This window comes from Hymenobacter glaciei, from assembly GCF_039539585.1.
Taxonomy (GTDB): domain Bacteria; phylum Bacteroidota; class Bacteroidia; order Cytophagales; family Hymenobacteraceae; genus Hymenobacter; species Hymenobacter glaciei.
Genome location: NZ_BAABDK010000021.1, coordinates 114,843 through 172,332, shown reverse-complemented (window position 1 = coordinate 172,332; position 57,490 = coordinate 114,843). Strand labels below are relative to the sequence as shown.

The 57,490-nt window shown below is 60.3% G+C and carries 48 protein-coding genes and 2 tRNA genes (2 of these 50 only partly in view); 20 read left to right on the top strand and 30 right to left on the bottom strand.

All coding sequences use genetic code 11. The features are described from left to right. The 8 genes from ABD837_RS13755 to ABD837_RS13720 form a co-directional block, all read right to left on the bottom strand. On the bottom strand, positions 1-686 hold the 5' portion of the coding sequence (locus ABD837_RS13755; protein WP_345055494.1) for an NAD kinase. 208 nt of this gene lie to the left of the window's left edge; only the first 686 of its 894 coding nucleotides appear in the window; the start codon lies at positions 684-686; its stop codon lies beyond the left edge, outside the window. Positions 687-767: 81 nt separating this feature from the next. Beyond that, positions 768-2,201, bottom strand: a complete 1,434-nt coding sequence (locus ABD837_RS13750) for a POTRA domain-containing protein (RefSeq protein WP_345055490.1) — start codon at positions 2,199-2,201, stop codon at positions 768-770. A gap of 21 nt (positions 2,202-2,222) precedes the next feature. Next, complete coding sequence (locus ABD837_RS13745; protein WP_345055488.1) at positions 2,223-2,897, bottom strand: CBS domain-containing protein; 675 nt, start codon at positions 2,895-2,897, stop codon at positions 2,223-2,225. A gap of 153 nt (positions 2,898-3,050) precedes the next feature. Continuing rightward, positions 3,051-3,833, bottom strand: coding sequence for an alpha/beta fold hydrolase (locus ABD837_RS13740; protein WP_345055486.1), 783 nt, complete (start codon positions 3,831-3,833; stop codon positions 3,051-3,053). 83 nt (positions 3,834-3,916) lie between these two features. Next, on the bottom strand, positions 3,917-4,498 hold the full coding sequence (locus tag ABD837_RS13735; protein WP_345055484.1) for an anthranilate synthase component II: 582 nt from the start codon (positions 4,496-4,498) through the stop codon (positions 3,917-3,919). 76 nt (positions 4,499-4,574) lie between these two features. Next, positions 4,575-5,105, bottom strand: coding sequence for a CvpA family protein (locus tag ABD837_RS13730; protein WP_345055482.1), 531 nt, complete (start codon positions 5,103-5,105; stop codon positions 4,575-4,577). A gap of 148 nt (positions 5,106-5,253) precedes the next feature. Beyond that, complete coding sequence (locus ABD837_RS13725; RefSeq protein WP_345055480.1) at positions 5,254-5,715, bottom strand: GatB/YqeY domain-containing protein; 462 nt, start codon at positions 5,713-5,715, stop codon at positions 5,254-5,256. 18 nt (positions 5,716-5,733) lie between these two features. Continuing rightward, positions 5,734-6,771: a hypothetical protein gene (locus tag ABD837_RS13720; RefSeq protein ID WP_345055478.1), complete on the bottom strand. Its 1,038-nt coding sequence runs from the start codon at positions 6,769-6,771 to the stop codon at positions 5,734-5,736. Positions 6,772-6,891: 120 nt separating this feature from the next. On the opposite strand from ABD837_RS13720, the gene ABD837_RS13715 reads away from it, so the two are divergent. The 3 genes from ABD837_RS13715 (at position 6,892) to ABD837_RS13705 (ending at position 11,139) form a co-directional block, all read left to right on the top strand. Further along, positions 6,892-7,605 (top strand): pyridoxine 5'-phosphate synthase, encoded by a 714-nt coding sequence (locus ABD837_RS13715; RefSeq protein WP_345055476.1) that lies wholly within the window; start codon positions 6,892-6,894, stop codon positions 7,603-7,605. Between the two features lie 240 nt (positions 7,606-7,845). Continuing rightward, on the top strand, positions 7,846-8,871 hold the full coding sequence (gene mnmH / locus ABD837_RS13710) for a tRNA 2-selenouridine(34) synthase MnmH (protein ID WP_345055474.1): 1,026 nt from the start codon (positions 7,846-7,848) through the stop codon (positions 8,869-8,871). Between the two features lie 171 nt (positions 8,872-9,042). Continuing rightward, positions 9,043-11,139 carry a T9SS type A sorting domain-containing protein gene (locus tag ABD837_RS13705; protein WP_345055472.1) on the top strand — a complete coding sequence of 699 codons (2,097 nt, stop codon included), beginning with the start codon at positions 9,043-9,045 and terminating at the stop codon, positions 11,137-11,139. A gap of 109 nt (positions 11,140-11,248) precedes the next feature. Here the strand turns inward: ABD837_RS13705 and ABD837_RS13700 are convergent, their stop codons facing one another. Beyond that, positions 11,249-12,247, bottom strand: coding sequence for an AAA family ATPase (locus tag ABD837_RS13700; RefSeq protein ID WP_345055470.1), 999 nt, complete (start codon positions 12,245-12,247; stop codon positions 11,249-11,251). A gap of 392 nt (positions 12,248-12,639) precedes the next feature. Between ABD837_RS13700 and ABD837_RS13695 the strand changes: the two genes are divergently transcribed. From ABD837_RS13695 to ABD837_RS13675, 5 genes are all read left to right on the top strand, one after another. Continuing rightward, a complete protein-coding gene (locus ABD837_RS13695; RefSeq protein WP_345055468.1) occupies positions 12,640-12,849 on the top strand; it encodes a PID-CTERM protein-sorting domain-containing protein in 210 nt (69 codons plus the stop codon). A 101-nt stretch (positions 12,850-12,950) separates the two neighbouring features. Continuing rightward, positions 12,951-13,490, top strand: coding sequence for an exosortase X (gene xrtX / locus ABD837_RS13690; protein WP_345055466.1), 540 nt, complete (start codon positions 12,951-12,953; stop codon positions 13,488-13,490). Between the two features lie 35 nt (positions 13,491-13,525). Continuing rightward, complete coding sequence (locus tag ABD837_RS13685; protein ID WP_345055464.1) at positions 13,526-14,023, top strand: XrtX-associated membrane protein; 498 nt, start codon at positions 13,526-13,528, stop codon at positions 14,021-14,023. Positions 14,024-14,153: 130 nt separating this feature from the next. Further along, positions 14,154-14,279 carry a hypothetical protein gene (locus tag ABD837_RS13680; RefSeq protein ID WP_345055462.1) on the top strand — a complete coding sequence of 42 codons (126 nt, stop codon included), beginning with the start codon at positions 14,154-14,156 and terminating at the stop codon, positions 14,277-14,279. 135 nt (positions 14,280-14,414) lie between these two features. Continuing rightward, positions 14,415-16,391, top strand: coding sequence for a T9SS type A sorting domain-containing protein (locus ABD837_RS13675; protein ID WP_345055460.1), 1,977 nt, complete (start codon positions 14,415-14,417; stop codon positions 16,389-16,391). 76 nt (positions 16,392-16,467) lie between these two features. On the opposite strand, the gene ABD837_RS13670 is transcribed toward ABD837_RS13675, so the two are convergent. The 10 genes from ABD837_RS13670 to mutS all read right to left on the bottom strand — a co-directional run bounded on the left by ABD837_RS13670 (position 16,468) and on the right by mutS (position 33,631). Continuing rightward, complete coding sequence (locus tag ABD837_RS13670) at positions 16,468-18,582, bottom strand: glycoside hydrolase family 97 protein (protein WP_345055458.1); 2,115 nt, start codon at positions 18,580-18,582, stop codon at positions 16,468-16,470. 74 nt (positions 18,583-18,656) lie between these two features. Further along, positions 18,657-20,066 carry an alpha-amylase family glycosyl hydrolase gene (locus ABD837_RS13665; protein ID WP_345055456.1) on the bottom strand — a complete coding sequence of 470 codons (1,410 nt, stop codon included), beginning with the start codon at positions 20,064-20,066 and terminating at the stop codon, positions 18,657-18,659. A gap of 117 nt (positions 20,067-20,183) precedes the next feature. Then, positions 20,184-21,557, bottom strand: coding sequence for an alpha-amylase family glycosyl hydrolase (locus tag ABD837_RS13660; RefSeq protein WP_345055454.1), 1,374 nt, complete (start codon positions 21,555-21,557; stop codon positions 20,184-20,186). Positions 21,558-21,616: 59 nt separating this feature from the next. After that, positions 21,617-22,810 (bottom strand): T9SS type A sorting domain-containing protein, encoded by a 1,194-nt coding sequence (locus ABD837_RS13655; RefSeq protein ID WP_345055452.1) that lies wholly within the window; start codon positions 22,808-22,810, stop codon positions 21,617-21,619. A gap of 262 nt (positions 22,811-23,072) precedes the next feature. Beyond that, positions 23,073-24,701: a RagB/SusD family nutrient uptake outer membrane protein gene (locus ABD837_RS13650; protein WP_345055450.1), complete on the bottom strand. Its 1,629-nt coding sequence runs from the start codon at positions 24,699-24,701 to the stop codon at positions 23,073-23,075. A 112-nt stretch (positions 24,702-24,813) separates the two neighbouring features. After that, on the bottom strand, positions 24,814-27,825 hold the full coding sequence (locus ABD837_RS13645) for a SusC/RagA family TonB-linked outer membrane protein (RefSeq protein WP_345055448.1): 3,012 nt from the start codon (positions 27,823-27,825) through the stop codon (positions 24,814-24,816). 518 nt (positions 27,826-28,343) lie between these two features. Continuing rightward, positions 28,344-29,975, bottom strand: coding sequence for a DUF6377 domain-containing protein (locus tag ABD837_RS13640; protein WP_345055446.1), 1,632 nt, complete (start codon positions 29,973-29,975; stop codon positions 28,344-28,346). Positions 29,976-30,096: 121 nt separating this feature from the next. Beyond that, positions 30,097-30,180 (bottom strand) — tRNA-Leu (locus ABD837_RS13635). Positions 30,181-30,736: 556 nt separating this feature from the next. After that, positions 30,737-30,812 (bottom strand) — tRNA-Gly (locus ABD837_RS13630). Between the two features lie 131 nt (positions 30,813-30,943). Continuing rightward, the gene (mutS, locus tag ABD837_RS13625) at positions 30,944-33,631 is read right to left on the bottom strand and encodes a DNA mismatch repair protein MutS (protein WP_345055665.1); all 2,688 of its coding nucleotides are present in this window, start codon (positions 33,629-33,631) and stop codon (positions 30,944-30,946) included. A 248-nt stretch (positions 33,632-33,879) separates the two neighbouring features. On the opposite strand from mutS, the gene ABD837_RS13620 reads away from it, so the two are divergent. Both ABD837_RS13620 and ABD837_RS13615 read left to right on the top strand, forming a co-directional pair. Continuing rightward, the gene (locus ABD837_RS13620) at positions 33,880-34,413 is read left to right on the top strand and encodes an RNA methyltransferase (protein ID WP_345055444.1); all 534 of its coding nucleotides are present in this window, start codon (positions 33,880-33,882) and stop codon (positions 34,411-34,413) included. Between the two features lie 48 nt (positions 34,414-34,461). Next, a complete protein-coding gene (locus ABD837_RS13615) occupies positions 34,462-34,860 on the top strand; it encodes a hypothetical protein (RefSeq protein ID WP_345055442.1) in 399 nt (132 codons plus the stop codon). A gap of 184 nt (positions 34,861-35,044) precedes the next feature. Here the strand turns inward: ABD837_RS13615 and ABD837_RS13610 are convergent, their stop codons facing one another. Further along, positions 35,045-35,818, bottom strand: coding sequence for a TerC family protein (locus tag ABD837_RS13610; RefSeq protein WP_345055439.1), 774 nt, complete (start codon positions 35,816-35,818; stop codon positions 35,045-35,047). A 139-nt stretch (positions 35,819-35,957) separates the two neighbouring features. Next, positions 35,958-36,449 carry a YajQ family cyclic di-GMP-binding protein gene (locus tag ABD837_RS13605; RefSeq protein WP_345055437.1) on the bottom strand — a complete coding sequence of 164 codons (492 nt, stop codon included), beginning with the start codon at positions 36,447-36,449 and terminating at the stop codon, positions 35,958-35,960. Between the two features lie 104 nt (positions 36,450-36,553). Here ABD837_RS13605 and ABD837_RS13600 point away from each other — a divergent pair, with 104 nt between their 5' ends. Continuing rightward, entirely contained in the window at positions 36,554-37,009 is a 456-nt protein-coding gene (locus ABD837_RS13600; RefSeq protein ID WP_345055435.1) for a GNAT family N-acetyltransferase, read from the top strand. Between the two features lie 105 nt (positions 37,010-37,114). On the opposite strand, the gene ABD837_RS13595 is transcribed toward ABD837_RS13600, so the two are convergent. After that, the gene (locus ABD837_RS13595; RefSeq protein ID WP_345055433.1) at positions 37,115-37,429 is read right to left on the bottom strand and encodes an Mpo1-like protein; all 315 of its coding nucleotides are present in this window, start codon (positions 37,427-37,429) and stop codon (positions 37,115-37,117) included. 111 nt (positions 37,430-37,540) lie between these two features. Between ABD837_RS13595 and ABD837_RS13590 the strand changes: the two genes are divergently transcribed. After that, complete coding sequence (locus tag ABD837_RS13590) at positions 37,541-38,032, top strand: PaaI family thioesterase (RefSeq protein ID WP_345055431.1); 492 nt, start codon at positions 37,541-37,543, stop codon at positions 38,030-38,032. A 63-nt stretch (positions 38,033-38,095) separates the two neighbouring features. Here ABD837_RS13590 and ABD837_RS13585 read toward each other — a convergent pair whose 3' ends face one another. The 3 genes from ABD837_RS13585 to ABD837_RS13575 all read right to left on the bottom strand — a co-directional run bounded on the left by ABD837_RS13585 (position 38,096) and on the right by ABD837_RS13575 (position 42,003). Next, positions 38,096-39,094 (bottom strand): NYN domain-containing protein, encoded by a 999-nt coding sequence (locus ABD837_RS13585; RefSeq protein WP_345055428.1) that lies wholly within the window; start codon positions 39,092-39,094, stop codon positions 38,096-38,098. A gap of 382 nt (positions 39,095-39,476) precedes the next feature. Further along, positions 39,477-40,220: a metal-dependent hydrolase gene (locus ABD837_RS13580; RefSeq protein WP_345055426.1), complete on the bottom strand. Its 744-nt coding sequence runs from the start codon at positions 40,218-40,220 to the stop codon at positions 39,477-39,479. A 145-nt stretch (positions 40,221-40,365) separates the two neighbouring features. Then, on the bottom strand, positions 40,366-42,003 hold the full coding sequence (locus ABD837_RS13575; protein WP_345055424.1) for a toxin-antitoxin system YwqK family antitoxin: 1,638 nt from the start codon (positions 42,001-42,003) through the stop codon (positions 40,366-40,368). Positions 42,004-42,173: 170 nt separating this feature from the next. Here ABD837_RS13575 and mfd point away from each other — a divergent pair, with 170 nt between their 5' ends. The 3 genes from mfd (at position 42,174) to ABD837_RS13560 (ending at position 46,897) form a co-directional block, all read left to right on the top strand. After that, a complete protein-coding gene (gene mfd, locus ABD837_RS13570; protein ID WP_345055423.1) occupies positions 42,174-45,593 on the top strand; it encodes a transcription-repair coupling factor in 3,420 nt (1,139 codons plus the stop codon). Positions 45,594-45,751: 158 nt separating this feature from the next. After that, positions 45,752-46,438 (top strand): DUF6624 domain-containing protein, encoded by a 687-nt coding sequence (locus ABD837_RS13565; RefSeq protein WP_345055420.1) that lies wholly within the window; start codon positions 45,752-45,754, stop codon positions 46,436-46,438. A gap of 9 nt (positions 46,439-46,447) precedes the next feature. After that, positions 46,448-46,897, top strand: coding sequence for a GNAT family N-acetyltransferase (locus tag ABD837_RS13560; protein WP_345055418.1), 450 nt, complete (start codon positions 46,448-46,450; stop codon positions 46,895-46,897). Positions 46,898-47,145: 248 nt separating this feature from the next. Here the strand turns inward: ABD837_RS13560 and ABD837_RS13555 are convergent, their stop codons facing one another. Further along, the gene (locus tag ABD837_RS13555) at positions 47,146-47,850 is read right to left on the bottom strand and encodes a DsbA family oxidoreductase (RefSeq protein ID WP_345055416.1); all 705 of its coding nucleotides are present in this window, start codon (positions 47,848-47,850) and stop codon (positions 47,146-47,148) included. Between the two features lie 296 nt (positions 47,851-48,146). Here ABD837_RS13555 and ABD837_RS13550 point away from each other — a divergent pair, with 296 nt between their 5' ends. From ABD837_RS13550 to ABD837_RS13535, 4 genes are all read left to right on the top strand, one after another. After that, positions 48,147-49,142, top strand: coding sequence for an aldo/keto reductase (locus tag ABD837_RS13550; RefSeq protein WP_345055413.1), 996 nt, complete (start codon positions 48,147-48,149; stop codon positions 49,140-49,142). 92 nt (positions 49,143-49,234) lie between these two features. Further along, positions 49,235-50,326: a glutamate 5-kinase gene (gene proB / locus ABD837_RS13545; RefSeq protein ID WP_345055411.1), complete on the top strand. Its 1,092-nt coding sequence runs from the start codon at positions 49,235-49,237 to the stop codon at positions 50,324-50,326. Positions 50,327-50,329: 3 nt separating this feature from the next. After that, positions 50,330-51,580: a glutamate-5-semialdehyde dehydrogenase gene (locus ABD837_RS13540; protein ID WP_425554344.1), complete on the top strand. Its 1,251-nt coding sequence runs from the start codon at positions 50,330-50,332 to the stop codon at positions 51,578-51,580. Positions 51,581-51,732: 152 nt separating this feature from the next. After that, positions 51,733-52,218, top strand: coding sequence for a YdeI/OmpD-associated family protein (locus ABD837_RS13535; RefSeq protein ID WP_345055409.1), 486 nt, complete (start codon positions 51,733-51,735; stop codon positions 52,216-52,218). 8 nt (positions 52,219-52,226) lie between these two features. Here ABD837_RS13535 and ABD837_RS13530 read toward each other — a convergent pair whose 3' ends face one another. Both ABD837_RS13530 and ABD837_RS13525 read right to left on the bottom strand, forming a co-directional pair. After that, positions 52,227-53,990, bottom strand: coding sequence for a T9SS type A sorting domain-containing protein (locus ABD837_RS13530; RefSeq protein ID WP_345055407.1), 1,764 nt, complete (start codon positions 53,988-53,990; stop codon positions 52,227-52,229). Between the two features lie 218 nt (positions 53,991-54,208). Further along, positions 54,209-54,646 carry a DUF2141 domain-containing protein gene (locus tag ABD837_RS13525; RefSeq protein ID WP_345055404.1) on the bottom strand — a complete coding sequence of 146 codons (438 nt, stop codon included), beginning with the start codon at positions 54,644-54,646 and terminating at the stop codon, positions 54,209-54,211. Positions 54,647-54,805: 159 nt separating this feature from the next. On the opposite strand from ABD837_RS13525, the gene ABD837_RS13520 reads away from it, so the two are divergent. Further along, positions 54,806-56,140 (top strand): NAD(P)/FAD-dependent oxidoreductase, encoded by a 1,335-nt coding sequence (locus ABD837_RS13520; RefSeq protein WP_345055402.1) that lies wholly within the window; start codon positions 54,806-54,808, stop codon positions 56,138-56,140. Between the two features lie 79 nt (positions 56,141-56,219). Here ABD837_RS13520 and ABD837_RS13515 read toward each other — a convergent pair whose 3' ends face one another. Continuing rightward, the gene (locus tag ABD837_RS13515; protein ID WP_345055400.1) at positions 56,220-56,825 is read right to left on the bottom strand and encodes a DUF4276 family protein; all 606 of its coding nucleotides are present in this window, start codon (positions 56,823-56,825) and stop codon (positions 56,220-56,222) included. Beyond that, on the bottom strand, positions 56,815-57,490 hold the 3' portion of the coding sequence (locus tag ABD837_RS13510) for an AAA family ATPase (RefSeq protein WP_345055398.1). The gene runs 587 nt beyond the window's last position; 676 of the gene's 1,263 nt are visible here — the last part of the coding sequence; the start codon falls outside the window, past its right edge — the gene reads right to left on this strand; it ends in the stop codon at positions 56,815-56,817. Before ABD837_RS13510 ends, ABD837_RS13515 begins: the two co-directional genes overlap by 11 nt.

Sequence of the window (57,490 nt, the reverse complement as noted above, 5' to 3'; positions counted from 1 at the left end):
GAAATCACGCTCTGGTCGGACACGACGAGGGGCCGCACATTCAGATTGTGGGGGCATACGGGAGCGATGATAAAATTGTTTGTCTGCGGGAGCATAACCGGGCCGCCACAGCTGAGTGAATAGCCGGTGGAGCCAGTAGGCGTGGCCACCACGAGGCCATCCGCCCAGTAGGAATTGAGGTACTCACCGTCGATGTAGGTGTGGACCACAATCATGGAAGAAGTGTCGCGCTTGAGCACGCTGAACTCGTTGAGGCCAAAATTCAGGCTACCAAATACGTCGGGGTCGGTATCGACGCGGATAAGGCTGCGCTCTTCGATGTTGAAGTGGCCTTTGTAGAGCGCATCAATGGCTTGAGTGATGCGGTCGGGCGTGATGGTGGCCAGGAAACCGAGCCGACCCGTGTGGATGCCGAGAATGGGGATTTGCAGGCTGCCGACGTAGGTAACGGTATCGAGCAGAGTGCCGTCGCCGCCGATGCTGAGCACGTACTGCACGCCGCGCAGCGAATCGCCGCGGCGGAAGCTGGTAGTACCTTCGGGCAGGCGCAGGCGGTTGTCGAGGAAGGTGCGAAAGGACTCGCCGATGCGCACATCGGCCCGCCGGGCAATCAGGTCGTCGAGCAGCGCCTGAATGGCGGGGGCGGCTTCATCGTCGAAAGGCTTGCCGAGGATGGCGATTTTCATGCGAAAAGAGAGAAGCGGAAAATGGACACCGCAGAGAAAATTGATAACAAATTCATAACCGACCCGGGAGTGCTTACAGGGTTAAATTGGAAACTCTGCCCGAAAGAAATAGCCGGTTTGCCCCAAGCCGTTGAGCGTGTACTCGGCGGTGAAGACGCGGTCGTAGTACGTGACGAGGTGCAGGCCGAGGCCCACAGCGCGCAGGAGATGGTTGGGAAGCTGGTTTTGAGGGATGGAGACGGGAGCTACGACGTAGCCAGCATCGGCAAAGATATTGCCGTATAGGGCGATGGGGATGGTATTTACTTTGGGGTTGTCGATGGAACCCAAGCGAATGGTTTTGGGCTGGAAGAGGCGATATGAGAGCCCTTGCTGCACTAAGCCAAAGTGGCGGCCTTCGATGACGTACTCATCGTAGCCGCGCACGAGGTCGTTGTAGCCCAGGGCGCGGGTGTCGGGGTAGCCCAAGCTGCGGGCGAGGCGGGCCTGGGCACTTAGGCCGAGGCTGTAATAAAATTGGTGCCCCAGGGCAAAGTAGCGAGCATAGGTACCACGCAACGTAGTGAGCGAGGGGGTGGTATTGTCGAGAAAAACGCGGTGCGAGAGGCTAACCTGGGTGTACTGCCCGGTGAGGGGATATGCAAAGGTGTTGCGCTGGTTGCGCGTGCTGCTGAGCGTGAAGTCGATGAACTCGCGCTGGGTGCGGCCCAGAAAATAGCCGGGGTTGTAGTAATTGACAGAGTCGCTGATTTGCTCGCGGTGGTAGGACACATCGAACGCGGTGCGGAACTGCACAGTGTGGCGAAAGCGCAGGCCTGCGGTGGCGTAGAAGCGCTGGATGGGGAAGTTGTTGTCGGCCCGCAGAGGAACGAGGCGGTCGTCGGTGGTACGATAGTCGAGGGCGTGGCTTTGGTAGAACGAGGCGCCCACGCCGAAGCCCAGGCGGCGATAACGCCCCAGGCCAGGCACTTCATAGAACAGCTCATACTTGCGATTGAAGCCCAGCTGCAGGTTGGCAATGAACTGTTCGTTGCGGCCGCGGAAGTTGGCGCGGGTGAGGTGCAGGCCGTAATCGACGCGCCGCCACCGGTCGGAGCGACTAAGCCAGGAGCGCAGGTTGCGGTCGGCCAGCGACAGGATGGGCACCGGGAAGGTGTACCACCGCTCCTGCACGCCAAACACAATGAGCCACTTGCCGCTGCTGCAAACGGCCTGCGCCACCACGGCGTGGAACAGCTGCAGGTTGAAAATGCGGCGGCGGTTGGCTTCTATGCGGGCCGGCAGGTCGGCCAGGGCCAGGGTATCTCCCTCCGTAAAATCGAGCTCAGCCCGCAGAATGCGCTCCTTGGTGATGGCATTGCCGGCAAACACCACACGGCCTACGGCTGCCCGGGTGGTGCCGGGGCAGGGCAGCACGCGCACCAACGTATCGGTAGGGGCCACTACCGGGCGCAGGGGACGCGGCAGGGTATCGGCCGGGGCCGGAATGGGCACCAATACTTGCAGGAGAAACAACAGAAACCCGAGCACCCGCTATTAGACGTTCAGGTAGCGCAGCAGGGCATCGAACCGGTCCTGCTCGTCTTCATTGGCGACGGCGGTGCCGCTGAACTGGGCCGTAACCACGTAGCCAAATCGCTCGAGCGTAGCCGTGATGCGGGCCAAATTGTCGGTGTTGAGCTTGATGGTGAGGCGAATGCGGTAAGGGTCGACTTCATCCTGCGCTACGATGGCGCTGATGATTTTAGCATTGTTCTCCTCAACGTAGCGGCTGATTTGGGTGAGCGAGTAGTCGCGCTCCTCCATGCTGAGCACGATGATGCCACCCTGGCCGCCGGAAGGCTGCTGGCCAAATGCGGCCAAAGCATCGGCAATGGTAACGACGCCGGCATACTCGTGGCGCTCATCGACCACGGGCACAAGCTGAATCTTGTTTTCGATGGCCAACTCCATCACCCGGTAGAAGTGCTGGTCGGGACGCACGTAAGCATCAGCAAATCCCAGGGTCAGCTCGGAGAGGGGTTTTTCGGGGTCGTCAAAATCGGCCAGGTCGGCTTCCGTGACGAGGCCGCGGTAGCGGCGCTGGTCGAGTACGGGCAGTTGCGCGACGTGGAATTCGTCGAGCCAGCGTGCTGCTTTGCCCGCCGAATCGGTGCCCTTCAGGGGCGGAATCATTTCGTTGAGTAAATCTTCGGCGAGCAGGGCGGGCATATTCTCGGTGGATTATGAGGTATGAATTATAGATGATGAATTAGCCGAAGCCTCATATCATAAAACAGGATAGTATGGAAGCGGCCGCAGGTTTAGATGACAGGGGGCCGGCGGCCGACGATTTGGACGAACAACAATCGGGCCGCCAAAAGTTTAGGCCATTGCGGCTGGCATGACTTCGACACTACGCAAAAACCCGCGCAGGTAGGCATTGAAAGCAGCGGGGCGCTCCATCATGGGGGCGTGGCCGCAGTGGTCGAGGAAGCGCAGTTCGGCGTGGGGGAGCAGGCGGGCAAATTCGTGAGCTACCGGCGGTGGGGTAATGGTATCATTCAGGCCCCAGACCAGCAGCACCGGCACGTTGATTTTCGCCAACTCCTTGCTCAGGTTGTGGCGCTGGGCCGAGCGGGCAATGGCGATGATGCGCAGGCACTTGGGGTTGGAGTTGGTGACGGTAAAGACTTCATCAATCAGCTCCTTGGTGGCCACGGCAGGGTCGTAGAACGTGTAGCCGACCCGCTCCTCTACATAGGCGTAGTTGCCGCGTTTGGGGAAAGAGCCACCCATACTGTCTTCGAAGAGCCCGCTGCTGCCCGTAAGCACTAAGCTGCTAACGCGGGCGGGGTTCTTGAGGGTATACACCAATGCAATGTGGCCACCGAGCGAGTTGCCCAGCACCGCGAACTTACCGGGCAGCGCCAGGGCCTGCACAAATCCTTCGACGTAGGCCACCAACCCGGGCACGCCGGCCTGCGTGAGCGGCATGTCGTAGACCGGGAGCAGCGGGATGATGACGCGGTGGCCGACGGAGAACTCGCGCACGACCTCGTGCCAGTTGCTGAGAGCGCCAAATAAGCCGTGCAGCAGCAGCAATATTGGCCCCTGGCCCTCGTCTACATATTCGTACCCGTGCTGATGCTGGCGGCGCAATTCCATCTCGTTATTCTTTTGCGGGTACTGGTTGTTGCAGCAAGCTCCGGCAGGGGCAAAAGCTGCAACCGGCAACCAATCTACGCGGTTTAGGCAATGATACAACAACGCAGCCAATTGCTCAGCATGGCTAGCCCGTGCGGCGTGAGCAGGGCTTCGGGATGGAACTGCACGCCGTAGAGCGGCAGTGTGCGGTGGCGCAGGGCCATGAGTTCGGGCTGCGGACCGGTGGTGTGGGCTAGCGCCAGCAATGCAGGCGGCAGCGGTTCGCTGAGAATGAGGGAGTGATAGCGCGTGACGGGCTGCTCCGGGGGCAGGCCGGCGAAGAGGGGGTCGGCCGCATTGCAGCGCATGGTGGTGACCTTGCCGTGCATGGGCCGGGCCGCCCGCACTACTGTACCTCCAAAAAATTCGCCCAGCGCCTGGTGGCCCAGGCACACGCCCAGCATGGGTACTGCTTGGTGGTAAGCACTAATAAGAGCAGGCATGACGCCGGCAGCAGCGGGGGTGCCTGGGCCAGGCGAGAGAATTACTCCGTCGAAGCTGGGCACGTTTAAATCGGCCAGGGGCACATCGTTGCGGCGCACAGCTACTTCGGCCCCCAACTGGCCCAGGTAGTCGGCCAGGGTGAAGGTGAACGAGTCGAAGTTGTCGAGCAGCAGGAGGCGCATGCAGGGGATAATGAATAGGTAAGCAGGGATAAGCAGTAACAGAGAAGCGTACTCCCTGCGCACTGAGTTTTCATCCCTAGCTTTTCACAAAGGCCGTTTTCATGCGCACCAGCAGGCCCTGGGCGAAGGGCAGCACGTAGCCCGTGATTTGCAGGGCCAGTGGTGTGGCCTGCTGCACAATGGGCAGCACCTGCGAACCGGCCACCAGTCCGGGCGAGAGCAGGTGCAGGCCCGCCAGCCGGGTGCCGTGCAGCAGCAGGCTCAGGCCGAGTACCCACTTGATAACGCCCGCCGCGCCGCCCAGCAGGTTGTCGAGCACCCCCAGCGGCGTGAGGTGCACGGCGGTTTTCAACAAGCCTCCCACCAGGTGCACGCCCCACATAATCCCTACAAAAACCAACGCGAACGAGAGCAGCGGAAGCATGCCAAACGCGTCGCCTACGTACTGCCGCACCAGTGGCACGGCAGCCGAAAGCAAGCTCAGCCCACCCACCACGGCCAGCACAAAGGCCAACAGCGATACCACCTCCAGCACCAGCCCGCGTCGGTAGCCCTTCACGGCCCCAATGCCGAGGGGAAGAAACAGCAGGATGTCGAGGGCCGTCATACGCTCAAGGAACAATAATTATGGAGCGTCATGCTTATCTGGCGTCCGCTTGCCGAAGCATCTTTACCGCAGTAGCAACTAGTTACTCTTCGCGGTAAAGATGCTTCGGCAAGCTCAGCATGACGGCCTTTTAGCATGCCACTGGCCTTTACAGGTTCGTGTTGTTCAGCAAATGGCCGAGCACGTCGGAAATGCGCTTGCCGTCGGCCTGACCGGAGAGCTCGCGGGCGGCTACGCCCATTACTTTGCCCAGGTCGGAGGGCCCAGTGGCGCCCACGCGCTGGATGATGTGCACGAGTTTCTCGACCAAATCGGCTTCGGTGAGCTGGGCGGGCAGGAATTCCTCGATGATGGCCAGCTCGGCGAGTTCGGTGGTTTCGAGGTCGGAGCGGAACTGCTCCTTATATATGGCGGCGGCATCGCGGCGCTGCTTGGCAGCTTTGTTGAGGAGCTTGAGCTCGGCTTCGGGCGTGAGGCCGGCGTCGCTGGCGCCTTCGGCCGTTTCGGCCAGCATGATTTGCGATTTGATGCTGCGCAGGGCGGTGAGGCGCACTTTGTCTTTGGCGAGCATGGCCTGCTTGATGGCGGCGTCGATGGTGGTTTTGAGCATGGGAAAAAAATTGGCGCGTTAGCGCATGGAAAAATCAGACGAGCCCGCTGCTGCCACAAAGGCCTGCGGTTCGTCCAGATATAGCACCAGGCGGCGGGCCGTACGGCAGATGCCGTAGGGCCCAACGACGGTTACCGGAGCCGCAAAAGTCAGCATTACATTGGGAGCAGTCAGCAGCGGACGCGCCAGGTTCAGGGTTTCGGCATCGGTGGCGTAGTCGCCCCGCAACAAGTCGATGTTGGATAGGCTAGCACGCGGCACGGCTACGCGCCAGAAAAAACCCACCCGTACGAGAACCTCATGGGCGGTGAGCACTGTAGGTTGCAGGCGCACGGCGTGGCCGTGGGCGATGAAAAGCAACAGGGTATAGGCATCAGCTACCAGCAGCCACCCCGCCGCGAGGGGGCTCCACATGCGAACCAGCAGGTGCAGGGCAGCACTTTCGATTAACAACCCGAAGCAGGCCATGATGAGCAACGCGGGAAAGCCCGACTCGCGGTGGCTACTGAAGGACACCGTGCCTGCTAAGGGAGCTGGCGCGCGCTCCCACCAACCCAGCAGGGCGTAGCGCAGCATGTCCAGCTCGGCCACCAGCAGCACGCCGAATACGCCCAATTCCTGCTCGGCAGCCAGCCGCAGGCGTGGCAAGGGCCGGGCTTCATGGGCCCCGGCGGCGCGGTAAGCCCGGACCAGTTTACGGCCTCGGGCAGCTATGGCCACCAGCACGCAGCCTTCGAGCACGATGGGCAGCAATTTGAGTAGCGGCACCGACGGCCAGTAGGGCGCGGGCAGCAACCAATAAGCGAGCCCCAGGCAGGTGCTGATGACAGAAACCAGCAGCAGAGGCGAAAGCCGGTAGCGCCGCATCAACAGCAGGTAGAACAGCACCGGCAGCCCCACCAGCATATCGAACAGGATGGCCCACGGCAACGCCGGATGCTGCGGAAACACTGGCAGACGAACAACGGCATGCTCGATACCTACTATTAACAACGCTAGCGCCGCAAAGGCCAGCACCGGCCGCAGCCGAATAGGGAGGGAGGGAGTGTGGGTCATGGCAAAGCCCTGCCCCGGGCAGGGAAGCATCTGGTGTAATTTTGTTTCAAAGCTACGCCCGCCATCGGGCTAGACGCTTCGGCCCTAGTCCGGCTACCTTACCTACATCCCGCAACACCCATGACCAAGCTCAGCGTCAACATCAACAAACTGGCCACCCTGCGCAACGCCCGGGGCCACAACCGCCCCAACGTTTTGCAGGCGGCGCGCGACATCGAGCGCTTCGGAGCCGAAGGCATCACGGTACACCCGCGCCCCGACGAGCGCCACATCCGCTACCAGGACGTGCGCGACCTGAAGCATGTTGTGACGACCGAGCTGAACGTGGAGGGCAACCCCACCCCCGATTTTGTAGCCCTGTGCCGCGAGGTGTGCCCCGAGCAGGTAACGCTGGTGCCCGACGCGCCCGACGCCATCACCTCCAATGCCGGCTGGGACGTGGTCACGCACCAGCAGTTTCTGCGCGAAGTGGTGGCGGAGTTGAAATCGTTCGGCTGCCGCGTGAGCATCTTTCTCGACCCCGACGTGAACCTGGTGGAAGCCGCCGCCAGCACGGGCACCGACCGCATCGAGCTTTATACTGAAGCCTATGCCGTGCAGTACCTCGCCAACCGCGAAGCGGCTGTAGCGCCTTACCGCGCCACGGCTGCCCGGGCCGGCCAACTGGGCCTGGGCGTGAACGCCGGCCACGACCTCGACCTCGACAACCTGGCCTGGCTGCACCAGCAGTTGCCCGAACTTGCCGAAGTGAGCATCGGCCACGCCCTGGTATGCGACGCGCTGTATTTGGGGTTGGAAAACACGGTACAGCTCTACCTGCGGCAACTGAAGTAGCTCCGCCGCGCGCGGCCGGCCATCCTTAGGGGGGGCAAGCGGCACCGGACGCCGGCGGCGGGCCACCCTTAGGAGGGTAAGCGGCACCAGACACCGGTGGCGGGCCACCCTTGGGGGCCTAAACAGCATCCGCCACCGGTGGCGGGCCATCCTTAGGGGCCTAAACAGCATCCGCCACCGGTGGCGGATGCTGTTTAGGCCCTGCCAGTTATTTTTCACTGCTCAACGTACTACCTACTTATGCCCCGCCATTCCCTTTCTGAATTCGAAGCCCTCTCCTACCCTATTCTCGACGTTCGGGCCCCCATCGAGTTTGGCCAGGGGCACGTGCCGGGCGCGCTTAATCTGCCCCTGTTTACCGATGAGGAGCGGGCGCGCATTGGCACTACCTACAAGCAGGTGAGCCAGGACCGGGCGGTGCACCTGGGCCTGGAATTCTTTGGACCAAAGATGTCGGCGATGATAAAACGGGCCCAGAAACTGGTGCCAGGCAAGGAAGTGCGCCTGCACTGCTGGCGCGGCGGCATGCGCAGCGGTGCGGTGCTGTGGCTGCTGGAGCTGGGTGGCTTCAAAGTTCACCTGCTCGACCACGGGTACAAGGACTACCGCCGGGCAGTGCTGGCCTCGTTTGCGCAACCCCGGCAGTGGCGGGTGCTGGGCGGCCTCACGGGCAGCGGCAAAACCGACGTGCTACACCAGCTGGCAGCCATGCCTGGCCAGCTGGTGCTCGACCTCGAAGGGCTGGCTCACCACAAAGGTTCGGCGTTTGGGGCCATCGGGCAGCCCGCCCAGCCCACCCAGGAGCAGTTCGAGAATAACCTGGCGGCTGCTCTGGCCACCCTGCCCACCGATGCCCCTATTTGGGTAGAGGATGAAAGCCGGCAGATTGGCCGGCTCACCATTCCGCCCGGGCTATTTGCCCAGTTGCAGGCGGCCCCGCGCTCCGTGCTGGAGGTGCCCCGCGCCGCCCGCGTGGCTAAGCTGGCCGCCGAGTATGGCGCCGAAGACCCCGTCCTGCTGGCCGAAGCCATCGAGCGGCTGCGCAAGCGCCTGGGTGGCCTGGCCACCCAGCAGGCTCTCGCCGCTGTAGCTGCCGGCGACTTTCCGCTGATGGTGGAGCTGCTGCTGGACTATTACGACAAGACCTACACCTATGGCCTGGCCCCTCGCCCCGAAGAGCCGCCGCGCACGTTGGTACCGGTACCGGGCTGCGATGCATCGGCCAATACCGCAGCCTTGCTGGCCGCTACTATTGTAGGGCACTAGCTGGTTTCTAGGCAGTACTTGCCCGACAGATGCAGTTATTTTAGCGGCGGTTGTCGTACTTTGGCTTTTGCTGCGGGCCCATGGCCAGTCGCTATTCAACCAGCGTTTGGCTAGTTGTTACGTTGTTTTCACCCATTTCCCTTTTTTATTCCCCACCTCTCCCCTTTTTCTATGATAACATCCTTACTGAGTCGGCTAAAACGTGCCGGCTGCTGGCTGCCAATTGCGCTGTTGCCTTTCGCCGCCCAAGCCCAGTTCAATTACGCTCCGGGCAATGCAACTAACCTTGCCGGCACCTACACAGACCTTGGGGCTACGGGCGCGGCCATCACTACGGCCAATAACGATGATGCTAACTCGGCTGCTCAGCCTATTGGCTTCACGTTCACCTACAACGGCACGGCCTTCATGCAATTTGTACTGAGCACCAACGGGTTTATTAAACTCGGTTCTACGGCTCCCTCAGGGACCGACCTGTTTATCTGCAACGTGCAGGGTTGTAATAATGAAGACCCAGTTTCCAGCACGAACGCAGCCAACACCAACCTGATTCTGCCCTTCAACTTCGACCTCGAACCCGGTACGGGCACCCCCGAATATCGGGTTGCAACTACCGGCACTGCTCCCAATCGCATTTGCACCATTCAATGGAAGAATGTAAGTGATAAGTCCGATGCCTCACCGTCGAACAAGCAATACACCAATTTCAGCTTTCAGGTCCGGCTCTACGAAACCACCAACAACATCGACTTTGTATACGATGCAGCTACCCCCTCTACTGCCGCTGCTACCAGCCGATTCCCCAACGTGGGGCTGAAGGGCAACAGCAACGCAGCTGGTCAGGATGTGCTGGTGGTCAAGCCAACTGGAGCCGCTGCTTGGTCAACTGCTGCATTCATCACGGGTCCCTATCCAAGTTATACCCACAACTTCCGCAATGCTGCCCCGCCCAGTGCTGGTCAGACCTATCGTTTTGTAGCAGCAGCAGCAGCTCCGCTCACCAACGACGAACCCAGCGGTGCTATAACGCTGCCAGTGGCTGCTACCTGTACTCCTGTCAACGCTTCCAATATTGGAGCCACTACCACCGTCCCCGCTGGCTACACAAATCCGGGCTGCGGCATAGCCATCAACCCAAAAGATGTTTGGTTCAAGTTTACTACCGCGGCCTCTGGCATCGGTAGCACCTTTGTCAATATTCAAACAACGGGCACAGCGGCCGGTCAGATACGCGTGTTCTCGGCCACTAGCAGTGCGGGGCCATTCACAGAAGCAGGCTGTGCGGCCGGCCCAGAGAACAACAGCAGTGCGGGTACACTTAGCTTGTCGTCGCTCACCCCCGGTACTACTTATTACCTGTTTGTGTCAGGCTACGGCTCGGCTGATGCGATGGGTTCCTTCACCATTTGCATAACTGGTGCAGCCACGCTAGCTCCCCCAACCTTTGTGACACTGCCTTACTCAGAAGGATTTGAAGGGCCTTGGGCTACCGCCACTTCAACCCGTGATGTTCCCACGCTTAACTGGCGCAATAATCCTACGACAGGCAATAGCTCGTGGCGACGCGAAGACGACGGCTTTGCATCGGCTAACTGGAGCTACGTGGATGAAGAAACCGGTACTACTCCTCCGTATCCAATTGCCTCTAGTACGGGCACTCACTCCGCGCGTTTCCACACCTATGGTGTACCTGTTGGTGGGCCTCAAGGCAAGCTTGACCTGTACGTGAACCTAAGTGGTGTGGGTTCTAAAACAATGAGCTTCGACTACATTAACCCTACCGGCGCTGATAAGCTGGACGTATTAGTGAGTACAAACGGCGGGGCCACGTTCGCTACCGCTCCGGTACTTACGCTGAATACTGCAGTTGCCTTTACCAAATCCACCGTGACAATTCCTGGCAACTCGGCTACCACGGTCATTCGCTTCCAAGCCACTTCCGATTTTGGCGACGATGACTTGGGTATCGATAACCTGCAGTTACGAATAGTCACTGCCACTCGCAACGCCGAGCTGGCCGCCGCCGTTACGGTATCGCCTAACCCCGCCCATCAGCGCTTCACGCTGAGCGTGCCCGCTGGCAGCCTGCGCGCGGCCTCGGCTACGCTGAGCAACGCCCTGGGCCAGGTAGTAGCCACGCGCCAGCTGAGCCTGCCCGCCACCGGCGGCAGCGCCGACTTCGACGTGAGCCGCCTGGCTGCCGGTATCTACACGCTCACCCTGCAAACGGGCAGCGACCTCGTGGTAAAGCGCGTAGTAGTAGAATAACTGCCGCACTTACGCCTTAAAAAAGGGCTGCTCCGGTATCGGGGCAGCCCTTTTTGATTCCAGCAAATCCCGTTATAAGCTGAGCACAGGATAGTTGGGTTTATGTCCTCTAACTGATTGGCACTTTACGCAAAATGGCCTCAATCAGGTCCTGGGTGCGAATTCCATCGGCCTCGGCTTCGTAGGTGAGCAGAATGCGGTGGTTGAGCACGTCGGCGGCTACGTCCTTCACGTCCTCGGGCAGCACGTAGTCGCGGCCGTCGAGGTAGGCCACTGCCTTGGAGGCGCGGTGCAGGGCAATGCTGGCCCGGGGGCTGGCCCCAAACTGCACGGTGTGGGCAAACTCGGGCAAGTCGTAGTCGGCCGGGCGGCGGGTGGCAAATACCAGCTCGATGAGGTACTTCTCCAGCGTCTCAGAAATCTGCACCTGGTTGATTTGCTGCCGAATGCCGAAGATGTCGGCTTTGGTCAGCATGGGCTGCACGTCTTCCACGAAGCTCAGGTTGGCCATGCGGCGCATCACCTCCAGCTCATCGGTTTTTTTGAGGTAGTCGACGTGCACCTTCAGCATGAAACGGTCGACCTGAGCCTCGGGTAGCGGGTAGGTGCCCTCCTGCTCCACCGGGTTTTGGGTAGCCAGCACCAGAAAGGGCAAATCGAGCGGGTACGTGGTTTCGCCGATGGTCACCTGGCGCTCCTGCATGGCTTCGAGCAGCGCACTCTGCACCTTGGCCGGCGAGCGGTTGATTTCGTCAGCTAGCACGAGGTTGGCAAAGATTGGCCCTTTCTTCACCTCAAACACCGACTGATTCTGGTTGTAAATCATGGTGCCCACCAGGTCCGACGGCAGCAGGTCGGGCGTGAACTGCACCCGTTGAAAGTGCAGGTGCAGAACCTTGGCCAGGGTCGAAATGGTGAGGGTTTTGGCCAGGCCGGGCACGCCCTCGAGCAAAATGTGTCCGCCCGTGAACAGGCCAATGAGCAGACGGCCGAGCAGTTGCTGCTGGCCCACAACGACCTTGCCCATCTCGGCAAACACCTGGCGAATGAGCGGGTGGTAATCGATGGGAGCGGCCGGCGAGGCGGAGGCGTCGGAAGCAGGGAGCATAAGGCGAGGCAAAAGCGGGCGAAACAGGCGCCGCAAGGTAGCCACCAGCCCGCTAGTGTGGCTTTCGCAAGGCCAGTGCACCCAAGCCGCAGCCCCCCAATCCTCGCTACTGCCCGGCGCAGAACACTGCTTTTTGCGGGCGGGTACGCCCGCTAAAGCGGTCAACCATTTCATTCTGTTCAGACCATCCAACAACCAAAACTAATCAGGCAATTCGAGCGTAGTTGATGTGTCGGGCCCTGGCTTTTGTTGAATATAGACGTTTGCATTGTAAGTAACCGGGGCCACCGGGGGCAGCTGTGCGTAGTTTTTGCCAGAAAGTATTTACATTTAGCAACTGTAACACTTGGTTCTGCGGTTAGCCATCACCTTATATTTTTACCCATCCCTGCATGAAATCATTTTTCCTCACTCGTTTGCTACCAGCTTTTATCCTTGTGGTAGCCGTTGGCGGAACTGTTCTGGCCCAAGCCCCTGCTGATGGTGGCCCTTCCCCAAGTGGCCCAACCAGTATCCCCCTCGATGGTGGAATTTCGCTGCTGCTGGCTGGGGGTGTCGCCTACGGCCTTAAGCAGTTGCGCAACCGCCGCAAACGCGCCTAGAAAGCCATCACGTTTTTAGCTATAAAGCATTAATCAGCGGCTCTTTCGCCAGAGGGAGCCGCTGATGCTGTTTACTCCCCTTCTATTCTATTTCCTAGCGCATGCAGACTTCTGCCCACGCGCCGAGTGGCAATCGACTGCTGTTCCGGTTTTTACTGGTAGCAGCAGCCATGTACCTGGCGTGGTTTTTTGGCTACGAGCAGTGGCTGGCCCACGATGGCCGGCTTGATGCCTTCCTGTGCCAGAACATTGCCCGCAGCAGCGTAGCCGTGCTGCAACTGCTAGGCTTTGCTGCGACCATCGATGCCCATATTTCGACCTTGGTGTTAATGGCTGGCGAGCAATCGGTGGTAGTGGGGCCGCCCTGCAACGGGCTGGTGCTCTACGCGCTTTTTGCCGGTTTTGTGCTGGCCTTTCCGGGGCCGTGGGCGCGCAAAGCCTGGTTTATTCCGGCGGGCATTGCCCTTATCTGGCTGCTGAATGTGGTGCGCGTGGCTGCCCTGGCCATCAACCACCACTACGCGCACGAAACGGTTGATTTCAACCACCACTACACGTTTACCTTTGTGGTATACGCCTGCATTTTCGGGCTCTGGATGCTGTGGGCACGGCGCATGGCAATCCCGCCCCGGCTGGCCTAATCACTTTGGAGCCCTCTACTTTTCCTCCTGATTCCTTGCCAGCGCCGCGCCAGCCTTCGGGCCCGGCCCGCTGGCTAGTGGCGGGCGGGCTGGTGCTGGCCCTGTTGCTGCTGGGGGTGTACAACCACCAGGTGCTGGATGTGCTGACGGCCGGGTGGCAGCGGGGGCTGGCGGCGCTGGGCCTGGCGAATGCTGCCAACGCCATGCAGCACGGCATCGACGCGGGCATAACCCGGCGCATGCTGCCGGCCGTTGCGACCTACGCGGCCCTGTACCTAAGCTGCTGCCTGCTGCTGCTACACCTGTTGCTCACGCCCGCGCAGTGGCAGCTCACCTGGCGCCTGTACGCGGGAGCCCTGGCAGCCTACGTGCTCATTGCCGTGATAGGCAAGCTGGCCGGCAATGCCCAGTGGGCCTACCGCCTCAGCCGCCACCTGCTCGATTTCGTGGTGAGCCCGCTGCCAGTGGCCGGGCTATATGTGCTGTTCCGCGCGGGCTTTGGGCCGGCGGCCGAGCGCGACTTGGCTGAATAGAGGACGACTTTTCGGAGCTGACAGCCTGCCGTAGCTCGGGTAAGCCCAAAGCTGCACTATCTTTTGAGCTCAATCAGTCAGGCCCTTCGGGGCCTTACGCTTTTCCAATCCTTTCCACTTCGTTTATCGCATGAAACATCGTTTACTCATCTGTTTTTGGCTGATGGCCGGCGCGCTGCTGAACGGGCTACCAAGCGCCCAGGCCTCGCACCTGTTGGGGTGCGACATGACGTACACTTCCCTTGGGGGCAACTAGTACCGGGTAAATTTTCGATTGTACCGGGATTGCTCGGGGATTGGAACACCGGCCTCATTCGATTTGGAGTGCCGCAATGGAGGATGCAACGCGCCGGCCAATGTCACCGCAACATTATTGCAGCAAGGCCCTTCGGTGGCCGCTACTCCCCTGGGGCCCAATACACCGGGCTCGTGCCAGGCTCCATCGGCAATATATCCGCTGTATGATTTTACGACCTACGCGGCAACCGTAACGCTGCCGCCCGGCCAGTGGACGATGAGTACCCGGCTGGGCAACCGGCCCGACATTGCCAACATTGCCGGTGGCGCCGGCAACTACCTCTACACCGATGTATACCTGGACAACCGCGCCAATGGGAGCAGTTCAGTACTGAATACGTCGCCGCAGTTTGACCCGCAGGATATTCCGATTCAATACGTATGCGTGAACCAGCGCTCGACCTTCGGTTTTTCGGCCACCGAACCCGAGGGCGACTCGCTGGTATACTCGCTCACTGCACCGCTGGACAACTGCGGTACGCCCGTGGCTTACAACCCCTACCCGGGGGCCGATGCCGGCACGCTCCCGGTTGCAAACTCGACCACTTGCCGAATGGCCGTAACGGCCCTGAACGGTGGCAACCTCTTCACACCCAGCCTACCGATTCCAGTGGCATTCGACACAACCGGTTCCTGCCCGTTGCGGCAGGGAATGCCCGCTTTCCGCTTCAATCAAACGGCTCGCACCATCACCTTCACGCCCAGCCGCTACGTGCCGGTAACCACGGCCGGCGATGGTTCGAACAAGTACCAGGTGGTGGTGCTGATTGAAGAATACCGCCGCCTGGGTGGCGTGCGTCGGCTCATTGGTCGGGTACGCCGCGAGGCCGTACTGATTGTAACCAACTGCGCGGGCAATACCCTGCCCACCCCGGTGCAGGCCACGGCCCAAACTATTAACTCGGGTACGCTGGCCATTAATACCGCCGACACGACTCAGTTGGAGATAGCAGCGTGCAGCTACTCGCGCGTAGTGCTCCGCTTCACCGACCCCGACAACCTGAAAACGCCCAGTGCCCACCAATTGCTTACCGTGACGCTGCCAGCCGACATCAACACCAACCCGCAGTTGCTGGCATCCGGCGATATCGGCACGTTTGGGCTGAGCGGCAATGGCACTGAAACACCGGTGGGCACCTTTATTTTTCAGCCCTCGCCGGCGGTCGTGGGGCGTATCATCCGCGTCAACATCCGCACCGAGGACAATGCCAACCCCATCAAGGGAGTCCAGAATCGGGTGGTACTGATTCGCGTTGTGAGGCGGAACCCGGCAGCAGTGGCAGCAGCAGGCATCACCAGCTCGGCGGCAGAGGTGTGCGCAGGGGCCTCGGTGCTCTTGCAGGCCCGCGACCTGCGGCCCGACTCGGTGCGGCGCCTGGCCAGTAACACTACCGTTGCCCAAACCTATGCCTACCGCTGGACAGTGCGCGGCGACGGCCTTGCAGCCAACCAAGCCAGCAGCGCGGCCATTACGGCCACGCCCACGCGCACCAGCCGCTACACCCTGGAAGTTTCGCCCACCAGCGGCTTCGGCCCGGGCTGCTCCGATACTACTTCGATACTGGTGCGGGTGCTACCGGCAGTGGCCGCACCTACCGTTTCCCGCAGCGGCGCCTTGCTCACCAGCAGCTACGCCAGTGGCAACCAGTGGTACCGCGACGGCCTGCCGCTCACCGGAGCAACCGGCCGCACGCTTACGGTTGTGGCCAGCGGCAACTACACCGTGCAAACCACCGTGAGCGGCCCGGCGGGCAGCTGCTTGTCGCCCATGTCGGCGGCGCAGGCGGTGGTGCTGGGCAACCTTTCGGCGCTATCCGGTACCAACCTGAGCGTTGTGCCCAACCCTACGCCCGATGGCCGCCTAAACGTGCTGCTGACCGGCTACCGCCAGCCTATCGAGCTGCGGCTGTTCGATGCCCTGGGCCGGCTGCTGAACCAGATTTCAGTGCCCAACCCTAACCCACAGGGCACCAGCCAGCCCCTCGACCTTGGGAGTGCGGGTGGTGGCGTGTACCTGCTTCAGGTGCGCACCGCTACCAGCCTGGAAACGCGCCGCATAGTGCGGGAATAGCCTCAGGTTCATCACAAAGCAAACAGCCGGCCCCTTCATCGAAAGGGCCGGCCGTTTGCTTTATCACCTCTTCGGCTCACTTCACCGGAACCAGGCTGACGGCGCAGCCGCCGCCGGGCGCCAGCGGCACGCGCAGGGTAGTGCCCGCCGTTACCGTCTGGGTGCTGATGCGGTAGGCCTCGGGGTTGGTTTTCCAGTCGGTGCCGGGCGTATCGGCATACAGGGTGGCGGTGTAGCGTCGGCCTTTGGGCAGGAAGTTCAGGTTGAGAGTGGCAGTACGACGGTTGGCATTGGTGATGGCTCCAAGAAACCACCGCTCGCCGCCCTTCTCCAGCCGGGCGGTGCTGATGTATTCGCCGGGCTCGGCTTCCAGCACGCGGGTATCGTCCCAGTCCACGGCCACGTCCTCGATGAAGCGGAAAGCATCGGGGTGGGCAGCATAGTTTTCGGGCAGGTCGGCGGCCATTTGCAAAGGCGAATAGAGCACCACGTAGAGGGCCAGCTGCTTGGCCAGGGTGGTGCGCACCTGGCGCTCGGGGTGCCCGGCTACGTAGTTCTTCAGCTTGAAAATGCCGGGCGTGTAGTCCATTGGCCCGCCCATGAAGCGGGTAAAGGGCATGATGGTTTCGTGCTCGGGGGCGTTGCCTTCGGCCGTGAAGGCGTTGTACTCGTTGCCGCGGCCGGCTTCGCTGGCTATCCAGTTGGGATAAGTGCGCGAGAGGCCGGTGGGCCGCACCGACTCGTGCATATCCACCGTGACGTGGTGGCGAGCGGCCACTTCGGCCACGCGCACGTAGTGGTTGCTCATCCACTGGCCGTCGTGGTGTTCGCCGCGGGGGATGATGCGGCCCACATAGCCGGTTTTCACGGCCGGGTAGCCGTAGCGGTTCATGAAGCGGTAGGCGGTGTCGAGGTGTTGCTCGTAGTTGGTGGCCGCGCCCGAGGTCTCGTTGTGCATTATCATCTGCACACCCTTGCCGGCGGCATACTGTTGGACTTCAGCCACGTTGAAATCGGGATACGGCGTTACGAAGTCGAACACCGGCTCTTTCCAGTTGCCGAACCAGTCTTCCCAGCCCTCATTCCAACCTTCTACCAGCACGCCGGCGATGTGGTGCGCGGCGGCAAAGTCGATGTAGCGCTTTACGTTGGCGGTGGTGGCGCCGTGATGCCCATTCGGGATGAGCTGGCCTTGGGCGTTCAGCGTGTCGGCGCTGTCGGCGTAGCGCCAGTTGCTTTTGCCCGTCTGCATTTCCCACCACACGCCTACAAATTTCATGGGTTTAATCCAGCTGGTATTTGCGATTTTGCTGGGCTCGTTCAGGTTCAGGATGAGCTTGCTGGCCAGAATATCAGTGGCTTTGTCACTTACAATAATAGTGCGCCAGGGCGTGTGGCCGGGTGCGTGCACGTAGGCCTTGGTGCCCACGGCATCGGGCACGAGCCGGGCCGTGAGGCGGCGCGTGGCCCGGTCGACGTGCAGCTGCATGGCCGGGTAGTCGACCTGCGCGGCTTCGTGCAGGTTCACGTAGAGGCCGTCGGTGGCCTTCAGCATCAGCGGCGTGGCCACGAGTTGGGCGTCTGGCACTTCACGTACCGCAATGGCGGTGGAGGATTTCACCAGCGCCGAGTTGTCGACTTCGCTTAGCTTCGACACCGTGTAGGGGTACTCGTTGGTGTCGTAGTCGCCCGGAATCCAGAAAGCTTTGGGGTCGCCGGGCAGGGCGAATTCCGTCAACTCATCCGTCACCACGAAATACTGCAGGTTGGGCTGCCTTGGGAATTCGTAGCGAAAGCCCACGCCATCGGCAAACACCCGAAACACGACATCGAGCCGGCGGCTGGGCGCGGCCGCTTGGCGCAGGTGCACCGTAAGCTGCTGGTAGTGGTTGCGAATGGTTTTGACCTCGCCCAGCACTGGCTGCCAGCTTTCATCTACGTCCTTCGTTTCGCTGCCCGCAAGCACCATCGGCCCATCGAAGCCCTTGCCATCGGCCAATGCCAGGCCCAGCCGTGAGGCATTCACCACCGCTTTCGGCCCATATGCTACTGCATAAGTGGGCCGGCCATCGGAGCTGAGCGCCACTGTCAGGCGCACGGTGCCCATCTGGGCAGTGAGTGGCGCGACGGGTTGCGCAGTAGCGGTACCACTCGTGAGCACGGCCAATAAAAACAACCAGAATTTCATCATTAGTCAAAAGGCAGACACCACCCAAAGGGGTGTCAGGCGGCAAATAAGTATCCAGTGCAAGCTTTCAGGGCCTTTTACTTTTTCAGGACCAAGTAGCCGTAGGCGGGCAGCGCCACGGTAGTCCCTACCGTAGTCGATGCGCCGGTGAGGGCGTTGGTCCAGGTGGTGCCGGCCAGGATGGCGGGCACGGGGTAGGTAGTAGCGGTGTTGCGCACGTTGGCCAGCACAAGGGCCTGCTCGCTGCCAGCCGTTTTGGTGAAAGCGCACACGTTGGCCGTGCTGTAGGCCGTGGGAGTGCCGCGACGCAGGGCGGCGCTGGCGGCGCGGGCCTTTAGGAGCTGGCGGTAGGCGTAGGTCACTTCAGGGTGGGCGGTCCAGTTCACTTTTACCGAGGTGAAGGGGAAGGTGATGGGCGTGGTCATGCCCGCTTCCTGGCCATTATACACCATTGGTACGCCTTTGTATAGCGCGGCCACTACAAATGCCGACATGGCTCCCGCGTTGCCGCCAAACAGCCCTACCGGCGTACCATCCGAGCCATTCACGTCGTGGTTGGTGGTGTAGCGCACCACCTGCTGGGTGCCGGTAGCACCCGCGTACTCGCTGGTGTTGAGGGCGTCGAAGTTGGTGGCCGGCGAGCCGTTGCGGTACACGTTGTAGATGCCGCCGTAGAAGTTGAAACCAAAGTTGTAGTCGAAGCCCGAGGCGAAATTACTGCTAGAGCTGCCCTCGGCCAGCAAGAGCAGCTTATGGGTTTTCACGCTACGCAACGTATCCACGGCCTGCTTCCAGAAGTCGGTGGCCGTGATGGTCGGCGCGTCGGTGTAGTCGCAGCGGAAACCGTCGACATTGGCGGTGAACACCCACGATTTCATCGCCGAAATCAGCTCCAGGCGCATGGGCTGGCTGTTGAAGTTAAGCTGGGCCACGTCGGTGAAGTTGGTGCCGGGCGGACTCTGGATGGTGCTGCCGTTGCGCAGGTACCAGTCGGGGTGCGCGGTAATCCAGGCATGGTCCCAGCTGGTATGGTTGGCCACCCAGTCCAGCATCACGCTCAGGCCGCGCTGGTGGGCGGCATCCACGAGCGTGCGCAGGTCGGTGAGGGTACCAAACTCTGCACCAACAGCGCGGTAGTCCTGCACGGCGTAGGGCGAATTCACGCTGCGAACCTGGCCCACGGGGTAAATAGGCATCAAGTACACCACGTTCGCGCCCAGGTTTTTAATGGAGTCGAGCCGGGCCGTGACGCCCGCGAAATTGCCGCCGGCACTAAAGGCGCGCATGTTCACCTGGTAAATCACGGCATCCTCGCGGTTGGGGACGCCCGCGAAGGGGGTGCCGTACTGCGGCGGCGTGGTCGTAACGACAACCGGCGGCACAATGGGGTCGGGCGGCGTGGGCGAGTCTTTTTTGCACCCGGCCAACAGGCCTACGGCTACCAAAAGCGCCAGACTGTTTTTAACTATAATATGACGAACAGACATTTAGAAAGAGGTAAAGAAGAACGTACAGATGGCGCAGCATGCGCAGATAATTGGGTTTTCAAAAACTTACCGTTACTCCCCGCACCCTGCACAGGGCAGGCGCGCAGCCTTAGCCGATTATTTCTTTAAAATCAAGTATTGATAAGGCTGCAGCGTGAGGTGGTCCAGGGCAGCGGGCTGCCCGCCAAAAGCATTGCGCCAGCCTCTGGTTCCTACACTCGCTGGCATTGGGTAGTTCACGGCCGCGTTGCGCAGGTTGGCCAGCACGAGCACCTGCTCCCGCCCCAGGGTTTTGGTGAAGGCGCATACGTCGTCGCTGCTGTAGGAGGCCAGCGCGCCGTGGCGCACTGCGGCACTGCCGTTGCGGAATTTTAGCAGGCGCTGGTATTCGCGGGTAAGCAGCGGGTTGGGCGTCCAGACAATGGGCTTGCGTGCGCCCATAAAGGGCACCCGCTCGGCGTAGCCCACTTCCTGGCCGTTGTAAACCAGGGGCACGCCGCGCATGTAGGCGGCCACCACGAAGGCCGACATGGCGCCCCGCTGGCCGCCAAACAACTGTTGCGGCGTGCCGTCCCAGGCATTGATGTCGTGGTTGGAGATGTAGCGCAGCATCCGGGCATTGGCCGGGGCTTTGCGGTAGTTGGCCGTGTTCACCGAGTCAATAAGCCGGACGCTCTTGCCTTTGGCAAAAATGTCGCCCTTCAGCACATTCATAAAGCCGAAGTCGTAGCACAGGTCGAAGCCGCCCTGCAGGTAATACTTTTTCTTATCACCCTCGGCCAGCATGAGCAGCTTGTGCTTCGGAATGGCGCGCAGGTTGGCCAGGGCTTCGGTGAAGAACTCCTGGCTGGGCCCGTCGGCATAGTCGAAGCGGTAACCGTCGATATTGGCCGCGAACACCCAGTAGCGCAACGCCTGAATCATGGCGGCGTGCACTTCAGGCTTGGCCCAGTTGAGTTGGGCAATGTCCTTCCAGTCGGGTATCGGGTTCACCATGTTGCCGGCGGCGTCGTGCACGTACCAATCGGGGTGCTCGGTTACCCAGGCGTGGTCGAAGCTGGTGTGGTTGCCTACCCAGTCCAGCATCACGGCCAGGCCGCGCTGGTGGGCGGCGTCGACCAGCGCGCGCAAGTCGGCCAGGGCACCAAACTCGGGGTTCACGGCTGTATAATTCTGCACGGCAAAGGGCGAATCGACGGCCCGCAGCTTGCCAATGGGAAAAATGGGCATCAGGTACACCACATTTACCCCAAGCGCTTTAATAGAGTCGAGTCGCGCCACGACGGCCTTGAAATTGCCGGCCTGGCTAAAGCCCCGCATGTTGACTTGGTAAATGGCTGCATCCCGGCCATCGGGCACGCCGGCAAAGGGCCGGCCGTACTGCGCGGGGTCGTGGTAGGCAGCTTTCGAGGTGGTGTGGGCCACGGCCGCGCCTGCCCCGACCAAACCGGCCTGCAACGTTAGAAAGAAGAAAAAGGCGGTTTTTTTCATGAGCAGAAATTGTTGGGCCAGCCCAAACATGGCCGGCCCGCCAACTCATTAGCAGCTTATTAGCGGGTTACTGTCAAGCGACGGGTAGCCACCTTATCGCCCACCTGCACCTTCACCAGGTAGGTGCCGGCGGCCAACTCATTCAGGCCCGCCTTCAGTTCGTGGAAGCCGGCGCTTTGTGGGGCGTCGAGCAACGTGCGCACCTCGCGGCCCACCAAATCGAGCACGCGCACGGCTACCGGCTGGGTGCCGCCCAGCACCTGATAGGCCACGGTGGTCTCGCCCCGGCCCGGGTTCGGGAATACGCTCATGGCCACCACGGCCTCATCGGCCTGGCGCGAACTCAGCACCACCACGTTCACCGTGGCGGCCTGGGTGCCGGGGAATTTCGCCTGATCGGTGAAATCGGGGCTGAAGCCGATGTTGTTGAGGCCGCCGGTGGAGGTGCCATTGCCGGCCGTTTCCGGAATGATGTCCGACGACCAGTAGGCATCACCGCTGACGTAGGCAGCGAACACTCGCACGATGGATGCCCCCGAGGGCAGGCCCAGCGAGGTGCGATTGAACTCATATTCCAAAGCAAAGGAGCCTGCCCCGCCACCGTTGGCGTTGCCCGGGTTGCCGCTGAGGCCTGTGGCCGAGGCCATATAAGCCACGCGAGTGCCGGCAAACAGGCTGTACACGCCCGTAGTTGTGGAGGCCGGCAGGGTGCTGGCCACGCCATCGTTGGAAGCGGCCGTGCTGGTGCCATCACCCAGCGACTTGGCTACGCCCGTGGTGGCGGTATAAATGGCGGCCTGCACGTCCATGTTGCCGGTGGTGGCAATAGCAGCATCAGCCTCCAGCTCCAGCTTGGTGCCCCCGATTTTACCGCTGGCAAACGAGCCAAACACCGTGCTGGTGCCCGCAATATCGGGCAGGCCCGTGCCCACGGGCACGCCGGTTTTGTTGGGCAGGTCCATGTATAGCTGGAAGTTGTTGCCGCCCGCCTCGATGGTGCCGGCCAGCGCCACGTACAGCTTGGTGCTGCTGTTGGCCCCGTACATGCGCAGCAGGCCGGCGTTGCCGAAACCAGTTGGGCCGCCAGGTACTGGGGTGTGGGAGGTCGTGAACGCGCCCAGCGAAGTGTACTTGCCGCCCGAGGTTCCAATTTCGGCCGCGTTAACGACGCCGTCGAGCGTAATCTGAGCCTGGGCGCTGAGGGTGGTGCCAGCGAGGCCGGCAAATAGGGCGAGCGTAGAGATTTTTTGCATGATGAAAAGTTGAAATGGTTGAGTGGGAATGAATCAGTGAAGAGGGCCGTGCGGCCACCGACAGGTTTCGGACTTGATGCCTGGGTCGACTCGAAAAGCTGGCATTACCAGTGCCACCCGAGTTCCCACCCGGTTTCCCACCATTGAGCGAGCACCAGGCACCAAGTCCCAAACCGTTGTGGACTTGGTTGTCAGTTGTTAGTTGTTAGTTGTCCGTATTTTTGGACCAACAACTAACAACAAGCAACTGACAACTAATGCATTAATAGCCCGGGTTCTGCACCAGCGAGGGGTTGGCCACGAGGTCGGTGGAAGGCAGCGGGTAAAGGTTGCGGTAGGCCGGCACGGTTTGGCCGGCTTTCACGCCCCCTTTCCACGGCCACAGGTAGGTGCCGCCGGCAAAGCGGCCGAAACGGACCAGGTCGGTGCGCCGCGAGGCCTCCCAATACATTTCGCGGCCCCGCTCATCCAGAATGAAGTTGGGAGCCGCAAGCTCGGCGGCGGTAATGCGGCCGTCGGTAGCACCGCCAGTGTTGTTGTAGGCGCGGTCGCGCAGCAGATTCACATAAGCGAGCGCCTGCGCCTGATTGCCACCCGTGCCGCCACGCAGCACGGCTTCGGCATACATCAGGTACACGTCGCCGAGGCGGAAAAGCGGGAAGTCGGTGTCGACGAAAATGAGCTGGGGGTCGTTGCCGTTCGTGCCGGTCGAGGTTTTGTTGCGCCACTTCGTTACGCCGTAGCCATCGGTAAACAAAGTCAGGTCGTTGATTTCCAGATTCTGGCCATTGGTGAAGAACATGGCGCGCGAATCGAAGCCACTAGCAGCTGTCGGGAACAACAGGGGCAGGTTTTTGCGGGTGCGGTTGCCCGCCCAGCCGCTGTTCACCCCAAAGCCACTGGCCAGCATGCGGCCACCCACGGCGGCGTGCACGAGGTAGGTAGTGCCGCCGTACACCTGCGAAGCCACGCCGTCGCTGGTAATGGGGAAGATGATTTCCGAAGCCGCCGTCTTGTTGTTATCGGCCAGAAACAGCAGCCGGTACTCGGGCGCCAGCTTGTAGCTCGGCGTGCCCAGAACCTTGTTGCAGTAGGTGAGGCAGTCGGTGTAGCGGCCCTGGCCTGCACCGAGGTATACTTCGGAATTGAGGTAGAGCTTAGCCAGCAGGGCCCAGGCAGCACCCTGGTCAGCACGGCCGTAGGGGCTGGTGTGGGCGGGCTTCAGCAGCGGCTCAATGGCCTTCAACTCGCTCTCGATGTAGCCAAACAATGCGGCGCGGGTGGTTTGCTTAGGCAGGGCCTTGCTGGGCGCGTCGGCCTCGGTCACGAAGGGTACGTTGCCGTACAAATCCAGGGCGTGGTAGTAGGCCAACGCCCGCAGGAAACGGGCCTCGGCGCGGTCGAGGCGGGCATCGTCGGCATTGGTGCCGGTAATGCCGCGGCTGCTGAGCTTGTCGTCGCTGGTTTCGCGAATGAACTCATTGCACAGCGACACTTCGTAGAAAATACGGGTGTAGCTGTTGTTTATCAGGTCGTTGCTCGAGGTCCAGCTCGTGGTATTCAACTCCTGCAGCGGGCCGCTGTTCCAGGCCACCACGGCTTCGTCGCTCACCAACTCCTGCAGGTACCAGTAGGCCCGCATGTAGGAGGTTTCGCCTTCGTCCTTGCCCTGGCCGGCAAATACATCAGGCGAGCCAGAGTTGCCCGAGAGGTTGAAACCGGCGTAGCACTTGGCCAGCACCTTGATGTAGTTGGCCGGGTCGCGGTACACCGAATCAGTGTTCAAATCGTAAAAAGGCGTGCGGTCGAGGTCCTTGTTGCAGCCAGTGAGCAGCGCAACGGTGAGGGCCAGCGCCAGGCCGCAGCGCCGCAGGAAGGGGTGGGATTTCATGATGGTGGTGAGTGATTAGTGGTAAATGGTTTATGACTACGCCGGGCTTTCCCGATTCATTGCATCTGACAATCAATCGTTAGCCCCTAATCATTAACCGTTAACCATTAGCTTAAAAGCCAATGTTGAGGCCGGCCGTAACGGTGCGCGGCAGCGGGTAGAAGTTGCTGTCAATACCCGTGGCGCGCTCGGGGTCGAGGCCCGAATACTTGCTGAGCAGCAACAGGTTTTGGCCGGCCAGCGTGAAGCGTAGCGTGGTGCCTTCCTTCAGCAGGTTGCCGAAATCGTAGCCCAGCGTCACGTTCTGCAAGCGCACGAACGAGCCGTCCTCCAGGTTGATGTCGCTGTAGGGCTGTCCGTTTTTGAAGCCCGTGTTGTAGATGGCGGGCACCACGTTGGCCGAGTAGCCCAGCGTGGTATTCAAGCCGTAATAGTTGTTCTGGCCGGCCACCACGTTGTTGTACACGTAGCCGCCAATGTTGGAGCGCACCGTGAATGCCAGGCTGGCCTTGCCGTAGCTCAGGTTCGAGCTAAAGCCCAGAATAGCTTTGGGCGCCGGGTTTTTGCCATACACCTTGTCGCGCTCGTTGATGAGGCCGTCGCCGTTCTGGTCCATGTACTGGGCCGGATTGGCGCTGGCCGTCGGGCCTTGCAGCGGCTTGCCGCCCTCGTATTTCTGCTGGTACAGAAAGAAGGTATTCGGCGCGTAGCCCACCGCATTCACCTGCACAAACTGAAAGTTGCCGACGTTGCCCGTGGGCGTACCCAGGTAGTTGGGGTCTTCTACCTGCGTGAGCTTGGTAATCTTGCCCCGGTTCACGGTCGCGTTGAAGTTCACCGACCAGTTCAGGCGCTGGCCCTGCAGCACGTTGTAGTTCAGGGCCAGCTCCACGCCCCGGTTTTCGAGGTTGCCAATATTGGTGAGCAGCGTGTTGGACAGGTTGCTGCCAGCCGGCACCGGAATCACGGCCAGCAGGTCGCGGGTTTTGCGCAGGTACACATCCACCGAGCCGGTGAAGCGGTTGTTGAAAAAACCGAAGTCCAGGCCGGCATCATACGTATCCGTCTGCTCCCATTTCAGGTTGCGGTCGTAGGCCGCTGGCCGCAGCGTGCGGATGGTGTCGTTGCCAATTATCTGGCTGACAACCGGCGAGCTGAGGCTGTACTTGGCCAGATAGGGGTAGTCGCCGGCCACGCTCGTAATGTCCTGCTGGCCGGTGCTGCCGTAGCTCAGCCGCAGCTTCAGGTCCGACACCGCCGCCGCATCGGCCATAAAGCCTTCTTTGTTGATGCGCCAGGCCACCGAGGCAGCCGGGAAGTAGCCCCAGCGGTTTTCGGGGCTGAAGTGCGACGAGCCATCGGCCCGTAGCGTGCCCGTGAGCAGGTACCGGTCGTTGTAGTTGTAGTTGACGCGGCCGTAGTACGAGAGCAGCGTGAACTGCGTCTTGAAAGGGAACTGCGCCGGTTCCAGCGGGTTAACGCGCGAGCCATTGGCCTTGTAAGTAAAACGGAAGGGCGAGTACGTGTAGAAATCCTGGTACGAGTAGCCAGCCAGCGCCTCCACGCGGTGCAGGCCCAGCTGCTTGGTGTAGTTCAGGTAAGCTTCGAGCAGCTTGTTGTTCTTCTCCTGCCGGTACGAGTTGTTCTGCCCCTGCGTGGAATACGCCACCGGCGACGCCGCCGCGATAAACACCGTGCCGTTGCTGCGCGAAAGGTCGTAGCCCAGGTTCAGGTTGGCGTGCAGGTCGGGCAGAAAGTGCAGCTTGTAGTCGAACTGCACGTTGCCAATGCTGCGCAGCACCGTGCTGCGGTCGCGCTTGTCGTTGAGCAGCGCCACCGGGTTGCGGTCGGTAAGCGGGTTCGGAATCGCGCCATCGCGCCACTCAGTGTAGCCATTGAAGCCCGTGGGGCCATAGTTGTAAATCGGCTGCGTCGGGTTGTAACGAATTGCCGCCCCAATCGCGCCCTGGTCGGCAAAGCGGTAGTCGGCCCAAGTGCCCTTGGCATTCACATCAATGCGCAAGTGATTGTCAAACAGTCGCGGCGACAGCCCAACCGAAGCCGAATTCCGCTTCAGGTTGCCCGTGCGCAGCGTGCCGTCCTGGTCCAAGTAGCCCACCGAAACCCGGTAGGGCAGATTCTTCGCGCTGCCGGTCAGGCTCACGGTGTTGTCCGTCGTCCAGGCCGTTTTATAGATGGCGTCCTGCCAGTCGGTATTGGCCGTGCCCAGGTAAGCCGTGTTGGTAGCCGGAATGGTACCCTGCACCACGGCATTGTTCAGCAGCGTGCGGTAGGCGTCGCCGCTCAGCACGTCCACCTTGCCGTAGTTCGTGGCCCGCGACACCTGCGAGCTCACGTTCACATGCATCTTTTCGCCTTCCAGTCCCTTTTTGGTGGTGATGAGAATAACGCCATTAGCCGCCCGCGAACCGTAAATGGCCGTCGCCGAAGCATCCTTGAGCACCGTAAACGTCTCAATATCTTGCGGATTCACCATGGCCAACGCGTTGCCGGCCCCGGCAATGCCCTGGTTGTCCACCGGCACCCCGTCAATTACGATAAGCGGGTCGTTGCTGGCGTTCAGCGACGAGCCCCCGCGAATCCGGATGGTGCTGGTTTCGCCCGGGGCGCCGCCGCCGGTGGTAATTTGCACGCCGGCCACCTTACCCTGCACCAGCTGCTCAGGCGAAGTCACCTGGCCCTGCACAAAGTCCTTGGCTGTTACGGTGGTTACCGCGCCGGTCACGTCCTGGCGGCGGGCCGTGCCGTAGCCCACCACCACCGCTTCGCTTAGCGCGGTGGTGTTTTCGCTCAGGCGGGTGGCCGCTACTTGGGCCGCCTGCCCTTCGGCCACTGTCACCGTCACGCGGCTCGAATTCAGACCAATGGATGAATATACCAACGTGTATGAGCCGGCGGGCACGTTGTTAATCACGTAGCTGCCGTCGGTATTGGTCGAGGCGCCAAGCGTGGTGCCTTCCACAATAACCGTCACGCCGGGAATGCCCTCGCCCTTGGCGTCGACTACGCGGCCCGAAACGGTGCCGCCGGCCGGTGCGGCGGTTGCTATTATGTCCGCTATTCGGGCGGCCGGGTGCGCCCAAGCGACGCTGGTAGCAAGCATTCCCAATGCCGATGTGAGCAGCGATGTTCTGAGTCGGCGGGGTATAACAAGAGGAGGTAACAAATGCAGCATGGGTGGGACTGTGGATGAGTGACAAAAAGCATGGTCTGGCGAGCCCGGCATTTCCGCCGCTCCGCCGTCTTTTCTCCTTCCCGGCCAACCGCCAGCGGCTGCCCTTTCCCGGCATGTTTCAGGAATCGTTTGGGGTGGGAGTTGAGCAAAACTATCCCTACCCTCACCCCAGTGGAATTTGTCAAACCGAAGTATGAAAAATATTAACCCACCCATCCATTATATATTTGATTTATAATGGTTTAAATGATAAAATAATCACTAAAATATGAGTCCAGTATAGCAGCTTTGGTCCCACATTTTCATAAAAAAAGGGGCTAAAGCCCCTGGTAAACTTGGTTCACCCAAACTGCTGTATCCGTTTTGCTTCACGCTACCCACCCCCCGACGGTTTGCTACTCCTCCCCCAGCCCAGGCAGTGGCCCAGTACTCACCGGCACCTTTCCTTACACCGCCTGAATGGCCTGCACCCGCGCCTCGAACTCCTCGTTGGGCAGCAGCGACCGGTTTTTCACCCGCGTCTTGTAAGTGTAAATCGTGTTGATGGAATAGCCCAGCATCCGGCTGATTTGCTCGCTGTCGGCAATGCCCAGCCGGATGAGGGCGAAGATGCGCAACTCCGTGGTCAGCAGCTGGTCGTCGGGCAGCGCGATGCAGTCCTCCGGCCGGAACAGCTCGTTGAACTGGGCGATGAAGTTCGGAAACAGCCGCAAAAACACCGAATCGAATCCTTTCAGCAATTCGTTGCGCTCGGTTTTGATGTTCACGGCATCCACCAGCTTTTGCGCGCCGGCGTATTGCTTGCTGGCGAGCAGCGCCTCCACCCGCTTCTTCAGTGTTTCGAGCTTGTCGATGTACTGCGAATTGTTGTGGAAGTAGTAGCCAATGTATTCTTCCTTAATCTTGTTGGCCTCGTTCAGGCCGCTGTTCAGCTGGCGCAGCTCGCCGTTGCGCTCCAGCAGCTCGCGGTTGGCGGCAAAAATCAGCTGGTCGGCCTTGCGCAGGCGGCGTAGCTGCCGCACGCTCACCACCGCAAACCCAATCACCACGCTCGCCAGCAGTGTCATGATGATGGCGTAGGTTTTCAGCGACTTGCGTTGGTTCTCAATGATGTTGATTTTCTGCCCTTCGATGATGGACGAAACGTGGCTAATCTCAATTTGCCGCTGCCGGGCCTTATAAAACGTCGCATCCTCACGCGCCTCTTTGATGAAAGTATAGGCGTTTTTCAAGTCGCCCTGCCGGTAGCAATAGTCCGAGAGCTTAAATATGGCCGTAGTTTCCTTGGTCGCCGTCTTCACGTCGGCAATGGCCGACACGAGCAGCAGCTCGAACGCCTTTTCGGGCTGACCGGCCAGTTCGTACACGTAGGCTGTGGTGCTGGCGCTCACCGCCAACTGGTGCAGCGACAGGTGCGGCAGCTGCAGAATCTGCTGGTACACCGCCGCCCCCGCCGCCAGGTTGTTGGTCTTCTGCGCCCGGAACTCCTGCACCGACAGGTATTCGTAGGAGCCCGGCCGCGCCAGCAGCACCGCCGTGTCGGCGTAAGCCAGGGCTTTGGCGTAATACCTTGGCCGGTAGGTCTGGTCTTGGTTGAAGTCGCCCAGGTCGCTGTAGGCCCGGGCCAGCAGGAAGTAGAAGCTCTGCTTATCGGCTGCCGTGAGCCGGCGCGGGTCGATGCTGTCGAGCGTTTCAAACGTCTCCTTAAACAGGCCCGACGAAAGCAGCACAAACGCCAGCTTAAGCTTGGCCACTTCTATCTTCTCCGGGCTACGTAACTGCGCCGCCAGCTGCGTAATCTTTTGGCAATAGGCAAATGCCGAGTCGTATTTGAAGGCCTTGTATTCCTCGTAAATACGCAGGCCCAGGTCGAACTTGGTGTTGTCGTTGGCTTCGGAGGAAACAAAGTCAGCCGTGAGCACGGCAATGCGGTTCAGGCGCTGCCCGTCGTATTCCTTTTTGTGGGCCAAAGCCTGATTTAGCTCTGTCAGCAAGCTGTCGGCCGTGCCCGCGCCAGCCACCGCCCGCAAAGGCAATAGGCTACACAGGAAACCGCAAAAAACCAGAAAGAGCTTCACCAGATTAAATCGGCCGGTAGGTAAGCAGGGCCAGTACCAAAAGTAGCAATTAGCAAGTGCTAGGTCGCGGAGTTGAAGGAGCAATAAAAAAGCCCTGCCATTGCGGGCAGGACTTTTCTTGTACCAGAGACGGGACTTGAACCCGTACTTCCTCACGGAAACGGCATTTTAAGTGCCGCGTGTATACCAATTTCACCACTCTGGCGTCAGCTTTTACTTGCTGGCACGGCTCTGATTCTTACCGCGGTAATTTTCAGTCAACGCATGGCAATTCGGACAAAGCAACCGCAAGTTAGGGAGTCGATGGTCATTATTAACGCCATTGATGTGATGCAACTCCAGCGGAATGGGCTTTTCCAACCACTTTGACAGCCCGCATCCCTCACATTGATTTTCTTTTAGCCCATGTTCAATCAGACGATTACGCAGCCGGCTGGTAGACGTATAGAGCGAATTTTCAATTAAAACTTCATCCCAGGAAAAAGGTGCGCTCAACATGCGAAAGCGCGCTCCAACATTCCAGCCAGCACCCGTGAAGTGCCCAATATCCAACCCCAGCTTTGCAATGCGGGCGTGTACGGTTTTGTAGTTGCCCCCCCGCCGGCACCAGCCCGATGTGGCCCAGCACTTGCCGCACCGATAAGCTTTCGGCAACCGCCTGCCGAAACTCGTCGTCGGTGCTCAAGCATTTACGGGTAGCAGCCATTGCCAAGGTAGGGGTAAACAAAAAACGCTGCCCGAAGACAGCGTTTTTTAAATCTTGGAGCGGGAGACGAGGTTCGAACTCGCGACCTCGACCTTGGCAAGGTCGCGCTCTACCAACTGAGCTACTCTCGCAGGAGGTTCAGAACAATTTTCGTTGTGCTGAATGGTGCGACAAAGGTAAGGAGCTTTTTTGGGGAAGCAAGTAACACGTGTGGAAATATTCGTTTCAGAGGCCTTTCTGCTTCATTTTCAGCCCGAAAAATTTAACTTTTCCCTAACGTCAGCTTCAATTCATTCAGTTTCATCAGCGCTTCGATGGGGGTGAGCGTGTTCACATCGAGGTGCTGCAGCAGCTCGCGGATGCGCTCCAGGGCCGGGTCGCTGGGCTCGAAGATGCTGAGCTGGGCACGCGGGGCCGTAGCCACCGCCGTAGTAGCACGAGGCTTGGGCTGAGCAGGCTCACGGGGCGGCGGCACCGCAATACCGGCCCGCGAACCAGTGGACTCAATACCGGCCAATACGTCGTCGAACTCCGTCGGCACGTTGTCCTCGGCGCCAGCGCTGGTGCGCTCCACTTCGAGGTGGTGCATGATTTCATTGGCCCTCAGTACCACCGAGGTGGGCATGCCGGCCAGCCGCGCCACGTGGATGCCGAAACTGTGTTCGGAACCGCCGGGCTGCAGCTTGCGCAGGAACAGAATGCGGCCGTCGGCCTCCTTCACGGCCACGTTGTAGTTGCGCACGCGGGGGCAGTCGTCGGCCAGTTGGTTAAGCTCGTGGTAGTGAGTGGCGAACAGGGTTTTGGCCTTGGCTTTGGGGTTGTTGTGCAGGTGCTCCACAATGGCCCAGGCAATGCTAATGCCGTCGTAGGTACTGGTGCCGCGACCGATTTCGTCCATCAACACCAGGCTGCGGTCCGATAGGTTGTTGAGGATAGAAGCCGTTTCGGTCATCTCCACCATGAAGGTGCTTTCGCCCTTGCTCAGGTTGTCGGAAGCGCCCACGCGGGTAAAAATCTTGTCGATGATGCCGATGGTAGCAGCCTCGGCGGGCACGAAGGAGCCAATCTGGGCCAGCAGCACGATGAGGGCCGTCTGGCGCAGCAGCGCGGATTTGCCGGCCATGTTGGGGCCGGTAATTACCACAATCTGCTGGTCGTCCTGGTCGAGGCAGATATCGTTGGGAATGTAGCTTTCGCCGGGCGGCAGCTGCCGCTCAATCACCGGGTGGCGGCCGGCTTTGATGTCGAGCAGGGTGCCATCGTTCACTTCAGGCTGCACGTAGCGCTGCTGCCGCGCCGTGAGGGCGAAGCTGGCCAGGCAGTCCATCACGCCAATGGCGCGGGCGTTTTGCTGAATCTGGGGCACGAAATCGAGCGCCGCCAGCACGAGGTCGTTGTAGATGCGCTGCTCAATCACAAAGAGCTTTTCCTCGGCGTTGAGAATTTTCTCCTCGTAGGTTTTCAGCTCCTCGGTCACGTAGCGCTCGGCGTTCACCAGCGTCTGCTTGCGAATCCACTCGGCGGGCACCTTGTCCTTGTGGGCGTTCGTGACTTCGAGGTAGTAGCCAAACACCTTGTTATAGGCAACTTTCAGCGATGAGATGCCGGTGTTGCGTTGCTCGCGCACCTGCAGCTGCAGCAGGAAATCTTTGCCCGAGAAAGCCAAAGCGCGCAGTTCGTCCAGCTCGGCATCGATGCCTGCATTCAGCACGCCGCCCTGATTGGTGAGGATGGGCGCATCGGGCTTGATTTTGGCGAATATTTCCTGGCGCAGGTTGGCGCAGGGATTGAGCTGTTCGGCCAGTTTCACCAGAGCCTTCACGCCAGATGCGGCCAGTCGCTCGCGCATGGGCGCCACGGCTTCGAGGGCACGGGCCAACTGCAGCAGCTCGCGCGGGTTCACGCGGCGCACGGCTACTTTAGAAATCAGGCGCTCCAGGTCGTTGATTTGGCGCAGGTGCTGGGTGAGGTCGGCCAGCAATTCCTCATCGGCCACCAGCGCGGCCACGGTATCGAGGCGGCGCTGAATCTGGCTTACTTCCTTCAGCGGCAGCACTATCCACTTGCGCAGCAGGCGGGCGCCCATCGGGGTTAGCGTCTGGTCGAGCACGTCGATGAGCGGCACGCCGCCGGGGTGCTGGGCGTGCACCAACTCCAGGTTGCGCACCGTGAAGCGGTCAAGCCACACGTACTTATCCTCCTCCAAGCGGCCGAGGCTGGCAATGTGCTGAATGTCGGTGTGCTTGGTTTCGGCGAGGTAGTGCAGGATGCAGCCGGCCGCAATCACGCCTTCCTTCAGGTTATCGACGCCAAATCCCTTCAGTGAGGTGGTACGGAAGTGGCGCGTGAGGCTGTCGTGGGCGTAGTCGACGCCAAAAACCCAGTCGTCGAGGGCGTAGGTGCAATAGTCAGGGCCAAAGTGCTGCTCGAACTCAGAGCGGCTTTTCTTGCAGAACAGCACCTCGGCGGGGCTGAAATTCTGCATCAGCTTGCCCAAGTAGTCGAGCGTGCCCTGCGCGGCCAGAAACTCGCCGGTGCTGATATCGAGAAAGGAAATACCGGCTTCGGACTTGCCGAAATGAATGGCGGCGAGGTAGTTATTCGAGCGCCGTTCGAGCACGTTGTCGTGCATGCTCACGCCGGGCGTTACCAACTCGGTGATGCCGCGCTTGACCAAGCCCTTGGCCTCCTTGGGGTTCTCGAGTTGGTCGCAGATGGCCACGCGCTGGCCGGCGCGCACCAGCTTGGGCAGGTAGTTGTCGAGGGAGTGGTGCGGGAAGCCGGCCAGGGCCACTTCGCTGCTGCTGCCGGCCCCGCGCTTGGTGAGCGTGATGTCGAGAATGCGGCTGGCCGTGACGGCATCTTCGCCGAATGTTTCGTAAAAATCGCCCACCCGAAACAACAGCACTGCGCCCGGATGCTGCTGCTTGAGTTGGTAATACTGCTTCATCAGCGGCGTTTCGGTCACGGCCGGGATGGGCACGGTGAAGTGGTCGGGGCCGACAGATTTGATGACGAATTCTTTTTTGGGTGCAGGCAAGGCAAGTAGCGCGACCTTTGTGGTGCGCAGATTTTGGCGTGAACGAGGAGGTGGCGGTAGCTTACGAGGTTACGAATGCAGCTTGGCGAAGCTGGCCAAACCATCGGGCCGCCCTATTTTAAACCGACAAAGCGAACCGCAAAGTTCGCGCTATTTCGATGCGAAAACTCACAATGGCCGAGCTAAACCGGGCCTCGGTGGATGATTTCAAAAGTACGCCCAAAAGCCCCGTGGTTTTGGTGCTCGACAACGTGCGCAGCATGCACAACGTGGGCGCAATATTCCGTACGGCCGACGCCTTTGCGCTGGAAAAAATCTACCTCTGCGGCTACACGCCGCGCCCGCCGCACCGCGAAATCACCAAAACGGCGCTGGGCAGTGAGGAGTCGATGGCCTGGGAATACGCGGCCGAAACCGTAACCGCTATTGCCGCCCTCAAAGCCGCTGGCTACCAGGTAGCGGCCGTGGAGCAAACCACCGGGAGCGTGTCGCTGCCCCAGTTTCAACCCGAGCCCAGCCGGCCGCTGGCTTTGGTAATGGGCAACGAGGTTTTTGGGGTAGACGATGCCGTATTGGCCCTGTGCGACGTGGCCGTTGAAATCCCGCAGTTCGGCACCAAGCACTCGCTGAACGTGGGCGTGGCGGCCGGCGTGGTGCTCTGGGATGCGCTGGTGAAGCTGGGCGTGGTGTAACGGCACTAAGCTGCGGCAACCATTACCCCGCGGACCGGTTTTCTCGTCATGCTCCCTCCTACTCCCACCACTCGCCCCACTGACGCCTTACTAGCCCTGCGCCCCATCGTGCCCACCGAAACGACCGACGCAGACGAGACCGTTGGGGCATTCCTGCACGCCACGCTGCGCCCGGTGCTCAAGCTGCAAAACGACTTGCTGCTGGCCGTGGTGGCCGATTTTGTGCGCGACCACCACATCGCCCTGCGCCCCACCGACCAACACCACCAACTCACCGAGCTGCTCGGCCGCAACACCAAGCTGCGCTACACCGTGGTGGGCCTGATAACCGGCGTTTTTACGGCTGCCGAATACGCCTTTTACCGCCAGCACCGCTCCGAGCTGAACCGCCGCCTGTTGGAAATGGCCCTGCACCGCGTGCTCGACCAAGCGGACGCGGTCGCCTAGCTTTTCACCGCAGAAGAAAGGCGCAATTATCTTATTGCTGTTCCGCACGCCCTGGTTGGAGAAGCCCGCAAGGCCGTAGCGCGAACTTTCAGTTTGCGCCCCCACGCCGCAGGAATAACTTTAGCGGCGCGGGGACGCGAACTAAAAGTTCGCGCTACTCCCCGACTGCGTAACAGCACTTACCTTAATCGTACTGCGAGTCGCGCAGCTTCACGGGCTTGTTCTTTTTGCGCAGGCGCAGGTTCAGCAACTCCACTATCAGGGAGAAGGCCATGGCGAAGTAGAGGTAGCCTTTTTCCACTTCCTTGTGGGCGGCTTCCATCACCAGCATGAAACCAATCATGATGAGAAACGACAGCGCCAACATCTTGATTGTCGGGTTGTTGTTCACGAAGTTGGCAACCACACTGCTGAAGCTTAGCATGATGCCCATGGCGCAGATAACGGCCGCAATCATCACCAGCACGTTGTCGACGAGGCCCACGGCGGTGAGGATGGAATCGAAGCTGAACACGATGTCAATCACCACAATTTGCGCGATGATGCTTGCCATTGAGACGCCGGTGCCGCCCATGCCTTCCTCATCTTCCTCGCCCTGCAGTTTGGTATGAATCTCGGTGGTGCTCTTGTACATCAGGAACAGGCCACCAGCTAACAGGATGAGGTCACGGCCCGTCACGCCAAACGGCTTGTCGTCCAGCCACGGGAAATTGGGAAGATTGAACAGGGGTGCCCGCAGCCCTACAATCCAGGAAATACTCAGCAGCAAACCAATGCGGAACAGCAGTGCCAACAGCAAGCCGATTGTACGGCCGCGCGCCTGCTGCTCCTTGGGCAGCCGGTTCACGACAATGGAAATAAAAATGATGTTGTCGATGCCCAACACGATTTCCATGAACGTGAGGGTGAGCAGGCTAACCCAGGTAGCGGGGTGGGCAAAGGCCGAAAAATCGTACATAAGTTAAATGTGGTAATTGACGAATGTGGAAAAGTGGAAATGATAAAAAGAAATAGTCAGGGCAGTTAATAGCAGCTTACAATCCGCCGTTACAAGCCTGATTTCCACATTTTCACATCTCCCTCATTATCACATTTTTTTAGCTTTTCATGTTCACGAACTGCAGCGGCAGGCCAATATCGGCTTTGCGCAGCACGGCAATGGCGGCTTGCAAATCATCGATTTTCTTGGCCGATACGCGCACCTGGTCGTCCTGCATCTGGGCTTCCACCTTCACCTTAGCATCTTTGATGGCTTTGATGATTTTGCGGCCGAACTCCTTGTCGACGCCGGCGCGCACCTTGATGGTTTTCTTGATGAGCTGGCCGCTCGGCTGCTCATCGGCCGTGAAGTCGAGGCTGGTGCCGTCGATGCCCTGCTTCACCACGCGGCCGAGCAGAATGTCTTCGAGCGCCTTCACGCGCATCGAGTTTTCCGAAGACAGCAGGATGGTGTTGTCCTTTTTGTTAAGCTCAATGCCGCCTTTGGTGTCGCGTAGGTCGTAGCGGGTCTGGAGTTCTTTTTGGGCTGTGTTCACCGCGTTTTCGAGGGTTTGCGGGTCAACTTTGCTCACGATGTCGAAGGATGCCATAGCGGGTGGGGCGTAGTTTTGAGAAGATTAAACCGGCGTTGGCCGGGCCGTAAAGGTAACAACCCGCACCGGCCTTGGTTGCGCCCCTGCTTCCCATTCCGCTTATGCATCCTGCTGCCACCATTCAGCCACCCCGTACGTCCACCGAATGGGACGCTTACTACGCCCTGCGTTACGCTGTGCTGCGCGCGCCCTGGCAGCAACCACCCGGCTCGGAGCGCGTGCCGGCCGACGAAGAGCCCGGCACCATCCACGCGCTGCTACTGGATGACGCGACGCCTGCAGCGGCACTAGCCGTGGGCATGCTGCAACCCACTGGCCCCACCCAGGGCCAGATTCGTTTCATGGCCGTGGCTCCCGAAGCCGCCGGCACTGGCCTGGGCCGCCAGGTAGTGGCGCATCTGGAAGTCGAGGCGCGGGCCGTCGGCATCGCCGAAGTCGTGTTGCACTCGCGGGAAGCAGTGGTAGGCTTTTATGAGAAGCTAGGCTATGTGTTGGTCGAGCCCTCGCACACGCTATTCGGGGTCATTCCGCATTTTCTGATGCGCAAGGAATTGTAAGGCGTAGCGTGGTCGTACCCGGAGGGACTCTGCGAGTCCGCGCCTAGGCGAACATCCGTGCATAGCCGAACCTGTAGTGCGTGGACTCGCAGAAACGACACTAGGTTATTTCTCCCCAAACTTTTCACGGCCGCGCCACAGGTCGAAGTACATCCGGAAGTCGCCCAACAGCGAATACCAGGGGTGCTGAAAGGTAGCCGGGCGGTTGTGCTCGACAAAAAAGTGGCCTACCCACGCAAAGCCGTAGGCTGCTACTACACCGGCGGCCAGCCAGTTCCAGTTGCCGGTGCGCACCAACATGGCCAGGCAAAGGATGAACAGCGTAGTGCCCACAAAATGCAGCACCCGCGTGCCGCGCCGGCTGTGCTCGCTGAGGTAGCGCGGGTAGAACTCGGCGAACGTGAGCGGCTGCGTGGACATGGCGGGAATAAGCAGGAAGTAAAAACCCGGCCTTTTAGGTCTGAAAAAGCCGCTTTCAGCAAATGAAGTAAATTTTTCGGCAAACTTGCTACGGCAATTCCCACCCTGCTCATGTCTGATAAAGCCCCTACCCTCCCCGACCTCGCCACCATGGTGGCTGCCTACAACCAGATGAACCACTTCGGCCGTACCAACGGCATGATACTGACGGTGAGCGCACCCGGCCAGGTCGAGTACCACATGCGCGTCCGCGACGAGCACCTTTCCTCACCCAACACCTGCCACGGCGGCGTGCTCGCCGGCCTCATGGATTCGGCCCTCGGCGCGGCGGCTCTCTCACTGGCCTTCACCAAGCTCGAATTCGTGTCCACCGTCGAGTTCAAGATGAACTACCTGCACGCCGTGCACCTGCACGATGAGCTGATGGCGCGCGGCATTGTCGACCACAGCGGCAATTCCCTGGTGGTGAGCAGCTGCGTGGTATACCGTATAAAAGAGGGCCACGACGACGTAGCCGTGGCACGCGGCTTGGGTACCTTCAACCGCTACCCGGCCTCTAAACGCGACTTCGCACAGCTAGTGATGGGGCAATCTCAAGTATAAAGACACAAAAAAGCCCACCAGATAATTCTGGTGGGCTTTTTTGTGTCTTTAACGTTGGGAGCTTTACAGCTCGACCGACGAATGCACGCCTACGGGCTCGTACTCGTCTTCGCCGTCGGTCATTTGCGGGGCAGTTACTTTGCGCACGTTGCGGGCGCAGTCCTCGTCGCGGTGGTTGCGGCCCACAGTGAACTCTACCCAGTCGCCTTCGCGCAGGTCGTTGAAGTCACCCTCAGTCAAGTCGGCGTAGCTGAAAAACAGGTTGTTCGGGGGCATTACCACAAAGCCAAAGCCGTTTTTCAGGTTTTTGATGGTGCTCATGCCAAGCGTGCCTACGGGGCCGGCGGCAGTGGGGCCGGTGGGCCGGGCCAGCTTGGGCGCAGCGGCGGTGCTGGGCGCGAAAGCGGCGGGCTCCGACTGGTTCACGAACAGGGCTTCTACCACTTCGTCCTGCTCCTGCAGGCCGCGGTCAATCACGTCGTGCATGGCCACCGGGTAGGTTACCTGCTCGAGCAGCTGCTGCGAGGCGCGCGTCACGCGGGTTTCGCCCTTAAAATCTTCGTATTTGAAATCCCAGTTCAGCAGCATCACGCGGGTGCCCACGGTGTTGAGCTTGCGGATGAGGGGCACGTAGTCGCTGTCGCCGGCAATGAGTACCACCACATCGAGGGTTTTGTGCAGGGCCAGCTCGAGAGCTTCGAGGCTTAGCCACACATCGATGCCCTTTTCCTGGAGGCGGCCGTCGCGGGTTTTCAGGGCCATGTAGTGCGTTTGCACGCCCAGGTTCATCAATATATCGTCGAGCAGGCGGTCGTGGAACAGACGGTCCTTGTCGCGGGCTTCGGTGGCCGAGAGGCGCCCCCGAAAAAAGTGGGCATCGGTGATGCGCGCCAAGCGCACGTCGACATCTTCTTCTTCGGCTACCTGGTGGCGGATGTATTCGTGGAGGCCTTCGAGGCTAATGCGGGCCTTGCGCTCGTGCTGGAAATAATAATAGTCGCTAATTTTTAAAAAATAGTTGCCGTCATAAAAGACACCAACCCGAATCAAGGGGCTGTTCATCTGGTTCATGGTAATGGAGTTGCGTAAAGTTAGAGAAGTGTTTTGAGTGGGGAGGCAGTACGGCGACGGGTGGTAGAAATACCCGCATAAACGCTGGCACATTTGCCAGCCGGCGTCGGGATAAAACAGCAGCAGGACATAACAGGAGCCTGGCGCGGCTGCCATATAGCAGGCAGGCCCGACACCCAATGCTCAAAAAAGGAAATTTTAATGGGTCCGAACTGGCGGAAACGATTGAAATCGCAGAATAACAACCTGAACCTATACCAACACAGTCCTATCTTAACAGCATATCTGCTGCGAAGCTAGTGTTCTTCGCTGACTTATGCAATAGTGCAAGGTTACGATATATGCCCGCCGGCCCGGCTGCGCGGCCCCAGGACTACACCAAATGCATGGAACCGACCACCAGCCCAAGCACAAGCAAGGCATAGCCCACGCAAATACCCACTTCCAGCATGTTGCCGCTGGCCGAGCCCGTGCTAATAAGCGGCACTTTGAAGGAGTACTCCCAGATTGGCAGAAACCACCTTACACCGGCTTTGGTGAGGGTATCGGCCAGGAGGTGCGAGACGTAGCCGGTGCCGGCATAAAGAGCTACGCCGCGCCAGCCCAGATGCTGGTCGGCCAGGTGGCCGATGTAGGTCCAGAGCGCGGTGGCCCAGATGGTGTGCGTCCAGGAGCGGTGCGAGGTAAAGGGAGCCAGCGCGACGAAAGTACCCAGCAAGCTCAGCCACAGCTGCTCGGTGTAGAGGCCCGCGACTACCGTGCCCAGGCCCGTGAACAGCAACGCCAGCCGGCGCGTTGAGCCACCCTGCATGCCCACGCCAATCAGCCCAAAGGCCAGCGCGGCCGTGTAGTACAGGCGCTGCTCGGAGCCGGGCTGCAGCTGCAAATACGCGTAGGCAGCAATAGTTAGCGCACCGGCGGCAAAGGCCCAGCGCACGTAGTTTTGGGTGAAGCCAAGACGTTTGCTGAGGCGGCTTTCGGGGTGGTCGAGGTCGGGGGCCAAGCTGGAGAAGCCGGCCAGGGCAATGCCGGCCAGCGAGAAGGGAATGCCCGGGGCCAGGCCGGCCACCGCAAAGCCGGTAATGAGGCCGATGGCCAGGTGGGAAGAGCCGCGCATGCAGGGTTGTAGTTGTCGGTTGTTCGTTGCTAGTCGTCAGGCCAGGGTTTGGTCGAATGATTATTCATTCTGTCAAACCCGACGTAGTTGAAATATCCGATAACTAAGCCGGCCGCGAAGCTACAATGATGCGAATTACCGAGCATCAGCGGAAGTGAATGTTGCCGCGGGGTTTATGGAAACGCGGTTGGATTCTGGTTCTCACCTTAACCTTGCCATTACGGGTGACTTGGCGGCGCACTCTGACCATTCTTATCCCAAGCAAGCGGTTCAGGTCATTGCTGATGGGCTTTCCCGCTTCGTTCCAGCCCCGGCTATACGAAGCCAACCAGCCTTTGCGGGTCACGGATTCGGGCTGGCCGTTGTCGTAGTATCGGCGCTCGAGCTTGCGCCCCCCAAAACGCCAAAGGGTCAGTTCGACCAACTGTCCTTTCGGCGAGTAAACCCGGGTTGAAAATGGCGTTTCCACCACCCGATTCCGGTTTGGCAATGCCGTTTCGCGCCGCCGGGCTGGTCGGTGCATTATGCCGGTGGTATCGGCTTCGCCCAACCGCCAGCGGCCGGGGCTGCTTAGCTTTTGTAGGCCTAGGGGTGGCTGGTAGCTGCGAAGCGATGGGTAGCGCCGCAGCACCGAGCCGCCGGCAACGGCTACCTCCGGCAGCGGCGGCCGTTTATGCAGCAGGTATTGCGTGGCCAAACCACTACACACCAGCCCGGGCTGAGCGGGCACCGGCCGCATGAAAGCCGCGACGAGCTGCGCGGGCAGTGGGGCGGGTGCCAGCGGCCGGTCCAGAATACCCACCAGGTCGCCGACGTACGTATGGCCGCCCCGCTTATTTGGCAGCTTGTACGGCACCATCTGGAAGAGCTGCACCTGCGCGATGTCGTCTGTCAAGCCCGAGCTGAAGGACCAGTAGTGCTGCAGCAGGTAAGGGTGTTGGCCTACGGCCTGCCACTCGAACATCGGCCGGCTGTGTACCACACTATCCAACGGCAGTTGTTGGTCGCGGCCTTGTTCGTTGCGCAGCCAGACCGCCGGATAGTAGAGCGTAGCGAGGCGATACTGGCCTTGCGGCGTGTAGGACAGCCGCACGCGAGGCTCACCATCGGGGTCGTATTCGGTGTAGGCCCCCACCAGCCGGCCAGTGTTGAGTTGGCCGAGCCAGTAACGGGCAGAATCGCGACGCGGGTACGTATTGTTGCTGCTTGTACCATCGCCCCAGTAATACATTACCGCTAGAAAATCAGAGGTAAAACGCCCGTCCCACTGCCGGAACGTGCCGCGCAGGCCGGAGGTGCGGCTACTATCGAAGCGGGCCAGCAGGCGGGGGCGGCCGGTTTTGCTGGTGGTCACCACCGAATCGACGAGTTGCCCTTGCCGGAACGTGCCCCGCTGGGCCACCCGGCCATTCGGGTGCCAGACGGTAAAGGCACCGTCGGGCTGGCCGGCTTTCATGGGCAAGCGGCGTGATACTGCCGGCTCTTGGCCGGCCGAAACTGGGTAATAGCGCGTCCAGGTACTGTCGGCCGCGCCTTCGGTGAAATGACCAATTTCGCTGATGCTGCCGTCGCGCCAGAAGCGCCGAAAGAAACCGTGCGCCACGGTATCGGGGCGGGGGCCGCGCAACTGCACCTGGTACACGGTGCGGCGCTGCGTGCGGGCCGAGTCGTAATAGGTCGTGAGGGTTTTCCCAGGTGCTTGCGCACAGGATGCGTAGGGCAGCAGCGCCACGCCCACGATACCGCAACACAAGCCTTTGAGTAACTGTAACCGACGACGCATAGCAGCTGGCGCAAGAAGCCCCGGCGAAGCTACGCCAGGCCCGGCTTACCTTCGAACACGGCAGCGGCCGAAGAAACCTTCGCCGCGGCTCCCGTGTATTTACCCCGCTGCCCGACCGGATAATCATCTGGCCGGGCTACTTCATTTGCCCCTCCCTAGTTCGATTTTTTGTGCAAGTAGCTGACTTCCTTCGTTTATACCGCCTTTCTCCCGAACTACAAGTGCTGGCCTCGCGCCTGCGCGCTGCGGCCAAGCCCGACGCCGGCAGCGTGCGCCTGCACCTGCGCGGGCTGGTGGGCAGCCAGGATGCCGTGGTGGTAGCCGCTACGGCCCACGCCCAGCATCCGCACGTATTCATTATGCACGATAAGGAGGAAGCGGCGTACTTCCTGGCCGATTTGCAGCATCTGCTGCCCGAGGGGCCCGAGGTACTGCTGTTTCCGAGTTCCTACAAGCGGCCGTACCAGTTCGACGAAACCGAAAACGCCAACGTGCTAATGCGCGCCGAGGCCCTGAACCGCATCAACACCACGCGGGCCGCTGGCACGGGCAACAGCGTGTTTGTCGTGACGTACCCGGAGGCGCTGACGGAGAAGGTAATTAACCGGCAGAGCCTGGTGAAAAACACCTTCAACGCGAAAGTGGGCGACAAGCTGGACGTGAATTTCCTGGGCGAGCTGCTGGGTGAATACGACTTTGAAAAAACGGATTTCGTATACGAGGCCGGGCAATACGCGGTGCGCGGCGGCATTGTCGACGTGTTCAGCTACGCGAATGAGCTGCCATTCCGCCTCGAATTATTCGGGGATGAAATCGAGAGCATCCGGACGTTCAACCCCGAAACGCAATTGTCGGTGGAGGCGCGACCCAGCATCAGCATCATTCCAAATGTGCAGACCAAGATGCTGACCGAAACGCGCGAGGCTTTCTTCGAGTTTCTGCCCCGTACGGCCTGTATCTGGGCCAAAGACGTACGCCAGACGCTGGACGTGGTGACGGAATTATTTGAGAAGGCGGAGGCGAACTTTCAGCAGATGCTGAGCGAGGCCGGCGGCATGCAAATCGTGAGCAAGCCGGGCGATTTATTCGAATCGGGCAAGAGTTTCAAGAAGCTGCTCGATGAATTCGCCGTGGTGGAATTCGGCAAGCGTTTTCACTTCAAAAACGCCGACACCTTCCAGTTCAGCGCCAAGCCGCAACCGAGCTTCAACAAGGAATTCGAGCGGATGGTGAAGAACATCAAGGAAAACCAGCAGCGGAATTTCACCACCATCATTACCTCGGATACCGTGCGCCAGGCCGACCGGCTGCGGACCATTTTTGACGAGCTCGACAACAACGTGCAATTCCAGCACCTGCTGCTGGCCTTGCGCGAAGGCTTCATTGATGAGCAGCTGGAGCTGGCCGTGTACACCGACCACCAGCTGTTCGAGCGCTATTACCGGGCCCAGGAAGCGCGGAAATTCTCGAAGAAGAAAGCGCTGACGCTGCGCGAATTGAAAACGCTGCAGCCCGGTGACTACGTGACCCACCAGGACTACGGCATTGCGCGGTTCGCGGGCCTGACGCAAGTGGAAATCAACGGGCAGATTCAGGAAGCCATTCGGCTGGTGTACCGCGACGACGACTTGCTGACGGTGAGCATTCACTCGCTGCACAAAATTGCCAAGTACAGTGGCGCCGAGGGCTCGCCGCCTACCATGAGCAAGCTGGGCTCGCCGGAGTGGGAGAACAAGAAGAAGTCGGTGAAGAAGAAGGTGAAGGACATTGCGGCCGACCTTATTCGCCTGTACGCCAAGCGCAAAACGGCGCCCGGCTTTGCTTTTTCAGTTGATGGTTTCCTGCAGGCCGAGCTGGAGTCGAGCTTCATTTACGAAGACACGCCCGACCAAGCCAAGGCCACCGAGGACGTGAAGCAGGATATGCAGCAGCCCCACCCGATGGACCGCCTCATTTGCGGCGACGTGGGCTTTGGCAAAACGGAAATTGCCATTCGCGCCGCCTTCAAGGCCGTGGCCGATGGCAAGCAGGCCGCCGTGCTGGTGCCCACCACCATTCTGGCAATGCAGCACTACAAGACCTTCCGCGACCGGCTGGCCACGCTGCCCGTGACGGTGGAATACATCAACCGGTTTAAGTCGACCAAGCAGATTAAGGAGACCTTGGGGCGCGTAGCTGAGGGCAAAACCGACATTCTGATTGGCACGCACCGCCTGACTAATAAGGACATCAAGTTTAAGGATTTGGGCATTCTCATCATTGACGAAGAGCAGAAATTCGGCGTCAAGACCAAAGACAAGCTGAAGGAATTGAAGGTGAACGTAGACACGCTCACGCTCTCAGCCACCCCGATTCCGCGCACGCTGCACTTCTCGCTGATGGGCGCGCGCGACCTGAGCGTGATTGCCACGCCGCCGCCCAACCGCCAGCCCGTGACCACGGAGCTGCACGTGTATGACGAGATTCTGATTCGCGACGCGGTGGCGCGGGAGCTGAAACGCGGCGGGCAGGTGTTTTTCGTGCACAACCGCGTGAAAGACATCGAGGAAATGGCCAGCACGATTCTGCGGCTCGTGCCGGATGCGAAAATCACCTTCGCCCACGGGCAAATGGACGGCGAGATGCTGGAAAAGCGCATGATGAAGTTTGTGGAGGGCGAATACGATGTGCTGGTGAGCACCAACATCATCGAGTCGGGCCTCGACATTCCGAACGCCAACACCATCATCATCAACCGCGCCCACCTGGCCGGCCTGAGCGACTTGCACCAGATGCGCGGCCGCGTGGGCCGCTCCAATCGCAAGGCGTATTGCTATTTACTGACGCCGCCAGTAGCGCAGTTACCCGCCGACGCCCGCAAGCGCCTAAGCACGCTGGAGGAGTTTTCGGAACTCGGGGCGGGCTTCAACGTGGCTATGCGCGACCTGGATATTCGCGGCGCGGGTAATTTGCTGGGCGGCGAACAGTCGGGCTTTATCAACGACCTGGGCTACGAAACCTACCACCAGATTCTGGACGAGGCCGTGCAGGAATTGAAGGAAACCGAATTCCGCGACCTGTTTCTGGGCGACGCCAACTCGCAGCAACGCCTGCAAATGGCGGCCGGCGCGGGCCGCGGGCAGGAATGCAACGTCGAAACCGACCAGCAGGTGCTCATCCCGGAGAAGTACGTGAGCAACGTATCGGAGCGCCTGCAGCTGTACGCCAAGCTCGACCGCGCCCAGAAGCCCGAGGAGCTGCGCAAGCTGCTGGCCAGCATGGTCGACCGGTTTGGGCCGCTACCGCCCGAGGTGGAGCAGCTGGCCGACATAGTGCGGCTGCGTTGGCAGGCCTGCAAGGTGGGCTTCGCCAAAATCACCCTCAAGCGCGACACACTAAAGGGCTACCTGCCCGCCGACGACGACCACAAGGCCTATTTCCAGGGTGAGCAGTTCGGCACCATCCTCAACTACGTGCAAACGCACCCGCGCACGGCCAAGCTGAAGGAGCACAAGGCGCAGCTGATTGTGACGTTTGAGGAAGTCAAATCCATTCAGCAGGCCAAGCGCGTGCTGAGCGAGTTGGGCAGCGAGGAAGCCGTAACAGCGTAGCGTTGAACGATTGCAAAACGTCAAATTTAAACGTCATGCAGAGCGCAGCGAAGCATCTTGCCCGCCACCAGTAATCCAATCGAATGAGTTAGCTGCTGCGGGCAAGATGCTTCGCTGCGCTCTGCATGACGTTCCAGATTACACAACTGCCTTTTTTCATGAAGTACTTTCTCACCGCACTGCTGCTTGCGCTGCTACCACACTTGGCTGCTGCGCAAGCGACCATCAACCAGCAGCTCAAGCACGAACTGGACAGCATTGCCGAAACCGACCGCCAATGGCGGCGGATACTATTCGCCCCACGCTACCGCCGCCAACCCGACTCCCTCGCCACAGCTCTGGGTGTAACTAGAGAATCGCTCAATTCCTATCTGGTTCGCCGCATGCAGCAAACAGATTCAGTCAATTTACTGCGGCTGAGGGCCATCATCAAGCAGTACGGCTACCCTGGCAAAACGCTGGTGGGCGAGCCCACCAACGAGGCCGCGTGGTACGTCATTCAGCACTCCGACGCCATCGACCAGTACCTGCCGCTCATCAAAAAGGCCGCTGGCGAAGGCGAATTACCGTTTTACCTCTACGCGCAGATGCTGGACCGCCAGTTGATGCGCGACGGCAAGGCGCAGCTGTACGGCACCCAGGCTTTCGGCTACAACGTGCTGAACCCGAAAACCGGCCGCCGAGAGGCTCAGCCGCCCTTTGTGTGGCCCATTAAGGATGCGGCCAAGGTAAATGAGCGCCGCAAAAAGGCCGGCTTCCCGACCACCGTGGAGCAGAATGCCGCTAATTTGGGCATTCAGTACCAAGTGCTGACGCTGAAAGACGTCGCCAAAATGCCCAAATAGAGTTCGTTTATGACTATTCGCTGGCACTGCCTTCCCTTTGAATCCCTCCCAAGCCTGATTCTCTACGATTTGCTGCGCCTGCGCTCGGAAGTGTTTGTGGTGGAGCAAAACTGTGTTTTCCAAGATATTGACCGCCAGGACATGGATGCCCACCACCTACTGGGCTACAACGAAGCCGGCGAGCTGGCCGCCTACGCTCGCCTGTTTGATGCGGGAAAGAGCTATGAGCAGGCCAGTATTGGCCGCGTGATTGTGGCGCAGCAATTCCGGCAGTATGGCCTGGGCCGCGAGTTGATGCGGCAGGCGCTGGCGCATTCCGATGCCTTATTTGGCCCGCAGCCCAATAAAATCGGCGCCCAGCAGCACCTAGAGCGCTTTTATAACGAGTTCGGCTACGAGCAATCAGGGCCGATGTATGTGGAAGACGGCATTCCGCACATCCCGATGCTACGAGCCTGAACACTGGTAGAACTTAAAAAAGAAACGTCATGCTGAGCGCAGCCGAAGCATCTCTACCGCCATACTAAAATTTATTAGAGCGGTTTCGGGGTCAGTGTACGGGCAGAAAGGTGTAGGGGCGGGGGCAAGCCCCGCCCCTACACCTTTCTGCCCGTACACTGCTCTAGTTACGCCGCGTTGATGCTTCGGCTGCGCTCAGCATGACGTTCTGTATCGTTACGTTCTTTCGTTACGCGGCTACGACGCGCTTATACCTCGCAGCCTTCGGGGCCGCAGGCGTCACCGTTGGCTACCATGGTCAGGGCCGGCTTGGTGGGCTTGAATTCGTCGTACACCTTCTCCAGCACCTCGGCGAAGAGCTCGCTGGGCTGGGCACCCGATACCGCGTATTTGTCTTCGAACACGAAAAAGGGGACGCCGCGCACGCCAATCTGCTGGGCGTGGTACTCGTCGAGGCGCACGGCTTCGGCGTAGGTGCCAGCCGTGAGGGCGGCGCGGCTTTCGGCAGCCTCTAGGCCGACTTCGGTGCCAAGCTTTACCAGCGTGTCTAGGTCGCCGATGTTCTGGCCTTCGAGGTAGTAGGCAGCCAACAGACGCTCCTTGGTGGCATCCTGCCGGCCGTGGTGCGCGCCGAGGTGAATGAGCTGGTGCGCCAGGAAAGTATTGGCCGGAATGGTTTTGTCGAACTGGTAATCGAGCCCTACCTCCTTAGCAGCGGTGGTCATGTAGTCGCTCATTTTACGGCCTTCTTCGGCCGAAACGCCCTTTTTCTTGGCCAGCGACTCGTGGATGCTCTCGCCGGGAATGGGCTCGAAGTCGGGTGTGAGCTCAAAGCTGTGCCACAAAACTTCGACCTCGTCGCGGTGCGCAAAGTCTTTCAGCGCATTCTCAAACTTGCGCTTGCCAATGTAGCAGAACGGGCACACCACATCGGACCAGATTTCAACTTTCATATCGTTATTATTTTTAGAGGCTATTGGAAGCTGCTACAAGGAACGGGCGCGGCGAAAAGTTTCGGGAGTATCGGGTAAAGGGCAAGAGCGTCAGGCTGGGCGCAACGAAGCACTTTGCCCCGCAACGCAATCCAATCGACAGGCTTTGTGATGGAGGCAAAGATGTTTCGCTACGCTCTGCATGACGTTTTGAACAGAACGCGCGCAGTCACCTTCATTAACGCCTCCGCAACCTTCAGGCTTAAGCCACGGTTAGCAACTTCGCCCCTGGGCATTTAACAGACCCTATTATCCTCATGGAATATCAAAAATTAGGCTCCTCCGACGTTTCTGTTTCGCGCATCACCTTCGGTAGCTGGGCAGCCGGCGGCTGGATGTGGGGCGGCACCGAGCAGAACGATGCCGTAGGCGCCATCCACGCCAGCTACGACTTGGGCGTAACCAGCATCGACACCGCGCCGGTGTACGGCATGGGCTTCAGCGAAGAAATTGTGGGCGAAGCCATCAAAACGCTGCCACGCGATAAGGTGCAACTCCTCACCAAGTTCGGCATGCGCTGGGACCTGACCCAGGGCGATTTCGCCATGAAAACCAAGGACAACCAGGGCCACGACCTCGACGTGTACAAGTACGCTGGCCGCGACAGCATCATCAAAGAGTGCGAAAACAGCCTGCGCCGCCTTGGCACCGATTACATCGACCTCTACCAACAGCACTGGCCCGATGTGACCACGCCGATTGACGAGACGATGGAGGCCCTGAGCCTCCTGGTCGAGCAGGGCAAAGTGCGGGCTGCCGGCGTGAGCAACTATTCGGTGGCCCAGATGCAGGAAGCCGACAAAACCCTCAACATCGCCTCGAACCAAGTACCATACAGCATGGTGCGGCGCGATATTGAAGCCGATGTGATGCCGTACTGCAGCGAGCACAGCAAGGCCGTGCTGGTGTATAGCCCGTTGCAGCTAGGCCTGCTAACGGGCAAGATGAAGCCCGGCCAGGAATTCGGCGAGGGCGACCTGCGCCGGGGCCACCGCCTCTTCACGCCCGAAAACGTGAAGCGCGTGAACAGCATGCTGAACAAAATCCGCCCGCTGGCCGAAACCAAAAACGCCACCGTAAGCCAGCTCGTGCTGCGCTGGACGCTGGCGCAGCCCGGCATTTCGGTGGCGTTGGTGGGGGCCCGCAACCCCGGGCAGGCCGTGCAGAATGCCCGCGCCATGGAGTTCCAACTCACGTTTGAGGAAGTGGACTTCATCAACAAGCAGCTGCGGGAGTTGGGGGCGACGGTGTAGAGGATAAACAGAACGTCATGCCTCGGCTGCGCTCGTCATGACGTTCTTGTTTGTTCAAGCTAGCTTTAGTCGCGCCTTATTTCCCTTCCGCCATGCCGCTCTCCTACCGCCGCCTCGTCGTCAAAATCGGTTCCAACGTGCTCACCCAGGACAATGGCCTGCCCGACCTGGCCCGCATGGAGCACCTCGTGGACCAGATTGCGCAGCTGAAAACTCAGGGCCTGGAAGTCATCGTGGTATCGTCGGGGGCGGTGGCGGCGGGCCGCAGCCTCATTACGGTGCCGGCGCAGGCCGATGCCGTGCGCAGCCGCCAGCTGCTGGCCGCCGTGGGTCAGGTAAAACTGCTGAGCACCTACGCCGAGCTGCTGGGCCGCCACGGCCTGCTCTGCGCCCAGGTGCTGGTAACTAAGGAGGATTTTCGCGACCGCCAGCACTACCTGAACATGCGGAACTGCTTCCAGGAATTGCTCCAGCAGCAGGTTATTCCCATTGTGAATGAGAACGATGTGATTTCCGTAACGGAGCTGATGTTCACGGATAACGACGAGTTAGCCAGTCTCATTGCCGCGCAGCTCGATGCCGATGCGCTGATTATTCTGAGCAACGTAGACGGGATTTTTACCGGTGACCCGCGCCTGCCCGAGTCGGAGCTGATTCGGGAGATTGCGCCGGCCGATACGGGCTTCGAGCAGTTCATCACGGCGCAGCGCTCACAGTTTGGGCGCGGCGGCATGCTCACCAAGTGCCACATGGCGCACAAGGTGGCCAAGCTGGGCATCAGCGTGCACATTGCCAATGGCAAAACGGCCGATATTCTGCCCGGTGTGCTGGCGGGCACGGCGCCCTGCACCTGGTTCCGGCCCAGCAAAACGGCTTCGAGCAAGAAGAAGTGGCTGGCCCACGCGCACAGCGCCGTGAAAGCCGTGGTGCGTGTGAATGCCGGCGCCCGTGCCGCCCTGAGCACGCCCGGCAAGGCCGTGAGCCTACTGCCAGTGGGCATTCTCGGCATCGAAGGAGAATTTCGAAAAGGCGACATTGTGCAGCTGGCCGACGAGGCCGGGCAACCCTTGGGCCTCGGCATTGCCGAATACGGTCTCGACAAGGCCCTGGAGCGCCTGGGGCACCAACACCAACGCCCGCTGGTGCACTACGATTACCTGTTCCTGAACCCTGACCTCGCCTAACCCGTGGACCTGACCCCGCAACTAGCAGCCACCCAGCAGGCCAGCCGCGCATTGGCTGCCTTGGCCCCCGCCGCCACCGATGCGCTGCTGCGCGACCTGGCCGATGCCCTGGTGGCCGAAACCAGCTTTCTGCTGGCCGAAAACGCCCGCGACCTGGCCCGTATGCCCGCAGCCGACCCGCGCCACGACCGCCTGCGCCTCACGACCGAGCGCTTGGCCGGCATTGCTGCTGACTTGCGCGCTGTGGCCAGCCTACCGTCGCCGGTGGGCGAAATACTGCGGCAGCAAACCATGCCGAATGGCTTGCAAATGAGCAAAGTGCGGGTGCCGCTGGGCGTGGTGGGCATCATCTACGAAGCCCGGCCTAACGTTACCATCGACAGCCTGGCGCTGTGCCTGAAAACCGGCAACGCCTGCCTGCTGAAGGGCGGCTCCGATGCAGCATTTTCCAACGCCGCGCTGCTGGCGGTGGCCGCGCCCGTGTTGGCCCGCCACGGCCTGCCGCCCGCTGTGGCCACGCTGCTGCCACCCGAGCGCGCCGCCACGGAGGCACTGCTGCGCGCTGTGGGGTTCGTGGATGTCGTGATTCCGCGGGGTAGTCAGGCCCTCATCAACTACGTGCGGGAAAATGCGCGCGTGCCGGTCATCGAAACCGGAGCGGGCGTGGTGCATACCTTCTTCGACGAAACCGGCGATTTGGCCAGTGGCGCAGCCATTATCGCCAACGCCAAAACCCGGCGCGTGAGCGTGTGCAACGCGCTCGACTGCCTGCTGCTACACAAAAGCCGCCTACCCGACCTGCCCATGCTGCTGGCGCCACTGGCCGATGCCGGCGTGCAGCTCTTTGCCGATGCGCTAGCCTATACTGCGCTGACCAACCACTATCCAGCGCTGTTGCTAGCCCATGCCACAGAGGAGCATTTTGGCACCGAGTTTTTGTCGCTGCGCATGGCCGTGAAAACTGTCGCCTCACTGGCGGAGGCGCTGGACCACATTGCCGAGTTTGGCTCGAAGCACAGCGAGGCCATTATCTCGGAAGATGCCAAAAACATCGAAGCCTTCCTTAATGCCGTGGATGCGGCCGCGGTGTATGCCAATGCCTCTACCGCCTTCACCGACGGCGCGCAGTTTGGGCTGGGAGCCGAAATCGGCATCAGCACGCAGAAGCTGCACGCCCGCGGGCCCATGGGCCTAGAAGAACTGACCACCTACAAGTGGCTGGTGCGCGGCACCGGCCAAGTCAGGAACCCATGAACGGTGTAGAGACGCAATATTTTGCGTCTCGTCGTCGAACGACCGGCCACGCGTATAACCGCGCCGACTAAACTACATCAGCAAACGAAGCACAGCAGCACTAACAACGAGACGCAAAATATTGCATCTCTACACCGTTCACCTACTGACCTATGGCTGTTCCCATTCATTTTCGCGCTGTGCTGGAGCCGGGCGGTCCCAGCTTCATGCCAACCCAAACCATCGTGGTGCCAATTGAGGTACTCGAAGCCCTGGGTGGCAAAGCCACAAAGCGCGTCATCGCCACGATTCGTGGCCACGCGCTGCGGCTAGGGCTGCTGCCGCTGGAAGGTGGCGGCCGTTACCTGATGCTGAACAAAGACGTGTGCAAAGCGGTGGGCATTGTGCTGGGCCAGGAGCTGGAAGTTAGCATGGCGCTCGACCCCAACCCCGACCACGTCGACGTACCCGATGAGTTGGCTGAAGCCCTCGCAGCCTGGCCCGAGGCCGAAACCGCGTTCGACAACTACAGCGGCGCGCACCGCCGGGCCATGGCCCGCCTGGTAGCTGAAGCCAAACAGCCCGCCACCCGCGCCCGCCGCGCCGTAACGCTGGTGGAACGACTGGGTCGCGGGCTGCATCCGTTTCGGGGCGACTAGCGAGGCGCTTACCGCTTCTCGATGCGCTGCACCGTACTGCCCTGGGCAGTGCGAACCTGCAGCAGGTACAGGCCGGCGGGCAGGCCAGCAAGCGGCATCTCCTGCACGCTGCCACCAGGCAGGGTTGCGGTGCGCACTACCTGGCCGGCGAGGCTGAGCACACGCACGGCGCAGGGCTCGGCTGCGGCTGCCGTCAGGTCGAGGGTGAGGCGGTCGGTGGCAGGGTTAGGGTAGGCCAGCACGGGCTGCATGCCCGGCGCCATGCGCACTTGCACCACTGGCGAGAAGGCCACGGCTCCGTTGCGGTCGACCTGGCGCAGGCGGTAATAGCTGGTGCCGGACAGCGGTTGTGCGTCATCGGCCGCGTACACCGTTACCGCTGTTGAATTGCCTTGAGCGCTTACCTCGCGCAAAGCGCCAAATACTTCGCCTTGGGCGCTGCGCTCGATAATGAAGACTGCGCTGTTCTGCTCCGAAGCGGTAGCCCAGCGCAACTGCACCTGCCCTTTCACAACCTCGGCAGTGAAGGCAGCCAACTCGACAGGCAGCGGCCGGCTCGAGCAGTAGGTGGTGGATGGGCCGACAGAACCCGTCTGCGAGTCGAAGCCAGTTGGGTTTGTTCCATTGCAGAAGTCGAGCCGGCTATTGCCCCGGCCGAACGAACCGGCATTCGACGAATAGCCGCCCGTGGTGAAGTAGCCACGTTGCGGCGACGGCGGCCCGGTGATGGTGCCACTGCTACTGTTGGTAAAGTTGCCGGTGTTGGCCACTGCGCCCGCGTTGCTCACGGTTCCCGAGTTCACAAACTGGCCCGTGACGCGAAACAAAGCCCCCTGGCTGTTCACCAAGCTCGAGTTGGCACTGATATCGCTCATGCCTTGGGTTATGAGCATGGTACCGCTGTTGGTGATGGTGGTAGCCGAGCCCATGCCGAGGTAGCGGTCCAACGTTGCCGTGCCCGTATTCACGAAGCTGTTGGGGCCGGTGCCGGGGAAGTTGAAGCCTTTGGTCCAGACGCCGCTGTTGTTCACGGCGAGTCGGGTGCCGCCGTTGAGGTTGGCCTTCCAGGTGCCGCCGGTGTGGTTGATGGTGAGCCCCCCCGAGTAGTTTAGGTCCGAGGCACTCCACGTACCGCTGTTGTGGATAGTGGTGCCGTCGCCCGGGGTAAAATAGGCCGACCACGTGCCGCTGTTGGTTAGCGTGCCACCAGGGAAGTTGTGCACTTCCCCACTCCAATGCCCGAAGTTGTTGATGGTAATGGCAGCTGTGAAGTTGTTGCCTACATAGCCACTCCAGGCAGCATTAGTGATGGCGGCACTACCGTTATTCACAGTGGTGGGTGCATTCAGCTTAATGTCCTGCGAGGAAATTGTGCCCAGGTTGTCGAGCACTGTGCCAGTCGTGCCGCTGGCTACCGTCAGGAAACCACCACTGCCAACGCCATTGCTGTTGTTGATTTCGCCTTCGTTGCGAATGACGGCGCTGTTGCCACCTACCAATATGCCGCCACCCTTGGTGATGCCACCTAAGTTGATGACCCGCACGTTGTTGCCCACAATGCTAACAGTGCCCTCGAAATTGACGTTGCGCTCAATGGTAAGGGTTTCGCCCCCAACCAGCACATATGTTATGCCTTTGCTGGGGTTGACGACGGAGTAGCTGCAGGTTGTGCATTGGCCCCAAGCCTTGCCGAATGCTCCACTGCCCAGCAACAAGGTGGCAATCAATAGTGTTTTTGCGTTCGCAGAGAAAGCAGCGAAAAAGGTTTGCATGGTACAAGTAAAAAGGAACTCGGAATAAGTCTACTTATTGCAAAGCTAACTTACAGAGCCACTATATATTACTTGCTCAAGAAAGATTGATATTTTACCCTTCTACCCCATGATGCACTGGTTCGGGGCAGCATCTATCTCAGAAGCATCAAAAAGCCACCGTTGCGGAGGCAACGGTGGCTTTTTCACTGAATGAAATCAATAAATGTAAATTAAAATTAATCTTTAAGTACAATATTTACCACGCGCCCCGGGCCATTGACCATGAACTTGCACTCGTTGAAATCGGGGGCGGCCACGGTGGGCCGAATGTTGTTGGAGAAGGCGTAGGGCTCGGTAGGAATGCCGAGGAAGTTCTTGTCGATTTTGTCGTTGTTGTTCAAATCCTGGGTGATGGCCACGGCCCACTCGCCGGGCGGCAACTCGACGGGCAGCGAGAACTGGCTTTTGCCGTCGGGCTTCACCGACTTCGAAAAGGCCCACTTGCCGCTTTTCAGAAAACCCGCGCGGGTATTGTAAAAAAACAGCTTCACGGTAGACGTAGTGGACACCAGCGACGACACTACCACTGTTACGGGCTGGGTTTCGGCAGCGGGTTTGGCGGCTACTAGCAAGCCCGTGGCAAGTAGCAAAGAAGCAATTGGCAGCACTTTCATACGCAAGCTGTTGGGTTGGTGAACGTAGGCGGCTAACGCGACCGGGGCTTGCATGGTTCGATGCGGCCCGCCCGCTAGTGCCCGCCGACACAACCCCACCGGTCTAAATTGGGTAAGCAGCCCCCGGGAGGCCGCCATCCGGCTTCGCATCTTTACCGCATGGAAGGGTTAACGAAAATTGATGACCTCGGCAAGCCGCGGGTGGTGATTGTGGGCGGCGGCTTTGGCGGCCTGGAGCTGGCCAAAGCGTTGGCAGACGCGCCAGTGCAGGTGGTGCTGCTCGATAAGCAGAATTACCACACGTTCCAGCCGCTGCTCTACCAGGTGGCCACGGCGGCCCTCGACGAGGGCGACATTGTGTCGCCGTTTCGCAAAATCCTCAGCCAGCAGGAGAATTTCTACTTCCGATTAGCCGAAGTGCAGGGCGTGGATACCGAGAAGCAGGTGGTGGAAACCACCATTGGCCTGCTGCGCTACGACTTTCTCGTGCTGGCTACCGGGGCCGAGCCCAACTACTTTGGCGATGCGGCCATGGAGAAAAACTCCATCGCCATTAAAAGTGTGGAGGAAGCCATTGAGTTGCGCAACACGGTGCTTTCCAACTTTGAGCAGGCCCTGCAGCTGGGCGACTACGAGCAAATCAACAGCCTGCTCGACTTCGTGATTGTGGGCGGCGGCCCCACCGGCGTTGAAATCGCGGGCGCGCTGAGCGAGCTGCGCACCCACGTGTTTCCGAAGGACTACCGCGAGCTCGACTTCAAGGAGATGGACATTCACCTGGTGCAGAGCGGGCCGGTGCTGTTGAAGGGCATGTCGGCCCATGCCTCGCAAAAGGCGCTGGAGTCGTTGCGCGAGTTTGGCGTGCAGGTGTGGCTCGAGGCCCGGGTGAAGTCGTACGACGGCTACACCGTCACGCTCAACACCGGGCAGCAGTTCGTGTCGCGCACCGTAATATGGGCGGCGGGCGTCACGGGTGCCCCCATCAAGGGCCTGCGCGCCGACTGCCTGCTGCCCGGCAACCGCTACGCCGTGGACGAATACAGCCGCGTGGAAGGTTACGACAACGTATTCGCCATTGGCGACATCGCGGCCATGAAAACAACTGAATACCCCGAAGGGCACCCCATGGTGGCACAGCCCGCCATTCAGCAGGGCCGCCTGCTGGGCGACAACCTCAAGCGCTGGCTGGGCGGGCAGCTGGCCGAGCGGTTCCAGTACCACGACAAGGGCTCGATGGCCACAATTGGCCGCAACCACGCCGTGGCCGACATCAAGCTCTTCGGCAAGGAATACCACCTCAGCGGCTTTTTGGCCTGGCTGGCCTGGGGCGTGGTACACGTCATCTCGCTGGTGAGCTTCCGCAACCGCCTCATGGTGCTGCTGCAGTGGACGTGGAGCTACATCAGCTACGACAAGGGCCTGCGCTACATTGTGGGCAAAACCAAGTCGCCGCTCCTGGAGAAGGACATGGAGGATGGGAAGGCGATTGTTTAGTAGTTAATGATGAATGGCTAACGGTTAATGTCGGCCGTCATGCAGCACTCTGCACGACGGCCGCCCTCCTTCATCACCCCTACCGCAGCGCCGCCAGTCCTGCACAGAAATAATGGAAGCTGGGCGACTCATTTCGCCCTGGCATCAGGTGCTGGGCAATGTTTTCAGACCACTCAACTTTGGCTTTGGTGGTGAGGTAATACCCGCCTTTTTGAAGCACCCGATGCAGCGTTTCCCAAGTGTCGGTGATGGCATCAGGGTCACGGTTCAGGCCTTTGAAATGATGGGCGTGTACCCGTGGATAGGCCGCTTGAATGGCTTCGCGGTCGCCCAAAAACCACGCTTCCAATTCTGAAACAGCCAAGCGGGTCAACACCCGAAAGGGCACATGGGCGGGCGCGGTGGTTTTGGTGAGCAAATGCGCGGCGGCTACCAGCTTTTCCAATTCGGCTTTCACCTTTCGGCAGTCGGCGTCCGCATCCATCAAGATGACCACGCGCAAACCGGGCTCGTGCGGCAGGCGGCTAGCGTATGTTTTCAGGAGCGCGGGCAGGCGCAGCAGCAGGGCATCTTTGCCCCGGTGCGGGACACAGCGCCATGTATCATCGGCCAGCAGCAGCCGCGGCAGTAGCTGGTTTAATGCTGCTTCCGAGGAAGGCTCTTCCAGCAAAAACTCAACGTGCATCGGAAGCCGCTTTACGGGGTGCCAGGGGGTCACCGACGCTGAAGAAATTACTGGTCCACAAGTAGCCCAGTGGCGAACCGTCTTCCACCATCTGCTTCACATGGGGAATGTCGGCCGTGCGCGTGGCTTGGGTGTAGCCATCGGGGCCACGGTCCAGTATCCACACCTGTTCCGGTTCCAGCGCATCGAGCAGCAAGGGCGAATGCGTAGCCACCAGCAGCTGCCGCGTTTCCGTAGCCTTGCCTAATTCTTCGGCCAGCCGGGGCAGCAGGCGCGGGTGCAGCTCATTTTCCGGCTCTTCAATCCCCAACAATCCGGTGGCGCCCGGCTCGTACAGCAGCGTGAGCAGCGCCGCCAGCCGCATGGTGCCGGCCGACATGTACTGCGCCGGCAGCGGCTTCTCAAACGGCGCATCGCGGAAGCGCAGCAGCAGCCGTTCATCCGACGTTATTTCTGTTACGATATCGGCCAGGCCCGGCACCCAGCGCCGCATCTGCGCCGTAATTTTTTCCAGCGTTTCTGGGTGCTTCGTGTGCAGGTAGTAGAGCACGTTGGGCAGATTGTTGCCGTTGGGCGAAAGTTCCTCGCGTGGTCCTTCATCAGAGTGGCCTTTCAGATGCTCGTCAGTAAGGTGAATATAACGATATGTGTCAGTCAAAGCCCAA

Excerpts from the sequence above, each read along its gene's own strand:
- ABD837_RS13745 (WP_345055488.1), bottom strand. The coding sequence starts at position 2,897 with ATGCCCGCCCTGCTCGCCGAAGATTTACTCAACGAAATGATTCCGCCC.
- ABD837_RS13740 (WP_345055486.1), bottom strand. The coding sequence starts at position 3,833 with ATGGAATTGCGCCGCCAGCATCAGCACGGGTACGAATATGTAGACGAG.
- ABD837_RS13735 (WP_345055484.1), bottom strand. The coding sequence starts at position 4,498 with ATGCGCCTCCTGCTGCTCGACAACTTCGACTCGTTCACCTTCACCCTG.
- ABD837_RS13730 (WP_345055482.1), bottom strand. The coding sequence starts at position 5,105 with ATGACGGCCCTCGACATCCTGCTGTTTCTTCCCCTCGGCATTGGGGCC.
- ABD837_RS13725 (WP_345055480.1), bottom strand. The coding sequence starts at position 5,715 with ATGCTCAAAACCACCATCGACGCCGCCATCAAGCAGGCCATGCTCGCC.
- ABD837_RS13720 (WP_345055478.1), bottom strand. The coding sequence starts at position 6,771 with ATGACCCACACTCCCTCCCTCCCTATTCGGCTGCGGCCGGTGCTGGCC.
- ABD837_RS13715 (WP_345055476.1), top strand. The coding sequence starts at position 6,892 with ATGACCAAGCTCAGCGTCAACATCAACAAACTGGCCACCCTGCGCAAC.
- mnmH (WP_345055474.1), top strand. The coding sequence starts at position 7,846 with ATGCCCCGCCATTCCCTTTCTGAATTCGAAGCCCTCTCCTACCCTATT.
- ABD837_RS13705 (WP_345055472.1), top strand. The coding sequence starts at position 9,043 with ATGATAACATCCTTACTGAGTCGGCTAAAACGTGCCGGCTGCTGGCTG.
- ABD837_RS13700 (WP_345055470.1), bottom strand. The coding sequence starts at position 12,247 with ATGCTCCCTGCTTCCGACGCCTCCGCCTCGCCGGCCGCTCCCATCGAT.
- ABD837_RS13695 (WP_345055468.1), top strand. The coding sequence starts at position 12,640 with ATGAAATCATTTTTCCTCACTCGTTTGCTACCAGCTTTTATCCTTGTG.
- xrtX (WP_345055466.1), top strand. The coding sequence starts at position 12,951 with ATGCAGACTTCTGCCCACGCGCCGAGTGGCAATCGACTGCTGTTCCGG.
- ABD837_RS13680 (WP_345055462.1), top strand. The coding sequence starts at position 14,154 with ATGAAACATCGTTTACTCATCTGTTTTTGGCTGATGGCCGGCGCGCTG.
- ABD837_RS13670 (WP_345055458.1), bottom strand. The coding sequence starts at position 18,582 with ATGATGAAATTCTGGTTGTTTTTATTGGCCGTGCTCACGAGTGGTACC.
- ABD837_RS13665 (WP_345055456.1), bottom strand. The coding sequence starts at position 20,066 with ATGTCTGTTCGTCATATTATAGTTAAAAACAGTCTGGCGCTTTTGGTA.
- ABD837_RS13660 (WP_345055454.1), bottom strand. The coding sequence starts at position 21,557 with ATGAAAAAAACCGCCTTTTTCTTCTTTCTAACGTTGCAGGCCGGTTTG.
- ABD837_RS13655 (WP_345055452.1), bottom strand. The coding sequence starts at position 22,810 with ATGCAAAAAATCTCTACGCTCGCCCTATTTGCCGGCCTCGCTGGCACC.
- ABD837_RS13650 (WP_345055450.1), bottom strand. The coding sequence starts at position 24,701 with ATGAAATCCCACCCCTTCCTGCGGCGCTGCGGCCTGGCGCTGGCCCTC.
- ABD837_RS13645 (WP_345055448.1), bottom strand. The coding sequence starts at position 27,825 with ATGCTTGCTACCAGCGTCGCTTGGGCGCACCCGGCCGCCCGAATAGCG.
- mutS (WP_345055665.1), bottom strand. The coding sequence starts at position 33,631 with ATGAAGCAGTATTACCAACTCAAGCAGCAGCATCCGGGCGCAGTGCTG.
- ABD837_RS13620 (WP_345055444.1), top strand. The coding sequence starts at position 33,880 with ATGCGAAAACTCACAATGGCCGAGCTAAACCGGGCCTCGGTGGATGAT.
- ABD837_RS13615 (WP_345055442.1), top strand. The coding sequence starts at position 34,462 with ATGCTCCCTCCTACTCCCACCACTCGCCCCACTGACGCCTTACTAGCC.
- ABD837_RS13610 (WP_345055439.1), bottom strand. The coding sequence starts at position 35,818 with ATGTACGATTTTTCGGCCTTTGCCCACCCCGCTACCTGGGTTAGCCTG.
- ABD837_RS13605 (WP_345055437.1), bottom strand. The coding sequence starts at position 36,449 with ATGGCATCCTTCGACATCGTGAGCAAAGTTGACCCGCAAACCCTCGAA.
- ABD837_RS13600 (WP_345055435.1), top strand. The coding sequence starts at position 36,554 with ATGCATCCTGCTGCCACCATTCAGCCACCCCGTACGTCCACCGAATGG.
- ABD837_RS13595 (WP_345055433.1), bottom strand. The coding sequence starts at position 37,429 with ATGTCCACGCAGCCGCTCACGTTCGCCGAGTTCTACCCGCGCTACCTC.
- ABD837_RS13590 (WP_345055431.1), top strand. The coding sequence starts at position 37,541 with ATGTCTGATAAAGCCCCTACCCTCCCCGACCTCGCCACCATGGTGGCT.
- ABD837_RS13585 (WP_345055428.1), bottom strand. The coding sequence starts at position 39,094 with ATGAACAGCCCCTTGATTCGGGTTGGTGTCTTTTATGACGGCAACTAT.
- ABD837_RS13580 (WP_345055426.1), bottom strand. The coding sequence starts at position 40,220 with ATGCGCGGCTCTTCCCACCTGGCCATCGGCCTCATTACCGGCTTTGCG.
- ABD837_RS13575 (WP_345055424.1), bottom strand. The coding sequence starts at position 42,003 with ATGCGTCGTCGGTTACAGTTACTCAAAGGCTTGTGTTGCGGTATCGTG.
- ABD837_RS13565 (WP_345055420.1), top strand. The coding sequence starts at position 45,752 with ATGAAGTACTTTCTCACCGCACTGCTGCTTGCGCTGCTACCACACTTG.
- ABD837_RS13560 (WP_345055418.1), top strand. The coding sequence starts at position 46,448 with ATGACTATTCGCTGGCACTGCCTTCCCTTTGAATCCCTCCCAAGCCTG.
- ABD837_RS13555 (WP_345055416.1), bottom strand. The coding sequence starts at position 47,850 with ATGAAAGTTGAAATCTGGTCCGATGTGGTGTGCCCGTTCTGCTACATT.
- ABD837_RS13550 (WP_345055413.1), top strand. The coding sequence starts at position 48,147 with ATGGAATATCAAAAATTAGGCTCCTCCGACGTTTCTGTTTCGCGCATC.
- proB (WP_345055411.1), top strand. The coding sequence starts at position 49,235 with ATGCCGCTCTCCTACCGCCGCCTCGTCGTCAAAATCGGTTCCAACGTG.
- ABD837_RS13535 (WP_345055409.1), top strand. The coding sequence starts at position 51,733 with ATGGCTGTTCCCATTCATTTTCGCGCTGTGCTGGAGCCGGGCGGTCCC.
- ABD837_RS13530 (WP_345055407.1), bottom strand. The coding sequence starts at position 53,990 with ATGCAAACCTTTTTCGCTGCTTTCTCTGCGAACGCAAAAACACTATTG.
- ABD837_RS13525 (WP_345055404.1), bottom strand. The coding sequence starts at position 54,646 with ATGAAAGTGCTGCCAATTGCTTCTTTGCTACTTGCCACGGGCTTGCTA.
- ABD837_RS13520 (WP_345055402.1), top strand. The coding sequence starts at position 54,806 with ATGGAAGGGTTAACGAAAATTGATGACCTCGGCAAGCCGCGGGTGGTG.
- ABD837_RS13515 (WP_345055400.1), bottom strand. The coding sequence starts at position 56,825 with ATGCACGTTGAGTTTTTGCTGGAAGAGCCTTCCTCGGAAGCAGCATTA.